Annotated in this window: 51 protein-coding genes (1 of these 51 only partly in view); 23 read left to right on the forward strand and 28 right to left on the reverse strand. The window is 33.2% G+C overall.

Annotated features, from left to right (window positions below; genetic code table 11):
- Positions 1-51 precede the first annotated feature (51 nt).
- The 3 genes from pfkA to AC23L6_RS06425 all read left to right on the forward strand — a co-directional run bounded on the left by pfkA (position 52) and on the right by AC23L6_RS06425 (position 3115).
- Positions 52-1038 (forward strand): 6-phosphofructokinase, encoded by a 987-nt coding sequence (gene pfkA, locus AC23L6_RS06415; RefSeq protein WP_487561545.1) that lies wholly within the window; start codon positions 52-54, stop codon positions 1036-1038.
- A gap of 48 nt (positions 1039-1086) precedes the next feature.
- Positions 1087-2091: a type I glyceraldehyde-3-phosphate dehydrogenase gene (gene gap / locus AC23L6_RS06420; protein ID WP_487561544.1), complete on the forward strand. Its 1005-nt coding sequence runs from the start codon at positions 1087-1089 to the stop codon at positions 2089-2091.
- Between the two features lie 172 nt (positions 2092-2263).
- Positions 2264-3115: an N-acetylglucosamine kinase gene (locus tag AC23L6_RS06425; RefSeq protein ID WP_487561543.1), complete on the forward strand. Its 852-nt coding sequence runs from the start codon at positions 2264-2266 to the stop codon at positions 3113-3115.
- Positions 3116-3138: 23 nt separating this feature from the next.
- Here the strand turns inward: AC23L6_RS06425 and AC23L6_RS06430 are convergent, their stop codons facing one another.
- Complete coding sequence (locus AC23L6_RS06430; RefSeq protein ID WP_487561542.1) at positions 3139-3522, reverse strand: RidA family protein; 384 nt, start codon at positions 3520-3522, stop codon at positions 3139-3141.
- Positions 3523-3534: 12 nt separating this feature from the next.
- Positions 3535-6261, reverse strand: coding sequence for a putative LPS assembly protein LptD (locus tag AC23L6_RS06435; RefSeq protein ID WP_487561541.1), 2727 nt, complete (start codon positions 6259-6261; stop codon positions 3535-3537).
- A gap of 62 nt (positions 6262-6323) precedes the next feature.
- Here AC23L6_RS06435 and AC23L6_RS06440 point away from each other — a divergent pair, with 62 nt between their 5' ends.
- The 9 genes from AC23L6_RS06440 to AC23L6_RS06480 all read left to right on the forward strand — a co-directional run bounded on the left by AC23L6_RS06440 (position 6324) and on the right by AC23L6_RS06480 (position 16640).
- On the forward strand, positions 6324-7490 hold the full coding sequence (locus AC23L6_RS06440) for an N-acetylmuramoyl-L-alanine amidase family protein (RefSeq protein WP_487561540.1): 1167 nt from the start codon (positions 6324-6326) through the stop codon (positions 7488-7490).
- Between the two features lie 48 nt (positions 7491-7538).
- Positions 7539-8507: an MlaD family protein gene (locus AC23L6_RS06445; protein ID WP_487561539.1), complete on the forward strand. Its 969-nt coding sequence runs from the start codon at positions 7539-7541 to the stop codon at positions 8505-8507.
- Position 8508: 1 nt separating this feature from the next.
- Positions 8509-9834, forward strand: a complete 1326-nt coding sequence (locus AC23L6_RS06450) for a 4Fe-4S dicluster domain-containing protein (protein ID WP_487561538.1) — start codon at positions 8509-8511, stop codon at positions 9832-9834.
- 46 nt (positions 9835-9880) lie between these two features.
- On the forward strand, positions 9881-10672 hold the full coding sequence (locus AC23L6_RS06455; RefSeq protein ID WP_487561537.1) for a (Fe-S)-binding protein: 792 nt from the start codon (positions 9881-9883) through the stop codon (positions 10670-10672).
- A gap of 34 nt (positions 10673-10706) precedes the next feature.
- Positions 10707-11189 (forward strand): ABC transporter ATPase, encoded by a 483-nt coding sequence (locus tag AC23L6_RS06460; RefSeq protein ID WP_487561536.1) that lies wholly within the window; start codon positions 10707-10709, stop codon positions 11187-11189.
- 14 nt (positions 11190-11203) lie between these two features.
- Positions 11204-14179 (forward strand): serine hydrolase domain-containing protein, encoded by a 2976-nt coding sequence (locus AC23L6_RS06465; protein WP_487561535.1) that lies wholly within the window; start codon positions 11204-11206, stop codon positions 14177-14179.
- Positions 14180-14281: 102 nt separating this feature from the next.
- Positions 14282-14824, forward strand: a complete 543-nt coding sequence (locus AC23L6_RS06470) for a hypothetical protein (protein WP_487561534.1) — start codon at positions 14282-14284, stop codon at positions 14822-14824.
- 225 nt (positions 14825-15049) lie between these two features.
- Entirely contained in the window at positions 15050-16207 is a 1158-nt protein-coding gene (gene bshA, locus AC23L6_RS06475; protein WP_487561533.1) for an N-acetyl-alpha-D-glucosaminyl L-malate synthase BshA, read from the forward strand.
- Positions 16197-16640, forward strand: coding sequence for a protease complex subunit PrcB family protein (locus tag AC23L6_RS06480; protein ID WP_487561532.1), 444 nt, complete (start codon positions 16197-16199; stop codon positions 16638-16640). Before bshA ends, AC23L6_RS06480 begins: the two co-directional genes overlap by 11 nt.
- Here the strand turns inward: AC23L6_RS06480 and AC23L6_RS06485 are convergent.
- Both AC23L6_RS06485 and AC23L6_RS06490 read right to left on the reverse strand, forming a co-directional pair.
- Positions 16637-17134, reverse strand: a complete 498-nt coding sequence (locus AC23L6_RS06485) for a hypothetical protein (protein WP_487561531.1) — start codon at positions 17132-17134, stop codon at positions 16637-16639. The genes AC23L6_RS06480 and AC23L6_RS06485 overlap by 4 nt on opposite strands.
- 100 nt (positions 17135-17234) lie before the next feature.
- Complete coding sequence (locus AC23L6_RS06490; RefSeq protein WP_487561530.1) at positions 17235-17723, reverse strand: hypothetical protein; 489 nt, start codon at positions 17721-17723, stop codon at positions 17235-17237.
- A gap of 189 nt (positions 17724-17912) precedes the next feature.
- Between AC23L6_RS06490 and aroC the strand changes: the two genes are divergently transcribed.
- A complete protein-coding gene (aroC, locus tag AC23L6_RS06495) occupies positions 17913-18977 on the forward strand; it encodes a chorismate synthase (protein ID WP_487561529.1) in 1065 nt (354 codons plus the stop codon).
- A 71-nt stretch (positions 18978-19048) separates the two neighbouring features.
- Positions 19049-20305 (forward strand): dicarboxylate/amino acid:cation symporter, encoded by a 1257-nt coding sequence (locus AC23L6_RS06500; protein WP_487561528.1) that lies wholly within the window; start codon positions 19049-19051, stop codon positions 20303-20305.
- 17 nt (positions 20306-20322) lie between these two features.
- Here the strand turns inward: AC23L6_RS06500 and AC23L6_RS06505 are convergent, their stop codons facing one another.
- Entirely contained in the window at positions 20323-20448 is a 126-nt protein-coding gene (locus AC23L6_RS06505; RefSeq protein ID WP_487561527.1) for a hypothetical protein, read from the reverse strand.
- Positions 20449-20671: 223 nt separating this feature from the next.
- On the opposite strand from AC23L6_RS06505, the gene AC23L6_RS06510 reads away from it, so the two are divergent.
- Positions 20672-22171 (forward strand): T9SS type A sorting domain-containing protein, encoded by a 1500-nt coding sequence (locus tag AC23L6_RS06510; protein ID WP_487561526.1) that lies wholly within the window; start codon positions 20672-20674, stop codon positions 22169-22171.
- 50 nt (positions 22172-22221) lie between these two features.
- Here the strand turns inward: AC23L6_RS06510 and AC23L6_RS06515 are convergent, their stop codons facing one another.
- Both AC23L6_RS06515 and AC23L6_RS06520 read right to left on the reverse strand, forming a co-directional pair.
- Positions 22222-22635, reverse strand: a complete 414-nt coding sequence (locus AC23L6_RS06515; protein ID WP_487561525.1) for a thiol-disulfide oxidoreductase DCC family protein — start codon at positions 22633-22635, stop codon at positions 22222-22224.
- 4 nt (positions 22636-22639) lie between these two features.
- The gene (locus AC23L6_RS06520; protein ID WP_487561524.1) at positions 22640-24808 is read right to left on the reverse strand and encodes an endonuclease MutS2; all 2169 of its coding nucleotides are present in this window, start codon (positions 24806-24808) and stop codon (positions 22640-22642) included.
- Between the two features lie 82 nt (positions 24809-24890).
- On the opposite strand from AC23L6_RS06520, the gene AC23L6_RS06525 reads away from it, so the two are divergent.
- The 3 genes from AC23L6_RS06525 to ung are packed head-to-tail and all read left to right on the forward strand — an operon-like array spanning position 24891 to position 26211.
- Positions 24891-25181, forward strand: a complete 291-nt coding sequence (locus AC23L6_RS06525; RefSeq protein ID WP_487561523.1) for a nucleotidyltransferase family protein — start codon at positions 24891-24893, stop codon at positions 25179-25181.
- Positions 25174-25539 carry a HepT-like ribonuclease domain-containing protein gene (locus AC23L6_RS06530; RefSeq protein ID WP_487561522.1) on the forward strand — a complete coding sequence of 122 codons (366 nt, stop codon included), beginning with the start codon at positions 25174-25176 and terminating at the stop codon, positions 25537-25539. Before AC23L6_RS06525 ends, AC23L6_RS06530 begins: the two co-directional genes overlap by 8 nt.
- Positions 25540-26211: a uracil-DNA glycosylase gene (ung, locus tag AC23L6_RS06535; RefSeq protein WP_487561521.1), complete on the forward strand. Its 672-nt coding sequence runs from the start codon at positions 25540-25542 to the stop codon at positions 26209-26211. It abuts the gene before it with no gap.
- 222 nt (positions 26212-26433) lie between these two features.
- Here ung and AC23L6_RS06540 read toward each other — a convergent pair whose 3' ends face one another.
- Positions 26434-27366, reverse strand: coding sequence for a transglutaminase (locus tag AC23L6_RS06540; protein WP_487561520.1), 933 nt, complete (start codon positions 27364-27366; stop codon positions 26434-26436).
- 344 nt (positions 27367-27710) lie between these two features.
- Here AC23L6_RS06540 and AC23L6_RS06545 point away from each other — a divergent pair, with 344 nt between their 5' ends.
- Positions 27711-28412 carry a hypothetical protein gene (locus AC23L6_RS06545; protein WP_487561519.1) on the forward strand — a complete coding sequence of 234 codons (702 nt, stop codon included), beginning with the start codon at positions 27711-27713 and terminating at the stop codon, positions 28410-28412.
- Between the two features lie 153 nt (positions 28413-28565).
- On the opposite strand, the gene AC23L6_RS06550 is transcribed toward AC23L6_RS06545, so the two are convergent.
- Positions 28566-28910, reverse strand: coding sequence for a winged helix-turn-helix transcriptional regulator (locus AC23L6_RS06550; RefSeq protein ID WP_487561518.1), 345 nt, complete (start codon positions 28908-28910; stop codon positions 28566-28568).
- Between the two features lie 131 nt (positions 28911-29041).
- On the opposite strand from AC23L6_RS06550, the gene AC23L6_RS06555 reads away from it, so the two are divergent.
- A complete protein-coding gene (locus AC23L6_RS06555; RefSeq protein ID WP_487561517.1) occupies positions 29042-29887 on the forward strand; it encodes an SDR family oxidoreductase in 846 nt (281 codons plus the stop codon).
- A 97-nt stretch (positions 29888-29984) separates the two neighbouring features.
- Here AC23L6_RS06555 and AC23L6_RS06560 read toward each other — a convergent pair whose 3' ends face one another.
- The 4 genes from AC23L6_RS06560 to AC23L6_RS06575 all read right to left on the reverse strand — a co-directional run bounded on the left by AC23L6_RS06560 (position 29985) and on the right by AC23L6_RS06575 (position 35959).
- Positions 29985-30512, reverse strand: a complete 528-nt coding sequence (locus AC23L6_RS06560; RefSeq protein ID WP_487561516.1) for a GNAT family N-acetyltransferase — start codon at positions 30510-30512, stop codon at positions 29985-29987.
- Positions 30513-30626: 114 nt separating this feature from the next.
- Positions 30627-31493 carry a nucleoside phosphorylase gene (locus AC23L6_RS06565; protein ID WP_487561515.1) on the reverse strand — a complete coding sequence of 289 codons (867 nt, stop codon included), beginning with the start codon at positions 31491-31493 and terminating at the stop codon, positions 30627-30629.
- A 41-nt stretch (positions 31494-31534) separates the two neighbouring features.
- A complete protein-coding gene (locus AC23L6_RS06570) occupies positions 31535-31885 on the reverse strand; it encodes a translation initiation factor (protein ID WP_487561514.1) in 351 nt (116 codons plus the stop codon).
- 237 nt (positions 31886-32122) lie between these two features.
- The gene (locus tag AC23L6_RS06575) at positions 32123-35959 is read right to left on the reverse strand and encodes a fibronectin type III domain-containing protein (protein ID WP_487561513.1); all 3837 of its coding nucleotides are present in this window, start codon (positions 35957-35959) and stop codon (positions 32123-32125) included.
- A 276-nt stretch (positions 35960-36235) separates the two neighbouring features.
- Here AC23L6_RS06575 and AC23L6_RS06580 point away from each other — a divergent pair, with 276 nt between their 5' ends.
- Positions 36236-37027: an META domain-containing protein gene (locus tag AC23L6_RS06580; RefSeq protein WP_487561512.1), complete on the forward strand. Its 792-nt coding sequence runs from the start codon at positions 36236-36238 to the stop codon at positions 37025-37027.
- A 42-nt stretch (positions 37028-37069) separates the two neighbouring features.
- Here AC23L6_RS06580 and AC23L6_RS06585 read toward each other — a convergent pair whose 3' ends face one another.
- Positions 37070-39268: a tetratricopeptide repeat-containing hybrid sensor histidine kinase/response regulator gene (locus AC23L6_RS06585; RefSeq protein WP_487561511.1), complete on the reverse strand. Its 2199-nt coding sequence runs from the start codon at positions 39266-39268 to the stop codon at positions 37070-37072.
- A gap of 240 nt (positions 39269-39508) precedes the next feature.
- On the opposite strand from AC23L6_RS06585, the gene AC23L6_RS06590 reads away from it, so the two are divergent.
- The gene (locus AC23L6_RS06590) at positions 39509-40636 is read left to right on the forward strand and encodes an acyltransferase family protein (RefSeq protein WP_487561510.1); all 1128 of its coding nucleotides are present in this window, start codon (positions 39509-39511) and stop codon (positions 40634-40636) included.
- A 124-nt stretch (positions 40637-40760) separates the two neighbouring features.
- Here AC23L6_RS06590 and AC23L6_RS06595 read toward each other — a convergent pair whose 3' ends face one another.
- The 9 genes from AC23L6_RS06595 to AC23L6_RS06635 all read right to left on the reverse strand — a co-directional run bounded on the left by AC23L6_RS06595 (position 40761) and on the right by AC23L6_RS06635 (position 51651).
- Positions 40761-41717 carry a Fic family protein gene (locus tag AC23L6_RS06595; RefSeq protein WP_487561509.1) on the reverse strand — a complete coding sequence of 319 codons (957 nt, stop codon included), beginning with the start codon at positions 41715-41717 and terminating at the stop codon, positions 40761-40763.
- Between the two features lie 131 nt (positions 41718-41848).
- Positions 41849-43462 (reverse strand): type I restriction-modification system subunit M, encoded by a 1614-nt coding sequence (locus AC23L6_RS06600; protein ID WP_487561508.1) that lies wholly within the window; start codon positions 43460-43462, stop codon positions 41849-41851.
- Between the two features lie 5 nt (positions 43463-43467).
- Positions 43468-44538, reverse strand: a complete 1071-nt coding sequence (locus tag AC23L6_RS06605; protein ID WP_487561507.1) for an AAA family ATPase — start codon at positions 44536-44538, stop codon at positions 43468-43470.
- Positions 44539-44540: 2 nt separating this feature from the next.
- On the reverse strand, positions 44541-45743 hold the full coding sequence (locus AC23L6_RS06610) for a restriction endonuclease subunit S (protein ID WP_487561506.1): 1203 nt from the start codon (positions 45741-45743) through the stop codon (positions 44541-44543).
- The gene (locus tag AC23L6_RS06615) at positions 45733-48729 is read right to left on the reverse strand and encodes a type I restriction endonuclease subunit R (protein WP_487561505.1); all 2997 of its coding nucleotides are present in this window, start codon (positions 48727-48729) and stop codon (positions 45733-45735) included. The genes AC23L6_RS06610 and AC23L6_RS06615 overlap by 11 nt, the downstream gene beginning before the upstream one ends.
- Positions 48730-49099: 370 nt before the next feature.
- Positions 49100-50170: an ACR3 family arsenite efflux transporter gene (gene arsB / locus AC23L6_RS06620; RefSeq protein ID WP_487561504.1), complete on the reverse strand. Its 1071-nt coding sequence runs from the start codon at positions 50168-50170 to the stop codon at positions 49100-49102.
- Between the two features lie 2 nt (positions 50171-50172).
- Positions 50173-50805, reverse strand: coding sequence for an arsenate-mycothiol transferase ArsC (locus tag AC23L6_RS06625; RefSeq protein ID WP_487561502.1), 633 nt, complete (start codon positions 50803-50805; stop codon positions 50173-50175).
- A 26-nt stretch (positions 50806-50831) separates the two neighbouring features.
- Positions 50832-51299 (reverse strand): DUF6428 family protein, encoded by a 468-nt coding sequence (locus AC23L6_RS06630; RefSeq protein WP_487561501.1) that lies wholly within the window; start codon positions 51297-51299, stop codon positions 50832-50834.
- 19 nt (positions 51300-51318) lie between these two features.
- The gene (locus AC23L6_RS06635) at positions 51319-51651 is read right to left on the reverse strand and encodes an ArsR/SmtB family transcription factor (RefSeq protein ID WP_487561500.1); all 333 of its coding nucleotides are present in this window, start codon (positions 51649-51651) and stop codon (positions 51319-51321) included.
- A gap of 503 nt (positions 51652-52154) precedes the next feature.
- Here AC23L6_RS06635 and AC23L6_RS06640 point away from each other — a divergent pair.
- On the forward strand, positions 52155-52364 hold the full coding sequence (locus AC23L6_RS06640; protein WP_487561498.1) for a hypothetical protein: 210 nt from the start codon (positions 52155-52157) through the stop codon (positions 52362-52364).
- 53 nt (positions 52365-52417) lie between these two features.
- Here the strand turns inward: AC23L6_RS06640 and AC23L6_RS06645 are convergent, their stop codons facing one another.
- The 5 genes in view from AC23L6_RS06645 to AC23L6_RS06665 are tightly spaced (at most 33 nt apart) and all read right to left on the reverse strand, a layout consistent with a single transcriptional unit that may run on beyond the window.
- On the reverse strand, positions 52418-54445 hold the full coding sequence (locus AC23L6_RS06645; protein ID WP_487561497.1) for a heavy metal translocating P-type ATPase: 2028 nt from the start codon (positions 54443-54445) through the stop codon (positions 52418-52420).
- A gap of 3 nt (positions 54446-54448) precedes the next feature.
- Positions 54449-54871, reverse strand: a complete 423-nt coding sequence (locus AC23L6_RS06650) for an EamA family transporter (RefSeq protein WP_487561496.1) — start codon at positions 54869-54871, stop codon at positions 54449-54451.
- Between the two features lie 11 nt (positions 54872-54882).
- Positions 54883-55239, reverse strand: a complete 357-nt coding sequence (locus AC23L6_RS06655; RefSeq protein WP_487561495.1) for a heavy-metal-associated domain-containing protein — start codon at positions 55237-55239, stop codon at positions 54883-54885.
- 33 nt (positions 55240-55272) lie between these two features.
- Positions 55273-56427, reverse strand: a complete 1155-nt coding sequence (locus tag AC23L6_RS06660) for an efflux RND transporter periplasmic adaptor subunit (RefSeq protein ID WP_487561493.1) — start codon at positions 56425-56427, stop codon at positions 55273-55275.
- An 11-nt stretch (positions 56428-56438) separates the two neighbouring features.
- A protein-coding gene (locus AC23L6_RS06665; RefSeq protein ID WP_487561492.1) for a CusA/CzcA family heavy metal efflux RND transporter crosses the window boundary here: on the reverse strand, positions 56439-57671 show its final stretch. It continues 3072 nt past the right edge of the window; the window shows 1233 of its 4305 coding nt (coding positions 3073-4305); its start codon lies off the right edge, out of view — the gene reads right to left on this strand; the stop codon is at positions 56439-56441.

Genomic DNA, 57671 nt, shown 5'->3' on the forward strand with positions numbered 1-57671 from the left:
TATCTTTATTATTAGAGATGTTTGTTAAATTTACATTTTAATTGAAAAAAAATGTCAAAAGTTATAAAAAAAATAGGAGTACTTACATCAGGAGGAGATTCACCTGGTATGAATGCCGCTATTCGTTCAGTAGTTAGAACCTGTGCTTACCACAAAATTGAGTGTGTAGGAGTTTACAGAGGATATCAAGGAATGATTGAAGGCGATTTTAAAGAGATGGGTCCTCGTAGTGTTCATAACATAGTTAACAAAGGAGGAACAATTCTAAAGTCGGCTCGATCAAAAGAATTTATGACCGTGGAAGGTCGTAAAAAAGCATTCGATAATTTGTCTCAAATAGGAGTTGATGGTTTGGTAGTTATCGGAGGAGATGGTAGTTTTACTGGTGCTGAAGTCTTCAATAAAGAATACAACTTTCCTGTCATGGGAATACCTGGAACTATTGATAATGATATTTTTGGAACGAGTCATACATTGGGTTATGATACCGCTCTGAATACGGTTGTTGATGCTATTGATAAAATTAGAGATACGGCAAGTTCACACAATAGACTTTTTCTTGTTGAAGTGATGGGACGTGATGCAGGTCATATCGCCTTAAACGCTGGAATTGGAGCTGGAGCTGAAGAAATTTTAATTCCTGAAGAAGATTTAGGTTTAGAGAGACTTTTGGAATCACTTAAGAAAAGTAAAGCTGCTGGAAAATCTTCAAGTATTGTTGTTATTGCTGAAGGAGATAAAATAGGTAAAAGCGTATTTGAATTAAAAGATTATGTTGAGGCCAATTTACCTGAATATGAAGTAAGAGTTTCTGTTTTAGGTCACATGCAGCGCGGTGGAGCTCCATCATGTTTTGATAGAGTTTTGGCGAGTCGTTTAGGTGTAAAAGCGGTAGAATCACTTTTAGAAGGAAAATCAAATTTCATGGTCGGTCTCTTAAACGATAAGGTTACGTTAACCCCGTTAGAGCAAGCAATAAAAGGTCACTACGAAATAGATCGCGAATTACTTCGTGTTTCAGACATCATGTCAATCTAATATAGAAATAGAAAACAACCATAAACAAAAATTTAAAATTTAAAAGAAATGTCAAAAGTAAAATTAGGAATTAACGGATTTGGACGTATAGGAAGAATCGTTTTTAGAGAATCTTTCAACAGAGATAACGTAGAAGTTGTAGCTATTAATGATTTATTAGATGTAGATCACTTGGCTTACTTATTGAAATATGATTCAGTTCACGGTCGTTTTAACGGAACTGTAGAAGTTAAAGAAGGGAAATTATATGTAAATGGAAGAAACATCCGTATCACTGCTGAAAGAAACCCAGCTGATTTGAAATGGAATGAAGTTGATGTTGACGTAGTAGCAGAATGTACAGGTATTTTTACAACTGTAGAAACTGCAAATGAACATATCAAAGGAGGCGCTAAAAAAGTGATTATTTCTGCTCCATCTGCAGATGCTCCAATGTTTGTAATGGGTGTAAATCACGAAACAGCTAAAGCTTCTGATTTAGTAGTTTCTAATGCTTCATGTACTACAAACTGTTTAGCTCCTTTGGCTAAAGTAATTCACGATAATTTTGGAATTGTTGAAGGTTTAATGACAACAGTTCACGCAACAACTTCAACTCAAATGACAGCTGACGGACCTTCAAGAAAAGACTGGAGAGGTGGACGTGCTGCTGCAATTAATATCATTCCTTCATCAACAGGTGCTGCTAAAGCCGTAGGAAAAGTAATTCCTTCTTTGAATGGAAAACTAACAGGTATGTCTTTCCGTGTTCCTACTGCTGACGTCTCTGTGGTAGACTTAACTGTAAAAGTTGCTAAAGAAACTTCATACGAAGAAATCATGGCAGTTTTAAAAAATGCATCTGAGACTTCAATGAAAGGTATTTTAGGATTTACTGAAGATGCTGTTGTTTCACAAGATTTTATTTCTGATAAAAGAACTTCAATCATTGATGCAACCGCTGGAATTGGTTTAAATTCTACTTTCTTTAAACTAGTATCTTGGTATGACAATGAGTATGGATATTCAAGCAAATTGATTGATTTATCTGTGCACATTGCTGGTTTGAAATAATTTTAAATACTGAAAATCCCGTAGAATATGCGGGATTTTTACTATTTTGTAGTTGAGTTTTATTCTTTGTTATAAAACTGAACTTTAACGAAAGTTAATTAAAACACACAACAACAAAAATATTCGGTTTAAGAAAGTTACTTAATCCAAACATAATAATCCTAGACATAAAATGAAATTATTAGTAGATAGTGGTTCCACAAAGGCAGATTGGATTTCAATTGATAAAGACGGAAAAGTCTTATTCACAGCTCAAACTTTGGGTCTAAATCCAGAAGTTTTAGATAAAGAAGAAATTGTCAATCGTCTTAATGATAAATTTGATATTTCTCATAATAAAAATAAAGTATCACATTTATTTTTCTATGGTGCAGGTTGTGGAACTGAGAGGATGAGAAACTTTTTATCTGAAGTTTATAAAGAATATTTTCCAAAAGCACTTATTTCTGTTCATGAGGATACCTATGCAGCAGTTTATGCAACAACTCCTAAAGATGAGAAAGCTATTGTTTGTATCCTAGGAACTGGGTCTAATTGTAGCTATTTTGACGGTTCAGTATTGCATCAAAAAGTGCAATCTTTAGGCTACATTGCCATGGATGATTGTAGCGGGAATCAATTTGGACGTCAATTGATTAGAGGTTATTATTTTAACAAAATGCCAAAAGACTTGGTACTGAAGTTTGAAAGTACTTATAATCTTGATGCTGATTTTATCAAACACAATTTATATAAAGAACCTAATCCTAATGCTTATTTAGCCACTTTTGCTAAGTTTTTAATCGAAAATAAGGAAACAGAATTTTGTAAGAAGATTATTTTCGCAGGAATGGAAGACTTTGTTGAAAATTACATTAAACAATACGATAATTGCAAACAAGTTCCAATACATTTTATAGGCTCAATCGCTTTTTATCTTAAAGATGAATTAGAAATTGTCTTATCACGACATCAATTAAAATTAGGTAACGTTCTCCGTAGACCAATTGACGGATTGATTCAATATCATATTTTAAACAAATAGAGAAAGATGATATGTATACTTAATTAAAGTATAGCAATTATTGAAATCTCGATGTTTACATTTTTTGGCAAGCAAGCCACTTGAACCGTTTCACGTGCTGGAGCGGTTTCTTCATTAAAATAAGTCCCGTAAATCGAATTAATTTTTGCGAAATCATTCATATCTGCTATAAAAATAGTAGTTTTCACTACGTGCTCAAAAGTCATATTAGCTGCTTCTAGAATGGCTTTTAAATTTTCCATTACCTGCTTAGTTTCTACTTCAATAGAGTCTAATACTAGCTCCATAGTATCTGGATTCAGCGCAATTTGCCCTGAGGTATATAATGTGTTTCCTACTATTACAGCTTGATTGTATGGACCAATTGGTGCAGGAGCATTTTTTGTATAGAGTATTTTTTTTGTCATAATCAATTGTTTTTAAAATCTATTATTGCGTTTATCCCATTTAATGTCACTTAATACACCTGATTTTATTCCGATAAAGAAACTCCAATAGGCATTTGTTCCAAATGGAGTCCAATTGAAATCCATTCTCCAACTTAGCAAATCTCTTTCAAATCGGAATTGTGTAAAAGTGACACCTTTCTGAACAAAATCATATCCAGTTGACACGCCAACTTTCCATTTAGGCGTCAAATCTGTATTCATAGAAACCATCAAGGAATTGCCTGTAATTTTACTTTCTCTGCTTGCATTAGTATACGTCAATTGATAACCCAAAGTTAAATCCCAGGGAATTTCAGCATTGTAAAATCCTTTAAAACCATCATCTTCCTCATCATCGGTTCCAAATTGACTTTCTCTTCGGTCACTAAAATCAGTATTAGAACCAAACAAATCATCATCACGACCGCCATTGCGCTGTCCTTGTTTATTCACTTTTTTCTTGTCATCTCCATCTGTACTTGAAAGCGAATAATTCAAAGTCATGTTGGCACTAGTCATTCTAAAAAGACTACCTCCATTGTCTATATTGAAAGTATTAATAACCTTACCTGCATTATTGAGCGCGTATGGATTTAAGGTCATGCCAAAATTGACATTCATTTTATTTTTAAATAATTGAGTTCCACCACTAATTCTTAAAGGAGACCATTTCAAGGAATCTGCTGCGATATCATAGCTTGTAGAAAAATTTAAATTGTTTAATAGCATGATTTTCTTAGGTTCCGTTTTAGTAGAATCCTTATCTGTTACTTTGGCTTCAAAAGTATTGCTTAAACTAAATCCAACATTATTGGAGTTACTTTTACCGGGTGAACCAAAAATTCCGCCTTCAAATCGAGTATATTCTTTAACCATTCTTCCAGAACCATCAGCTGCATAAGTATCATAATATTTTGAAAAACTTGGAGTTTGACTATACGAAACAGAAGGACGCATAACGTGTCGGATGGCTTGTATTTTATTTTTTTCTCCTAAATTAAATGTTCCATAAATTGTTGTACCTAAGCTAGATGAGAATGAATAGGTTCGGAATGCATCAAATCCTTTTACGATAGTATTAACTTCTTTATTAAGTATTGGGTCAAACGCTTTGTTAATAGTTTGTAGGTACCAAACCTCTTCATAATTGAGAGAAGTAGTAGCACTAAAGTATTTAAAAACCTTGAAATTAGTACTCAAAGGAATGCTGTGCTGTAAGGCTACCTTGGCATCGTCAAACATTTGAGGTTTGAAGAATAAAGAATCTGTTGTGGCAATTCTGTTTTCTCCTCGCAAATTATACTGCAAATTGATATTTTTGAAAAAACCTTTTTTGATTCCGTCTTTTGGAGCAAAAGGAAAAACTCGATCAACACTCATTTGTAAGGTTGGCAAAGTCATATCAATTTTTTCAGTTTGCGTATTTTGAGAGTGGGTTGCTGTTAAAGATAAATTGACTTGTGGAACCGAATTAAAAGTCTTAGAATAGGAAATCGAAGAACTCAATGTATTGTTCAAACTAGAACCTGCATTTATCTGACTAACAGAACGTTTAAAGTATTTACTACTTCCCATATTTACAGATGCTGAAAATCGAGAATTGGGATTGGATTTCGAATCTTGTGAATGTGACCATTGAATGTTGTAAATGTTAGTTTTAGAATAATCAGGGAAACCTCTTTCACTTTCTATTAGATTTTCAAAACGTACGTTGACATTACCTCTAAATTTATATCTTTTGGCGTAGTTACTTTCAAAACGCAAAGCGTAACTTCCGTTAGTGTAATAATCTCCAAGTGTAGCTAAATCAAAATATTTGCTCAAAGCAAAATAATAACCGCCATTTTGTAATGAATAGCCTCTTGTTCTGGTATCATTAAAAGTAGGTATGATAATACCCGATTGACTTTCTTCTGTCATTGGAAAAAAAGCGAAAGGTAGCGCTAGCGGTGTTGGCACATCTGCGATAACCATATTGGTAAGTCCAGTCACTACTTTTTTTCCAGGGACATATTTTACTTTACTTGTTTTGAAATAATATTCAGGATTATCAACGTCTTTTGAAGTGGTAAATCGAGCGCCTTTCAAGAAATAAACAGAATCATTAACTCGTTTTGAAATTTCAGCCTTTATTTTGATTTCTCCTTGATCGGTTCTGGAATTCCAAATTAGAGCTTTTTTGGTTTTGTAATTAAAGCGAATGGAATCAGGTTCGACGATATTTGAACCTTGCTTGAAATTTGGAAATTGAGTATAAACACCTGCGGAATCTTTTATTCGGCCTGCATAAACTTCATTTTTTTCATAGTCGAAAACAATAATCCCTGATTTCAATTCAATGTCTTTATAGTACAATTCTGCCTTGTCATAAAGAGTAATCAGCTTTTTCTTTTGATCAATTTTGGCATATTTTTCAGCTTTGTACTTGATCTTGCCTTCTAGAATTTGTTTTTTTGGTTTTATGCTATCTGTTTTTATGGTATCGGCGATTACAGCCTTGTTTTCATCTATAGGCTTGTTATCTGTCTCTTTTTTAATGGGTATAGAAGTAGTTTTGGTTCCTAATTCTTGCGAATAAATTTTTACACTTCCAATTGTTAGGAAAAATGCTAATAAAACGATATTAAATAAGTTTGTCCGCAAAGGTTTAAATGCTATTTTTGTAAAAATATGGCTTAATTTTTGACGAGCCAAACTTACATATTTATTTTTCGTCAAAAGTAACTATTTAAAAAAATTTAAAATATACCATTTTTAATAAAATTAACTTTTAAAGTAGGATGAATACAGCGCTAAAAATTAAATTATCCACAACATTATTTTTCTTTTCAATTGCATTTTATTCATACGCACAATCAAATTCAAAATTTAAAGTAGCATTAGACGCTGGTCATGGAGCTCATGATTTTGGCGCAGTATATAATGGTCATATTGAGAAGAATATTGCTCTTGCCATTGTTTTGAAGGTAGGGAAAATTCTTGAGGCCAACCCTAATATTGATGTAATCTACACCAGAAAGACAGATGTTTTTATTGAATTGGTAGAGCGTTCTAACATTGCTAACAGAGCTGATGCTAATATATTTGTTTCCATTCATTGTAATGCCAATAAAAATGCTGCTGCCGATGGAACGGAAACCTATGTTATGGGTTTGAATAAAAATGCTTCAAATCTTGCTGTAGCAAAGAGTGAAAATGCCGTTATTACATTGGAGAAAGATTATAAGCAAAAGTATGAAGGTTTTGATCCCAACAATCCAAGTTCAATGATAGGTATGACTTTAATGCAAGAAGAATATTTGGAGAATAGTATTTCTTTAGCAAGTAAGATACAAGATCAGTTTACATCAGGATTGAATAGAAAAAGTAGAGGAGTAAAGCAAGCGCCATTTATGGTCTTACACAAAGCCTACATGCCAAGAGTGTTAATAGAAACAGGTTTTATATCAAATCCTAAGGACGGAGCTTTATTGGATTCTGAAGAAGGGCAGATGCAAGTTGCTGAGGCTATAGCAAATGCAATAATTAGTTACAAAAAGGAATATTTTGGTGCAGGAAACAATGAGATTATTGAAAGACCATCTAAGCGAGTAATAGAAAAACCAATTAAAGATTCTTCAATAATTGCAAAACAAGAAAAAATAGTTGAAAAGCCAGTTGTTAAAACTCCAGAAATTAAAAAAGAAAGTACGGGAGTAATTTTTAAAGTTCAAATTGCAGCTGTTGGAAAAAAGATTGAGTTAATCCCATCTAACTTCAAAGGTTTAAAAAACGTTGATGTAAATACAGAAAATGGCACTTTTTATAAATATACTTATGGAGAGACTTCTGATTATGCAACTGCAAAACGAAATCTTGAGGAAGCTAAATCAAAAGGATTTGATTCTGCCTACCTAATTGCTTTCAAAGATGGAAAGAAAATAAGTATCCAAGAAGCTATTAAATAAGACCTAGTTCAAATAATTTATCCTAATTTTGTTTTAAAACATACAATTTTGAAAGTAACAAGAGAAATCAAAACCGCAATATTAGTTATCGCTTCTATTTTATTATTTATTTGGGGATATAGTTTCCTAAAAGGAAGGGATTTATTTACCAGTTACAAGACTTTCTATGTTGAGTATAACAATGTTGAAGGTTTAGCTTCTTCTGCTCCAGTAACTATTAATGGCTTGGTTGTAGGGAAAGTTAGTAGTATTCAATTGCAAAATACTACTGGGAAATTAGTCGTAGAACTCCAAATTAAGAGTGATTTCCCAATTTCGAAATCGAGTATTGTAAAAATTTACGAACCTGGACTAATAGGAGGAAAACAGATACAAATTATCCCTAATTTAGACGATAAATCAATTGCCGAATCGGGTACTTTTCTTCAAGGTGGTGTTAAGGCAGGTTTGACAGACCTAGTTGCTGAAAAATTAACTCCTCTCCAAGAAAAAGTCGAAAAGATGACTGTCAGTATGGATTCGCTTTTGACCAATTTGAATAAAGTTCTGGATGCTAAAACAAGAGAAAATTTGAAAAGTAGCATTGCCAACTTAAACGAAACTTTATCAGGATTTTCTGTTACTACAAAAAATGTAAATTCAATTTTAGACGACAACAAACAAAAAATAGGAGGAATAGTTACTAATTTTAATAAAATTTCGGGTGATTTTTCTAAAATATCCGATTCGTTGTCTAAAGCCAATATCGCAAAAACGGTTCAAACTTTAGAAAGTACATTAGCAAAAGTAAACGGAATTATGTCTGATATTCAGTCAGGAAAAGGAACATTCGGCAAATTGATGAAGGATGATAAGTTGTACACTAACTTTAGTAACACTTCAAAAGAATTAGAATTGCTTCTTGAAGATGTGAGGTTGAACCCCACGCGATATGTTAATGTTTCACTTTTTGGTAAAAAAAATAAGCCCTATGTAGCCCCGGTGAAAGACACTATAACGAAGGTAAAAAAGAATTAAAATGAATTATTTAGACAATATTTTATTTGCAATTATTCTCGGTCTAGGTATTGGTTTTTTTACGATTAATATCAAAAAAATTATTCGAAACATTAAGCTGGGTCAGGATGTAAACCGATCGGATAATTCTTCACAGCGTTGGAAAAATATGGCTATGATTGCTCTTGGGCAGTCTAAAATGATTAAAAGACCAGTCGCGGGAATATTACATATTTTAGTATATCTAGGTTTTGTAATTATAAATATTGAAGTTTTAGAAATTATCATTGATGGACTCTTTGGTACGCATCGTATATTTTCTTTTTTAGGTAGCTTGTATGATTTGTTAATTGGTTCTTTTGAAATTTTAGCTGTTTTAGTTCTGATTGCTGTAATTCTGTTTTTAATCAGAAGAAATGTAATAAAACTCAAACGATTCATCAGTTCAGATTTGAAAGGATGGCCAAAGAGCGACGCTAATTATATCTTGTATTTCGAGGTTGTTTTGATGTCCTTATTTCTTCTAATGAATGCAGCTGATTACCACCTACAGTTGTTAGAATTTGGACATTACGAACGCGCCGGAGCCTTTCCCGTTTCACAATTTATTGAACCCCTCTTTAATGGTATTGGAGAATCAACTGTGATGATGATAGAACGATTATTCTGGTGGTTGCATATTATTGGGATTTTAATCTTCTTGAATTATTTGTATTTTTCAAAACACTTACACATCTTACTAGCGTTTCCGAATACTTATTTTGCTGATTTGAATGCTAAAGGTCGATTCGATAATCTAGCTTCGGTTACTAAAGAAGTAAAGTTAATGTTAGATCCTAATGCTGACCCCTTTGCATCACCACCAGCAGATGCTAATGCTGTGCCTACAAAGTTTGGAGCAAGCGATGTTCAGGATTTGAATTGGGTTCAATTACTCAATGCCTACACCTGCACAGAATGCGGAAGATGTACCTCATCTTGTCCTGCGAATCTTACAGGTAAAAAGTTGTCTCCACGAAAAATTATGATGGACACCAGAGATCGTCTAGAAGAAGTGGGAAAAAATATAGATGCCAATAAAGGTGTTTTTGTACCAGATAACAAATCGTTGTTAAATGATTACATTACTCCCGAAGAACTTTGGGCGTGTACCTCTTGTAATGCTTGTGTTGAGGAATGTCCAGTAAATATAAGTCCATTATCCATTATTATGGATATGAGACGGTATTTGGTAATGGAGCAAAGTGCTGCACCAACATCATTAAACGCAATGATGACCAATATTGAAAATAACGGAGCACCTTGGCCATACAATCAACAAGATAGATTGAATTGGAAGAATGAGTAAAATTTAAATGTTAGTTTTTAAATTTTAAACTTGAAACAAAAAAAATATGTCAGAAATAGTGAATGTGCCTACAATGGCAGAAATGATGGCAGAAGGAAAACAACCCGAAGTTTTATTTTGGGTAGGTTGTGCAGGAAGTTTTGATGATAGAGCTAAGAAAATCACTAAGGCTTTTGTTCGAATTTTAAATCGGGCAAATGTTTCTTTTGCTGTACTAGGCACTGAAGAAAGTTGTACAGGCGATCCAGCTAAAAGGGCAGGGAATGAATTCTTATTTCAAATGCAAGCCATGATGAACATCGAGGTTTTGAATGCTTATGAAGCCAAGAAAATCGTTACTGCTTGCCCGCATTGTTTCAATACTTTAAAAAATGAGTATCCTGAATTGGGTGGCAAATATGAAGTAGTTCATCATACAGAATTTCTAAAATCATTGTTAGATGATGGACGATTAACTATTGAAGGTGGGCAATTTAAAGGAAAGAGAATCACATTTCACGATCCCTGTTATTTAGGAAGAGCTAATGCTATATATGAAGCACCGAGGGATTTAATTCAAAAATTGGATGCCGAGTTAGTAGAAATGAAACGTTCACGCGCAAATGGTTTGTGTTGTGGAGCAGGTGGCGCTCAAATGTTTAAAGATGCCGAGTCTGGAAATAAAGAAATTAATATTGAAAGAACTGAAGATGCACTTGAAACAAAATCTGATATTATTGCAGCGGGTTGTCCTTTTTGTAATACTATGATGACTGACGGAGTTAAAAATAAAGAAAAAGAAGGCGAAGTTAAAGTAATGGATATCGCCGAATTAATTGCTAATGCCCAAGATTTGTAAAATTCCAAATCTAAAATACTAAATCTAAAATCCCATGTTTGTTCCTTTTGAAAGTTTGCCACAAGAATCTAAAATTTGGATTTATCAATCTAACAGAAAATTCTCAGACGATGAATGCACTGAGATTGAAGCTGATTTACAGTTATTTTTACAGAATTGGTCAGCACACGGTACTGGTCTTGAAGCGTCTTACCAACTCAAATACAATAGATTCATAATTATTGCTGTTAATCAGGAAGTTCAAAATGCAACAGGCTGTTCTATTGATGCTTCGGTTCAGTTTATTCAAAATTTAGAGAAAAAATACAATGTTGATTTGTTGGATAAAATGAATGTTACCTTTAAATTAGGAGAACATATTGCTCACAAATCATTACTTGATTTTAAAAAAATGGCTAAAGATAAGGCTGTTACCGAAAAAACAATCGTATTTAATAATTTAGTAAATACCATCGAAGACTGGAATACTAACTGGGAAGTACCTGCAGGGGAAAGTTGGCACAGTCGTTTCTTTTAATCAAAAATACCTGAATGAAAAATACCCTATCAAGAATATTTTTATTGATTTGCCTATTTATTTTTGCTGTTGGCTGTGTCAGTAAGAAAATTGTTGTTCCACCTCCACCTCCAGAAGTAGTAGTTGTACCTGTTAAACCACTAGATGACATCTATGGTTACGATTCTGAAACTCAAAAAAAATGGGTAGATAGTGTCTATAATAAACTCACTTTTGAAGAGAGAATAGGTCAATTATTTATGATTTCGGCCTATTCTAACAAAGATTCTGCTCACACCAATATGATTGACAAATTGATACAAGAGCATAAAATAGGAGGGTTGATTTTTTTTCAAGGAGGTCCCGTTCGTCAGGCTAAACTCACGAATCATTTTCAACAAAATTCCAAAGTACCACTTTTGATTGGAATAGATGCAGAGTGGGGATTGAGTATGCGATTGGATTCAACTTACAGGTATCCTTGGAACATGACATTGGGCGCGATTCGGGATAAAAAACTTTTGGAAAAAGTGGGAGTTCAAATGGGGGAACAAAGTAAGCGAATAGGCGTTCATTTTAATTTTGCTCCGGTTTTAGATATTAATACCAATCCCAAAAATCCAATAATTGGATTTCGTTCTTTTGGTGAAAATAAAGAGAATGTCGCCGAGAGTGCTTTAGCTTTGATGAAGGGTTATCAGAGTTTGAATTTATTGGCAACAGGTAAACATTTCCCTGGTCATGGTGATACAGAAATTGATTCACATGCGGCGTTACCAACAATCAATTTTTCAAAAGAGCGCTTAAATGACGTAGAATTGTATCCTTATAAAAAATTATTTGAAGAGGGCTTAGCGTCAGTCATGGTAGCTCACTTAAATGTTCCAAGTTTGGAACCAAGAGAAAATATTCCATCATCTGTTTCTCATACTATTATTACTGATGTACTGAAAATGCAACTTCAATTTAAGGGTTTAATATTTACAGATGCTTTGAATATGAAAGCTGCGAAAAATTTCCATGACCCTGGTCAAATTGATTTGGAAGCCTTTTTAGCAGGAAATGATATTTTGCTTTGTGCCGAAAATGTTCCTATTGCCAAAGAAAAGATATGTATGGCATATCAAGACAGTTTAATCAGTGAGGAACGATTGGCTTACTCCGTAAAAAAAATATTGAAATACAAATTCAAAGTAGGGTTGAATGATTATAAACCAATTGCTATTTCAAACATTTACAAGGATTTAAACGGTCCGTCAAATGATGCTTTACAATATGAATTGTATGAGAATGCCATTACAGTTTTAAAAAATAAAGACGAGATACTCCCAATCAAAGACCTTGAAAACAACAAGATAGCCTATGTGAAATTAGGGGATGATGTAAACAGTTCATTTGTTTCTACGCTTAAAAAATATACGGAAATTACAGAGGTTTTTGACGATAATATAGACAGTTTAAATGTAAAACTAAAAGAGTTTACTACCGTAATTGTTGGTTTTCATAAATCAGATAAAGCTTGGAAAAAACACGATTTTACTGAAACAGAGTTGCAATGGCTACAAGAGATAGCAAAGAAAAACGTAGTTATTTTAGATGTTTTTACCAAACCCTATTCTCTTTTAACTATTACTACTTTTGACGATATTGAAGGGGTAGTAGTATCCTATCAAAATAGCGATATTGCTCAAATTGTTTCCGCAGAGTTATTATTTGGCGCTATTGAAGCAGAAGGGAAACTGCCTGTTTCTATAAATAATCATTTTGTTGTAAATGATGGTTTAACTACTCAAAAATTAGATCGTTTAGGATTTGCTACGCCTGAAAATGTTGGTATGAAGTCTGAAATCTTGTCTAAAATAGACAATTTTGCAAATTATGCTATTACCAATAAAATGACTCCTGGAATTCAAGTGTTGGTTTCAAGAAAAGGCAAAGTAATCTATCAAAAGTCATACGGATATCACACCTATGAAAATAAGGTTAAAGTGGTGAATTCGGATATTTATGATATCGCTTCATTAACAAAAATTGTATCCACTCTCCCCAATGTAATGCAGCAATACGATCATCAAAAGATTACTATGGAGACCACCTTGGGTTCTATGCTGCCCATTTTTGATGCTTCTGATAAAAAAGATATTAATTTCAAAGAATTATTGTCTCATTATGCTCGTTTTCAGGCGTGGATGCCTTTTTATCAAGAAACTTTAGATGCTTTTAAAAAACCTTCTCCAAAGTATTACAGTAAAATATATAATGAACAATTTTCTAAGAAAGTAGCTGATAGTCTTTTCATGAGAAATGATTATCACGATACAATTATGAAAAAAATTATTGAAAGTAAATTATTACCCAAAAAAGAATACAAATACAGTGATTTTACATTTATCATCCTTAGAGATTATTTAGAGAGAATTACTGGTAAAAGACTGGATATTTTAGCTCAAGAGAATTTTTACAGTTCTATGGGAATGAATAATACTACTTATAACCCATTGGAAAAGTTTAATAAATATATTATCCCACCAACAGAAATGGATACGTATTTTCGATATCAAATTTTACAGGGCTATGTTCATGATATGGAAGCTGCCATGGAAGGTGGTATTGCGGGTCATGCTGGTATTTTTTCAAATACAATGGACGTTGCTAAAATGATGCAAATGTATCTTCAAAAAGGAAGTTATGGAGGGAAACGCTATTTTTCTGAAAAAACGTTTTCCGATTTTAATACCTGTTATTTCTGTGCCGAGGGCAATAGAAGAGGCTTAGGATTTGACAAACCACAACAACCAGGAACATCTGGACCTACTTGTGGTTGTGCTTCTTTGACTAGTTTTGGTCATACCGGTTTTACAGGAACGATGGCTTGGGCAGATCCAGAAACAGAAATTGTATATGTTTTCTTATCGAATAGAACATTTCCAGAGGCAACAGTAAACAAATTGTCAAAAGAAAATATTAGGGAAGATATTCAAAAGGTAATTTATGAGGCGATAGTTAGATGATTTTGCTACAATTGTTTTTTAAGTAATTAGCATATAGGTTTTTGTTTGTAAGTATTTATTAACCATATTTGTATATTAACTCATTAAATTCATTCTTTACAAATGAAAAAAATTGCTACACTAATCCCAGTTTTATTTTTTATAATTTCAAGTTGTTCATCAGATGATAATAGTTCTAGTTCGTCAAATGAGTCTTCATTTATCTCTAAAATTTTAGTAGATGGTAAAAGTTTTGTCCCTTTAGCAAATACCGATGAAGATAGCAATATAGTAACAAGTTTTGAATCGGGAGTAAATAGTGGTCAAGCTAACCTTCGAACATTTCATTTATTTAAATTAACATCTAATTTATCGACTTCAGAATCGTTACAACTCTCAATAATTTATCCTATTTCTCAGAGTAGTATAAATGGTACATATTCTTTAAAAATTAGTGATATTGAAGTTAATACTGCTGCACAAGGTAGCTATACTGTTGGTTTCAATTCGTACTCATTTGATGATGGAAGTTTGTCAATTGTTGATTTAGGTAATAATAAGTTTAAATTAACATTTAATAATGTAAATGGAACCAATCTATTTGATGATTCTTTACAAAAAACTATAACAGGCTATTGTGAAGGTGTTTTCGTTGAAGAAGAATGATGCTTTAATAATTTAAACAGAATATGAATATTTTAGCAATCAAGTTCATATTTAATTTATAAATAGGCTTTTCTCTCAATATCAAAACATTTAAAGATACAAATAGTTGGATAAGAGGAAAACTATAATTTATTCAATAAATCAAATAACCTTCAATTTTTTAACTTAATTTTTCCTTAAGAGCAATTCTATTTTCCTTACTTTCGTTTTTACTAAAAATTCTACATGAAAATTGCAATTGTTTGTTATCCTACATTTGGAGGTAGTGGTGTTGTTGCTACAGAGCTAGGTCTTGAATTGGCAAGACGAGGTCATGAAATTCATTTTATTACCTACAGCCAACCAGTTCGCTTGGCATTATTGAATGCAAATGTACACTATCACGAGGTAAATGTTCCTGAATATCCGTTATTCCATTACCAGCCCTATGAATTAGCTTTATCAAGTAAGCTGGTGGATATGGTTAAATTGTACAAAATTGAATTACTTCATGTGCACTATGCAATTCCTCATGCCTATGCAGGTTATATGGCTAAACAAATATTGAAAGATGAAGGAATAAAAATACCAATGGTAACGACTTTGCACGGAACAGATATTACTTTGGTAGGAAATCATCCTTTTTACAAACCCGCTGTAACTTTTAGCATCAACAAATCGGATGTCGTAACTTCAGTATCACAAAGTCTCAAGGAAGATACATTAAAACTATTTGACATCAAGAAAGAAGTAGTTGTAATTCCAAATTTTATTGAATTAGATAATCATAAAACAGATGCTGATATTCCTTGTTATCGGTCTGTTTTGGCTAATGAGAATGAACGTATTATCACCCATATCAGTAATTTCAGGAAAGTAAAACGAATTCCAGATGTGATTAAAATTTTTTATAAAATTCAGCAAGAAATATCAGCAAAATTATTAATGGTAGGTGATGGACCAGAAAAAGAAAGAGCCGAGAATCTTTGTTATGAATTAGGAATAACAGATAGAGTAATTTTCTTAGGAAACAGTAATGAGATTGACAGAATACTAAGTTATTCCGACTTATTTTTATTACCATCTGAAACAGAAAGTTTTGGTCTGGCAGCACTTGAGGCTATGGCCTGGGGAGTTCCAGTGATTTCAAGTAATTCAGGAGGATTGCCAGAAGTAAATTCTAATGCTGTTTCAGGTTATTTAAGCAATGTGGGAAATATTGATGAAATGGCATCAAATGCTCTAAAGATTTTAAAAGAAAATAAGGTTTTGAAGCAGTTTAAAGAAAATGCTTTTGAAACTGCAAAACAATTTGATATTAAAAAAATTCTGCCATTGTATGAAGAATTGTACCACAAGGCTATTGCCAATTCAAAAATGAATTCTAAAACAAATGAATTGTAAAAAAATAAAAAAAGGACTTTATTTTTTGACTGCATTACTGATTCTATCTTGTGCTTCAAAATCTAAGACAGGAAACAATAAACCACTCTATGAAATTTTAACGCAACAAGATGACGGTGGAGCAACTATTCGTTTTTTCGAAATTTTAAATGAGTCCAAAGAAATAAAGATGCTTTTGAATGATAGTAACTTGAGAAAAAAAATCAGCCAAGAAGATATCCAAAGTTGTAATTTTATAATTTTAAATGCTGGAGAAAAAAAGTCTTATGGATACGGTATAATTATTAAAAATATCAAAGAAACAACCGATAAAATAATTATACAAACAGAAGAGGTTATTGCTAAGGAAAGCACTGTTTTACCTGACGAAGAATATGTTTATCCTTATACGATAGTAAAAATTAACTCCAAGAAAGAAATAGAGATCAATTAGAACGTAAATTTGATACTTAATCCAGCGTTTGCTCTGAAATTGTCTTTATTATTTTCTTTAAAATCACTAAAATTCATTTCTGGTCTAAAATCCAAAGCTAGAGTGATGGGAGTGTCGCAAAATGAATATTCAATTCCTATATCACCAGTTGCAAAAATAAATTCGCCATTATAAATTTCATCTCTAGAATCATTTGTCCAAAAACCCAATCCACCGCCTGCACCTAAATACCAATAGAAACGTTTGTCTATATACCAAACCCATTGGTATAATGAAGTAAATTTAACAGAATTAATATCATCAGTACGCTTCTTATAACCCAAATCAAATTCCAATCTATCAATATCAGATAAACCTCTTTGATAGGCTATTTCTCCAATAAAACTATCATAACTACCAATACGAATTCCTATCGCATTTCTTGCAATTTCTTGAGCCTTACTGCTATTGAACGAACAAACAAAAAAAAGTAGCGTTATAATTGATTTTTTCATAGGAGATAAATATTTACAATTACAAATATACATTCTAAAAATAAAAAATCCTGTTTCTAAGAAAAAAAACAGGAATCTTTAGTATTTTTAGAGTAAACTACTAATCAAAACGGTATCTAATTCCTAGAGCAATATCAGAACCATAATTATCTGTTCTGTATCCGTCTGATAAATAGAATTCAGGTCTTAAATCTAAGGATAGTTGTAAAGGAATATCAAATAAATATTCAATTCCTATATCTCCACCTACATATACAAATGTTCCACTATCTTTAACATCTTTATATTTATAACTCCAATTTCCAATTCCAGCGCCTGGACCCGCATACCAATTGAAACCGCCATCAATATTCCAAACCCATTGATAAATACCAGATAATTTGAAAGCATCAACATTATTACTATTTCTCCAGCCCAAATCTAATTCCAATCGATTATCGCTAGATAGTTCTCTTTGATAGGATATTTCTCCACCAAAACCATCACTATCACCTAAACGCAGTCCTAATGCATTTTTTGAAATGTCTTGTGCTTGTGTGCTTAATGCCAAACCTAGTAGCATAACAGCAGATAAAATAAGTTTTTTCATATAAATAAATATTTGTTTTGACAAAGATAACGTATAAAAGTCAATAAAATTATCAAATAGTAATCTAATGATAGTGGAGATTTTCTGTATCATTAAAAAATTACACTACTAAATATTGTTTTAAAAGTTTAAAAATTATGCTTTTAAACCTTAAACTAAAATGGTACTTTTGTTCAAAATTTTATCACAATGGCAGGAAATAGTTACGGAACACTTTTTAAAATTACCACTTTTGGAGAATCACATGGAGAAGCTCTAGGAGGAATTATTGATGGTTGTCCAGCAGGTATAACATTAGATTTAGAAAATATTCAATATGAGATGTCTCGAAGAAAACCCGGACAATCAGCTATCGTAACACAGCGAAAAGAAAACGATGAAGTGCAATTTTTATCTGGAATTTTTGAAGGCAAAACTACAGGAACTCCAATAGGTTTTGTGATTCCAAATACTAATCAAAAATCAGATGATTACTCTCATATAAAAGATACCTATCGTCCAAGCCACGCTGATTATGTTTATGAAAAAAAATATGGACTTCGCGATTATCGCGGAGGTGGAAGAAGTTCTGCTCGAGAAACAGCGAGTAGGGTTGTCGCGGGTGCAATTGCCAAACAAGTAGTAAAAGATATTAAAATAAATGCTTTCGTATCTTCAGTCGGAGAAATTTTTGTAGACAAACCGTATCAAGAATTGGATTTTTCTAAAATTGAAAGCAATCCTGTTCGTTGTCCAGACGAAGCAACAGCTACAAAAATGGAAGAACACATTCGTGAAATCAGAAAACAAGGAGATACCGTTGGAGGTACTGTAACCTGTGTGATACAAAATGTGCCAATCGGACTTGGAGAACCTGTTTTTGATAAATTACACGCTGAGTTAGGAAAGGCTATGCTGTCTATAAATGCAGTAAAAGGTTTTGAATATGGCAGTGGATTTTGTGGGGCTAAAATGAAAGGTAGCGAGCATAATGATTTATACAATGCAGATGGAACTACTAAAACAAATCTCTCCGGTGGTATTCAAGGTGGAATTTCTAACGGAATGGATATTTATTTTAGAGTAGCATTTAAGCCAGTAGCTACTTTAATCCAAAAGCAAGATGTTTTAGATAATCAAGGTAATATTGTTGAACAAACAGGTAAAGGACGTCATGACCCATGCGTAGTTCCTCGTGCTGTTCCCATAGTTGAAGCCATGGCAGCAATTGTTTTAGCTGATTTTTATTTGATAAATAAAACCTATGTTAAATAGTATTTAGTATTCAGTTTGTAGTTTTTAGTTCGAGCTACAAATGAAGTACTGCTTGCTAAACACTAAAAGGAATGACTTCAACCGTAACCAAAAAAGCGTCTTTTTTATCCAATCTTACCGTTCAAATACTAATCGCCATGTTACTTGGTGCGGCTTTAGGTATATTCATTCATAACAACTACGATATTGAATTTGCTAAGGCGTTTAGCGACAAAATAAAAATCCTAGCGACCATTTTTATTCGATTGGTACAAATGATTATTGCACCATTGGTATTCACAACGTTGGTTGTTGGTATAGCAAAATTAGGAGATATAAAAGCTGTTGGACGAATAGGAGGTAAGGCTTTGGGTTGGTTTTTCTCAGCTTCATTTATCTCGTTGCTTATAGGAATGTTTTGGGTCAATGTTTTGAAACCTGGTCTTGGTCTTCAATTAAATACCGTTGATATTGAAACAGCTTCTGAAGTGGTCGAAAAAACGCAAGGATTCTCGGCTCAAAACTTTGTGGAACATATCATTCCCAAAAGTATTGTTGAAGCTATGGCTACAAATGAAATATTACAAATCGTAATTTTCTCTATATTTTTTGGTTTGGCGGCAGCTTCTATTGGAGATTTTGCTAAACCAGTAATAAATGCTTTAGACAAAACGTCGCATATCATTTTGAAAATGGTAAATTATGTAATGAAGTTTGCGCCTATAGGTGTTTTTGGTGCTATTGCGGGTGTTTTCGCTATTCGAGATTTAAATGAATTGCTAATTACATATGCAAAATTTTTCGGCTCGTTTTTAGTTGGAATCACTACATTATGGGTTTTTCTTATTTTCATAGGATTTGTATTTCTCAAAAAAAGAATTTTAACTCTATTACAGCATATTGTTAGTCCTTTAATCATTGCTTTTGGAACAACAAGCTCAGAGGCCGTTTTTCCTAAACTTACCGAGCAACTAGAGCGTTTTGGTGTTAAGGATAAAATCGTTTCTTTTATGTTGCCATTGGGTTATTCTTTTAATTTAGATGGAAGTATGATGTATATGACTTTTGCAAGTATTTTTATTGCTCAAGCTTATGGAATAACTTTAGATTTTCCCACTCAACTTACGATGCTGTTTGTGTTGATGTTAACTAGTAAAGGAATTGCGGGTGTTCCAAGAGCAAGTCTAGTAGTTGTTGCCGCTACATGTGGAATGTTTAAAATACCAGTTGAAGGAATTGCTTTAATTCTTCCTATTGATCATTTTTGCGATATGTTCAGGAGTGCTACAAATGTATTAGGAAATGCGCTAGCCACATCTGTGGTTGGGAAATGGGAAAAAGAGGAGTAACGTAAAAGTGAATTAAACTATTTTTTCTTTCCTGAATTCATCATAAGTAAGACAGCACCAACGATACCAACAATAACCAATCCGAAAACTACAATCATTATAAACGATCCATTTTCCCAAGAATAAAGAGAAATATTTTTCATGAAGATGTTTTTTTAAAGTATAGACAAAGCTAGTTTGACTTTACTACATAATCTATGACATTTATCATGAGTGATATATGAAGTACTCTTAAAATGGTTTTCTGGATTTTTAGAGTTTTCAATAGTTTGATTTTTTTAACTTTTTGAAATTCATAAAAATGAAGTAAAAAAGAAAATTATATATATATTTGCTACTTATTCAAATTAAATTCAAAATAAAATTATGAAAAAACTATTACTTTCATGTATTCTGTTAGTTTCTGGTGTAAGTGTTTTTGCACAAACAACCTGTGCTAATGCAACTAACATAACTTCAAATGGGACTAAAACATGTCCAGCAATAACAGGTACTTATACTAATCCTTGCCTTGGTGGCACTACAAATGATGCTGGAGCTGCTATGAAGGCAATTTGGTTCAAATATACTCCTACAGCAAATGGAGAAATTACTATTTCATCAGACTTACCAGTTAATGATGGTACAACCAATAGCGATGATACTAGATTATCTGTATTTAGTGGAGCTTGTGCGACTTTAACTTGTATCGATTACAATGATGATGTTGATGATGCCAACTATCTTTCTGCATTAACTGTACCAGTAGCAGCTGGAACTACATATTATATTCAATGGGATAATTATTGGTCTGCATTAAAATTCAGTTTTACGTTTGAATTTGTGGCGCAAGACTGCGTTAGACCAGGTGTAGCTGATTTCTACAGCCCTGACAGCTATACTACAACTTCTGCAAATTTATATTGGGATCCATCAATTGGTGCTCCTGCAAATTATGATGTAGATTGGAGTACAGATTTTAATGCTGCTCCAGGAACTGGAACTATAGTATCTGTTCCAGCGGGTTCATTAGCTTATGTTCCAGCTACCATTTCAGGTTTGCCAGCATCATCCAATTTTAGATATTATGTTCGTGCTAATTGCGGAAGTTCTCAAAGTGAATACCAAGGTCCTTTTGCAGGATATTTAGCAAAAATTCTTCCATATACAACTGATTTTGAAGATAACGGAAGAGATGGTTTTAGAGGATTTTCGGCTTTTACTTCTGATGCAACATCAACTCCTGCGAGTTATGCTGATGGAGGTGATGGAACCTCTCTTTATACTTTCAACAGTACTACAGAAGCTTCTGATGAATGGGCCTATTCTAGAGCAATTAGTTTAAAAGCTGGTGAGCAAGTAACAATTAAATTTAAAACAAGATTGTATTCTGATACTGCTCCTTCAGAAATGAAATTAGAATTAAAAGTTGGTGATGATCAATCGAGTTCGGCTCAAACAACATTAATTGATACTTTTACTTTAACTGAAGATCTTTTTTATTCTGATAATTCAGCTACATGGACAGCTCCTGCAGATGGTACTTATCATTTCGGTTTCCACAATATTTCAGCTATCGGAGAAACTGATACTGCAATATTTTTAGATACAATTGAACTTACCTCTGTACTTTCTACTAACGAATTTGTAGCTAATAAATTTACAGTTTCACCAAATCCTACTAAAGACTTCATTTCTATTGCTTCTGCAAATAATGTAATAAGCGCAATTGCAATTAAAGATTTAAATGGTAGAGTAGTAATGCAAAAAGGATTCAATAAAGTAGCACAAGCACAAATAAATGTTGCAGAATTAGCAACAGGTGTTTACATGATGAGTGTTACTTCTGACGCTGGTAGTTTTACTAAAAAAATAATGAAACAATAATTAATTGCTTTTCAAAACTAAAAAACTCCTTAAGAAATTAAGGAGTTTTTTTATTCTAAAAATTTGGCTTTCAATTCTGGTGTAGGTATTATGCAACTTTCCTTTTTACCATACCATGCATAACGATTTTTGGCAAAGTAATCATAAAGTACATTTCGGACTGCCGTTGGAATAATTTTGAAAATAGTTCCAAAATGGAAAAAACCACCAAGGTTTTTTGCTATTTCTAGTGCGGCGTTCGATTTGTAATAATAGGCAACTCCCGGAACATATAAGATAACACTATCTATGTTTTTACTCTGGATACCGATATGTTGGATGATTTTTTGACCTAAATCCGATTGCAATGCTACAAATCTAAAAATGTCTTTTTTATCATGTTTGATGACAAATTGAACGGAGGCATCACAAAAATTACATACTCCATCGAAGAGAATAATCTGTTTATTTTCAGGTAGATTCATAAAATTATTTCTTAGATTCTACAAATTCTAAAGCTTCTAAACTCACCGTTGAGGTAAAAACCCCATAGTTTACAATGGCTTTGTTTTTTTCTATTTTATCAATACTGCCTATTGCTTTTCCGTCATACATGCGAACACGATCACCTATTTTTAATATTGGTTTTGGCTTTTCTACTATTAGATTGGCTTTTAGTTTCTTTTCTTTTTTAGCGACTCTAATTTCTTCGACCTGAACCGTTACTTCTTCAATCACTTTTTTCTTTTTTTGAATGATTGCTTTTTCTTCTTTTGAAGAGGTCTTGATTCTTTTTGAATTCTCAATTTCAATTAGTTTTAAAAATTCGCCTATAAGTTCTTTCTTGTTTTTAGTGTTGAAATATTTACTTGCCAAATCATCAATTTTTTGACCTAGATAAATCGCTTTTTGATTGCTATCATACAATTCCTGATAACTCTCTAGTTTTTGTTTGATTTTTGCATTTATGGATTCCATTTTTTTGCTTTCCTCTCGTGCTTTGCTTTCCTCTTCTTTCAAGGTTTGAGATGTTTTTTCCATCTTAGAGCGTTCTTTTTGAAGCGTAGCAATGGTTTTATCAAAGCGTACTTTTCCGACCTCGATTTTCTTTTTAGCTCGATTAATCAATCCAAAAGGGATCCCGTTTTTTTGAGCTACTTCAAAAGTAAAGGAACTTCCTGCTTGTCCTAATACCAGTTTGTACATAGGCTCTAATGTTTTTTCGTCAAAAAGCATGTTGGCATTGGTGGCAAATGGCAATTCGTTAGCCAGTATTTTCAAATTAGCATAATGGGTTGTAATGATGCCAAAAGCTTCTCGATGATAGAATTCTTCTAGAAAGATTTCAGCCAAAGCGCCACCTAATTCAGGGTCAGAACCCGTTCCGAATTCATCAATCAAAAACAATGTTTTGTTGTTGCATTTCTTCAAGAAATAGTTCATGTTTTTTAACCGGTAACTATACGTACTTAAATGATTTTCAATGGATTGATTGTCTCCAATATCCGTTAAAATTCGGTCAAACAGAAAGGTTTCACTGCGCTCGTGAACTGGAATTAGCATACCTGATTGCAACATCAATTGCAACAATCCCACTGTTTTTAAGGAAATCGTTTTTCCACCTGCATTCGGTCCAGAAATCACTATGATTCTGCTATCTTGGTGTAATTCTATGGTTTGTGGATGCGTAACTTCATTTTTCTGTTTGTTGGTCAGATACAGAATAGGATGGAAGGCATCTTTAAAGTACAAACGGCGTGTATCTGTTATCGTTGGTAAATTACCATTGATTCTACTGGCATATTTTGCTTTTGCAGCAATCACATCAATATCACTAAGAAAATCTTGATATTGGATAATCAGTGGTAAAAAGTATCGGATGGAATTGGTCAATTGTTTGAGAATTCGGGTAATTTCTTCCTTTTCTTCATATTCTAAATTACTTAATTCACGCGAATACTTCAAAGTAGTTTCAGGTTCAATATAGGCAATGCTTCCCGTTTTTGAACTGCCAAGTATAGACCCTTTTACTTTTTTACGATACATGGCTAAGACAGCCAAGACACGACGGTTTTGCACAAAACTTTCTTTAATATCATCAAGATAGCCTAGGCTGTTGTATTGTGTCAAAGCCATTCCAAAACTTTGATTGATCTTGCCACGAACTACATTCATATCCCGTCGAATATTCAATAAATCTGGAGAAGCATTGTCCTTGATTTCTCCATATTTATCGACAACTTCGTCAATGAGTTTGATGATTTCCTTAGTCAATTCTACTTGTGAAGCTTTGGTATTTAGGTGCGGATAATATTCTTCAAATTTTCTAAAGAACTGTAATAAAGTATTTGTAGTTTCGGAAATGCTTGCAATTTTTCTAAAACTCCCAACTTCTAAAAAACTGTCTTCAATACCTAGAAATTTGATTTCGTAACTAATGGTATCAAAACCGTGATTGGGAATAGCATTGTTATTCTGAAAGGAAGATAGGTATTCTGACGTTTGCATTAGAGCCGTCATCAAGCTTTCCTTGTCTTTAAACGGAACGATTTCTAGTGCTTTTTGTTTGCCAATATCTGTATTGCAAATAGCAGAAAGTGTTTCTAATACAGTTGGAAATTGTAAGTCTTGTAAGGTTTTTTCGGTAATGGAAATCATTTATTTTTGAAAAGATTTTTACAAAGTTACAAACTTGCCATGGTGTAATAATCCAAAACAATTATTTTTTTATCTTTGTTTCATGAAAAAAGAGGATATAATCAATACTTTGCAAGATGATAAACAATATCTGAAAGATAATTTCGGAGTTGTATCAATTGCTTTGTTTGGGTCTTATTCAAAAGGAAATGAAAATTCAGATAGTGATGTTGATTTTTTTGTTGAATTTAAAGAGCCATCCTATAGTTTTTTGATAGGTTTATATTCATATTTAGAAAAAAAATTGAATACTAAAATTGATATTGTTAGAAAAGGGCCACATGTATCGGAACGTTTTTTGAGTAGCATAAAATCGGATTTAATTTATGTATGATGCTATTTATAAATATTCGTTAGAAACCGTTTTACAACACATCCAAATTTGTCAAAAAAGATTTTCTGAAATAGAAACTTCAAATGATTTTGTCGCTACAGATTATGGGGAAATGGTATTAGATGCTATTGTTACTAGACTTCAAGCTATTGGGGAAACCATAAAAAATACCTCTAGAAAACATACTATTTTGCAAGATACTTATCCTGATATTGAGTGGAATAAAATCATTCGGTTTAGAGATTTTATTTCTCATCATTATGAAATGTTGGATTATGAAATTGTTTTTGAAATATGTGAAAAATATCTTCCAAAATTAGAACTTATCATAAAAACAGAATTAGGAAAATTTGAATAGATGAATCCTTTCAATCAAAACACTTCTTGGCTTTCTGTTTTATCCAATGAATTTCAAAAACCCTATTTTCAAGAATTGATGAATGAGGTCGATGCCGAATATCAAAATTTCGAATGCTACCCGTCTAAAGAACTCCTTTTTGCTGCCTTTGATTCTTGTTCATTCGAAGATTTGAAAGTCGTAATCATAGGTCAAGACCCGTATCACGGAAAAGGTGAAGCCAATGGACTTTGTTTTTCGGTTAATGATACTGTTCGGATTCCGCCCTCACTACGCAATATTTTTAGAGAAATTAATGACGATTTAGGAACGGTTTTCTTGCCCACCTCAGGAAACTTGAAACGCTGGGCGCAACAAGGTGTTTTACTTTTAAACGCTACTTTATCTGTTAGAAAAGATAGCCCCAATAGCCACAAACATTTGAAATGGAATGTTTTTACCGATGCTGTTATCGAGCGAATTTCGACTGAAAAAGAACACATCGTTTTTCTACTTTGGGGAAGTTTTGCACATAAAAAAGGATTAAAAATCGACAGAACCAAACATCTGGTTTTAGAATGTGGGCATCCATCGCCTATGAGTGCCAATCAAGGAAAATGGTTTGGCAACAAACATTTCAGTACCACTAATGCCTATCTAAAATCAAAAGGAAAAACTGAAATTGATTGGTAAGAAACTCGTATGTAATAATTTTTTAATATGACTATCCGTTACTTATACCAATCAAAAAATAGTCCACAGATTAAACGGATTTTAGCTGATTAACACGGACTAAAAATTAATAAAATCAGTTTTTAATTCGTTCAATCCGTGTTATCCGTGTGCCTTTTTTTAGTTTAGTCCGCTTAGCGGACAGTTATAAATTTTGAAATTAAAGTTAGTTGTCGAAGGAAGCTATTCTAAAGTCAAAGCTCCTAAAATTTCTTCGGACATAAATGGACCACCAGGATATTGGGCTGTGTAATCTAAATTCAGCCAAACAATACCTCGTTCGTCTATATGATAGTGTAATTTTTTCCCTTCGCTTTCTTTTACAAAAAGTACTTTTTTGATTAAGTAGTTAATGGTTTCCATATCAGCTGCATCACCAATGGCGATTTCGGGATAAATATGTCCTCCAGTGTGTATTAAACGTGGCGTACCTCCAATCGATTTTATACAAGCAGCCATCAGTACCGAATGGTCATCGCAATCACCAGAAAAATAGCTTAGCGATTCAGTCGCATCAGCAATATATTCCTTTCCTTTAGGATCACTTACATAATTCCAGCGGCTATTAATTTCTTTAAAAACAGCGAAACATTGGATTATGGTTCTGTATTTAGAATAGCCTTTAACCTCTCTAAAATTTTTGGTTGTTGCCCACAATGAAAAATCCCTGATGCGTTTGTTTTCAAACTCAATCGCATTGATAATTTTAGATTTATTAGGGAACGGAAGTAATTTAGAGATGATAATATCCTGCGGATTGGGACTATCAGACATAGAATAAACCATATAACGGTAATCTTCAAATACGCTTGAAAATCCATACCTTCCAGAAAAACTACCAAATAGTAAAGCAATCAAATACAAGGCGATACAAACAATGATAATGGTTCTTAAAACCCTTAAAATCAATTGTATTAGTACTAAAATGAGTAGGAATAACAGAATTCTATCTAAGTTAAAATACCAATTAGGATTAACAGTATTCTGATGAATGATGATAAAAACGGGAATAGCAATTAGAATATTTAAAGCAAAAATAATCACATCGTCCCAAGGCTTTTTGACCTGAAGTTGTTGTTTAATTTTTTGAATTGAAATAGTTCGTGCGTTTATCATAGATACCCTAAAGCCAATAACTAGATTGACTTTACCATTGTTGCAAAAGTACTTTTTTTATCACTAATTATGGGGTTTATAGATTGATTTTGAATTTTGTTTAACGTTCTAAGTAGGGAAACGTTTTTGAAGTAAATATGTTTTGTAATACTTAATATATTTTTTTGAAAGGGAGGTGTTTTTTTAACACTACTTGAATTGATTTTACTATTTTTGAGAAATAGAGTTTGATTCTTGTCAGACTTATCTACCAAAAATAAGGTTGATACGTCTGAAAATGTAAGTAGTATAAACAAATTAGCAGAAAGACAGAAAGAGACACATAAAATCAAATAAATACAGATATGAACAAAATTATTTTACTAGCATTAATCACATCCAGTAATTTTATAGTTGCGCAAACAAATTGGTTCACAAGATACACAGACTCAATTGCTCTTGTAAAAGATGGCAACATTATATCAGAAAAATTTATAAAAGATGTAAAGAAAATAAAGTCAGATATCAATTTTGATGTTAAAACGATTCTTCATACAACGCCTTATTTAATTTACTACGATGGAAGAGAAAAGACTGCTAACTTACCCCTTTGGAGCCAGGTTATTCAAGAACAACAAAAGTTTTTTTATGAGGTTGCTGGTAGCGAACTTGAAGGAAAGAAAGCATTCGGTTATTTCTTCAATGGATTTTATTTACCACATGAATTAGGTCATGCACTTCAGGAGATAATGGAAGGAAACTTAAATGGTTCATATGAGAATGAATATTTTGCTAACACTATTGCGTTTTTATGGTGGAAGAAAAATGGCAGAGAGAAAGAATTGAATCTATGCTATGAAAGTGCGAAAAAAATGTGGGAAAAATTACCTAACCCAATTCCTGAGGGAATGACTATACAAGAATATTTTTCAAAGAATTATGAAAAAGCAACGGAGAACCCCTATGTTTATGGCTACATGCAATTCAAACAATTTATTTTAATCTATGAAGATAAAAACCTGCCAAATTTTGACAACTTTATCCAAAGCTATTTAAGTAAAAAATAGCCACTATAGTGCGGTTCTGTTAACCGTGCCCATAAAGTTGAGCAAACAAATTGGAATTTTTCCTGTATTTGTATGAACAGATTATATGTATGCTAGCGTAGTATCGTAACGGCTTACAATAGTAAACTAAATTACTATAAGTTCTTCAAAGGTTTAATTCTCTACATGAGAAAACTTAGTTGCTATGATATTTTGCATTCCCCAAGTTGCAAGTTCTTGCATTACAGGCGAGAGGCTTTTCCCCAAGTCAGAGAGCGAATATTCAACCCGTGGTGGGATTTCCTTGAATTGCTCTCTAATGATTAGTCCGTCTGCTTCTAACTCTTTCAGTTGCTCGGTCAATACTTTTCTAGAGATTTCGGGAATGCGTACTGCAATCTCGCCAAATCTTCTGGTTCCTGAGGAGAGACTGTATAAAATGATGGTTTTCCATCGTCCGCCTATTAATTGTAATGCTGCCGTTACAGGGCATTGTGTTTTTTCTTTCAACTTAGCCATAGGGTTACCTTAAGGTTACTACTATTTTCATGGTTACTAAAAAGTAACTTGTTTCAGATGTAAACTATTATTAGTTACTTTGCGTAACAAATGTAATTTAAAATATATAGTAATCCAAAATTTTAAAAAAAATGAAAATAGGAATAACAGGAGCGACAGGTCAATTGGGTAGACTAGTGGTAGAAAATTTAAAAAAGAAAGTAGCTGCAGATTCCATCATCGCCTTGGTGCGTAATCCAGAAAAAGCAACTGATTTAGGCATAGAAGCACGAGCTTTTGACTATACAAAAGCAGACGGTCTTGTAGCTTCATTGCAAGGGATTGATAAATTGTTGCTTATTTCAGGCAATGAACTAGGACAGCGTTTAACTCAACATAAAGCGGTTATTGAGGCAGCCAAACAAGCAGGTATCTCACAAATCATTTATACCAGTATCTTACATGCTGACTCCTCACCATTATCATTGGCAGTCGAGCATTTAGCTACTGAAAATGCGATAAAAGACACAGGGTTAACATATACTATTCTTCGTAACGGTTGGTACACCGAAAATTATACGGGTTCTGTAAAAGGTGCTATTGCCGCTGGAGCATTTATTGGCAATGCTGGTGAAGGTAGGATTGCATCGGCTGCCCGAGTGGATTATGCCGAAGCAGCTGCGGTGGTATTGGCAGAAAGTGGTCATGAAAACAAAACCTACGAACTAGCAGGGGATGAGGCCTATACACTTGCGGAATTGGCAGCAGAAATTTCAGCACAAACAGGAAAAACTATTCCTTACAACAACCTTACGGAATCGCAATATGCCGACATTCTGAAAAGTTTTGGACTGCCAGCGGCTCTTGCAGAAATGTTAGCTGACTCCGATACAGGTGCTTCTAAAGGAGGATTGTTTGATGATTCCCACACACTTTCTTCACTAATTGGTAGACCAACTACACCATTAGCAAAAGTAGTAGCTGAAGCTATTGGGTAAAGAGTTACTAGAATTTTAGTTTTTATTATAAAGATAGTCTTAAAAAAACTCGTTTAGAGATTTCTAAACGAGTTGTATATCTATTTAGCTGAAGCAATTACGGATGCTCCATCAGCCACCAATTCCATAGTGAATTGTCTTTGTCTAAATAATTTTCAACCAAGTGCATGCCTATTTTTTGAAGAATATGATTTGAAGCTTGGTTCTCTGAATGGGTATAGGCGTTCATCTTGTCTATTTTCATTTCATTAAATCCGTAATCTAGCCATGCGATAGAAGCTTCTGTCGCGTAGCCTTTGTTCCAAAATTTTTCATCTAATCGATAACCGTAATCATAAAAATTGATATTTCCGTTTTCAGGCTGCTCGGTTACATATTTGATTCCCGTCCAGCCAATGAACTCGTTAGTGTCTTTTAAAATGGTAGCAAATCGGCCAATGGTATTGGTTGTATATTGACTTCGAACATATTCAATAACTTGAATGCTCTCTTCGATACTTTTTGAGGGGTTTTGCCAAAGATATTTATGAACTGCTGGATTTTTATCCATAGCAAACATAGCTTCGGCATCTGATAACTCTAATGGTCGAAGTAAAAGTCTTTTGGTTTCTATTACTAAATTCATTTGATTATTATATATTTTATTCTTTGCTAAAAAACAAAAAAGAGCATTATTATTTTTAATAAATGCCCCTTTTTTATAGCAATAAAGACTTGTTTTTAAAGCGTCTTGTTATTTTTATTCTGCCAATTTATCTAAAGTATAGGCTATTAATTTGTCTACTGCTTTATATGGATCTTCACTGAAAGTTCCGTTGGCACGATTTGCAATGATAGCATTTAAGGATAAACAGTTGTGACCTAATAGTTTACCCAATCCATAAATTGCTGAAGTTTCCATTTCAAGATTAGACATTCTAACGGTATTGAACTTAAAATTATCCATTTTGTTGTTTAAGCTTGGATCTTGAATACCAAGACGTAAAACTCTTCCCTGAGGACCATAAAACCCTCCAGCGGTTCCAGTAATTCCTTTGTGCATTTGTTCGCTATCAAATCTTTTTTCTAAGATTTTTGAGCAAGCAATGATATAGGGTTTTCCTTTTCGCAAATCCCAATTGGTGTGCTTGATAAAAGCATCTTCCATATCGTTTTCGGTAATGTCATCGATGAGGTAGGAGCGAAGCATATTATCCAAGCCAAGACCATAGAGTCCCATTACAAAACTATCAACCGGAATATCATCTTGCAATGAACCCGAAGTTCCTATGCGGACAATGTTTAAAGAGGTTAATTTTTCTTTTGGCTGACGCGTTTGCAAATCGATATTTACTAATGCATCCAATTCGTTCATTGTAATATCAATGTTATCAGGACCTATACCTGTTGACATTACGGTGATTCTTTTCCCTTTATAATATCCCGTTTGTGTTTTAAACTCACGTTTTTGTGTGGAAAATTCGATACTGTCAAAAAATTGTGTTATTTTTTCAACTCTATTTTGATCACCTACAAATATGATATCGTTAGCAATATGTTCTGGTTTTAGGTTTAAATGATACACACTTCCATCTGGGTTGAGTATCAATTCTGATGATTTTATCATTGTATTTATATGTTTGTTAATTATATATTAGTTGATCAATTTTATCCGCCTACTCGTTTTACAGAATATCCTTCAGATTTTAAAATCTCCATGATTTTATCTCTAAAATTTCCTTGAATAATGATTTCATTATCTTTTACGGAGCCGCCAACCCCGCATTTGGTTTTTAACATTTTTCCTAAAGTTTTTAAATCTTCTTCATTACCCTGAAAGCCTTTAATGATAGTAGCTACTTTTCCACCTCTGTTTTTTTTATCTAAATGGGCTTCCAATCGTTGTTGATTATTTGCAACCGTTTCTTCTATGTCTGATTCATTTTCAAACTCAAAATCCTTGTTGGTAGAAAAAACAAAGCCACCTAAATCGTGAAAATTATTTACTTTTTTTGACATTGTGAGATGTGGTATTCTTTATGGAGTGGAGTTATTTATTTTACGATATAATCATTATTTTTTGACAAATTTAATCAAATTCTTGGTATTATCATGTCAAATATAGGATTGCTTTATTAGAATTAAAATAAGATTTTCAAATTTAACGTATCTTTTAATGATTAGAATAAATAGTAGTAATAAAAAAACAGTTGCAAGAAACCCTGCAACTGTTGGATTACAATTTATTGAAAATTTTTATTGTTTGATAAAGCGTTTCGTTACAGGTTTTCCATTCGAAGAAATTTCTAATAGGTATACGCCTTTGTTTATGCTCGATACTGAAATTATACCATTTTCAATTTTTCCTTTAGCAATTTCTTGACCTAAGGTATTGATGATTCTATAATTGGAATTATCTGCCGAGGTAATGTTCAATATGTCTCCTTTAACAGGATTTGGATACATTTTAATATCATTGACAGTAATTGTATTTCCTTTTGCATTATTGGCATTTCGACTTCCTAAATCACCACAGCTATCTATTGGATAGGAATCCCATTCGGAAGCAAGGTTAAAAGTGGCGTTAGGATATGTTACTGTAGATTTTCTTCTGATAGTTACATCTATGGCAAAGTTAGCCGTTCCACCATTAAAGGTTCCAATAATGTCAATAAGTACACCATTTTTGAACAATCCAACGGCATCATTACCATTGAAAGTCATTTCATTAGCAGCCGTTGATATATTAGCTGATGCTGTGTTGTAACATGCTAAAGCAATTGAACTATGAACAATTACAAATTTGGCACCATTGCTTAAACTACCACTTAATGCGAGACCTGTACTCCAAGAACCTGCACCATTAGTTTGTTTTTTTACAGTGTAAATAGATAAATCAACAGCACTTCCTGTATTGTTGGCAATTTCCAATGCTTTATTAAAAGAAGAACCTTCAATATATTCTGAGAATAATAAATCTGATGCACCACCGCCTGATGCAGCATTAGTAGTCACACTAACCACATTACTTTCTAAAGAACTATTTCCAGCAGCATCTTTGGCTTTTACCGAAAAAGTGTAAGCTGTAGATGCTGTTAATCCACTTACTGCAAATGAAGTAGCGGTTGTAGTTGAACCTATTATACTTGCGCCTTGATACACATCATAACCCGTTACACCAACATTATCTGTTGAAGCTGTCCAAGATAGATTAGTTGAAGTTTCTGTAGTTCCAGAAGCTGCTAGATTGGTTGGTGCAGATGGTGCAGTTGTATCTGCTGGAGTTAAAGTAGTTACGTTTACAGTATTGCTGGCAGCAGAACTATTTCCAGCGGCATCTTTAGCTTTTACCGAAAAAGTATAAGCAGTAGATGCTGTTAATCCACTTACTGTAAATGAAGTAGTGGTTGTAGTTGAACCTATTATACTTGCACCTTGATACACATCATAACCCGTTACAGCAACATTATCAGTCGAAGTTGTCCAGGACAGATTGGTTGAAGTTTCTGTAGTTCCAGAAGCTGTCAAACTTGTTGGAGCAGACGGTGCAGTTGTATCTGCTGGAGTTAAAGTAGTTACATTTACAGTATTGCTTGCTGCAGAAACATTTCCAGCGGCATCTTTAGCTTTTACCGAAAAAGTATAAGCAGTAGATGCTGCTAATCCACTTACTGCAAATGAAGTAGCGGTTGTAGTTGAACCTATTATACTTGCACCTTGATACACATCATAACCAGTTACACCAACATTATCAGTTGAAGCTGTCCAAGACAGATTGGTTGAAGTTTGCGTAGTTCCTGAAGCAGTTAAACTAGTTGGAGCTGTTGGAGCTGTAGTATCTGCAGGAGCTAATGTAGTTACATTAACAGTATTACTCGCAGCAGAAACATTTCCAGCGGCATCTTTAGCTTTTACTGAAAAAGTGTAAGCTGTAGATGCTGTTAATCCACTTACCGCAAAAGAAGTAGCTGTTGTAGAACCTTTTAAGGTAGCACCTTGATACACATCATAACCCGTTACTGCCACGTTATCAGTTGAAGCCGTCCAAGATAGATTAGTTGAAGTTTGTGTAGTTCCTGTGGCAGTTAAACTAGTTGGAGCTGTTGGAGCCGTGGTGTCTGTGGCAGCTGCCGTAATAGTAAAGTTAGCATTCGAAACGTCAAAGAAAATATGATTGGTTCCTTTTACCATTATTCTATTTTGTGTACCTGGTGTATTAGGTATAGTAACAGCCTGAGTTCCATCATTAGGAGTTGCTGCTAATAAAGTTGTCCAAGTACTTCCAGCATTGGTTGATAACAGAATATCTACATTAGCACAATTTACTCCATTAGCCGTTGTTCCAGCCACATTCCAAGTTACAGTTTGTGTTGAATTTCCAACATAAGAAACTGCTGTGTTGGGTGAGCTAACTGTAAAAGGTCCAGCTGTTCCATTTACTGTTATGATGGTATCATCGCTATTGTTTGCAGGACCACCAGCTCGGTTGTCTCTAACAGTTAATCTAAAATTCAAAGTACGTGCTACTGAAGATAATGCTTCCACTGTAATTTCAGAACCAGCAGTTGTTGTCGCTCCTGTTAATATTGATGACATTTTTGGGAAATATCTAGTAGGTGAGGTAGTAGGATTATAAGATCTATAATTTACACCTGTAGTTTTAGTAGCACTAGGTGCGGCTGCAGTACTCTGAGAATTCGTTTGTTCCCAGTTGTAGGTGAGTAAGTCTCCATTGGCATCTGTCCCGACACCCGTTAACATAAATGGTGTGCTTTTAGGAATAGTGTAATCCAACCCAGCATCAGCAGTTGGAATAGCATTTCCAGTTACAGTTGTAGTTTGGCAGGTGGTTGTTTTTATATAATTAGTTACTTGTTGAATACTAATAGCATGAAAATAAGGATCTGAGTGAGGTTGTACATCTAAAGTTGTAATACCTGCATAACCCATTATGGTTGATCCACTTCCAGGCTCCATTTGAACGCCAGTACCTTCATTACTATGTGTAAAAGTATGATTGCCACCAAATTGATGACCCATTTCGTGTGCTACATAGTCTATGTCAAAATTATCTCCAGAAGGAATTCCATCAGCTGGGGAAGTAAATCCACTTCCTTTACCTAGGGGAACCGAAGTGGTTGGGTTTTTGCATACACAACCAATGCAACCTGCATTTCCACCTCCACCAGATGCTCCAAATAAATGTCCAATATCATAATTGGCACTTCCAATTACGTTGGTAAGAGTAGTTTGTAGCTCTTGATTCCAAGCTCCATTCGCACCTGTGCTTGCGGCAGAATAAGGGTCAGTTGAAGCACTTGTATAAATAACCAAATCATTATTGCTAATTAGGTTCATGTGTACACCAAAATCTTTTTCAAAGACACCATTAACACGAGTCATAGAGTTATTTATTGCGGCTAATGCTAAAGCTTTGGTGCCTCCAAAATAGGAAGTGTATTCTCCTGTCACGGATAATGCTAATCTAAAATTTCTTAACTTACCATCATCGGCATTAGGCCTTGCTGCCAAACTTTTGTCCATATCCTTATGTGCAGTTGCTATAACTTTACATTCAAATTTACTTAATGAAGCAATTTTATCAGATGAGGTGTAAACGGTATAACTTCCTAAATCTTTAGTATAAGGCTCAATAAAAACAGCAGTTTGGTCAGGTCTTATTATCATACTGTAAAGACCTAGAGGCGATAGACTAAAATATACTGTAGAATTAGGGTTTTCAATTCCTTGTCCAACATAGGATTTAATCTCAGGATATTTTGCAGCCAATTCAGGATCCATATTGGAGGACTCTTGAATTCTGAAATTTTCAAACTGTCCATTAGTTACTGGAAATAAAATTGTTACATTCGATTTGGTTCCGCTAGAAAATCGTTTTGGAGAACTAGAAAGAGATTGCTTTAATGAGACAACATCCAATTCAAATAGCTGTGGATTTTTGATGTTTTTCTTATTTTCATAAGTAACCGCATCCATTTTTTTTACTGTAGATTTCCACAAAGTTTTACCACTTTGAGCAAAAGTAAAGCTTGTAATAGTAAGTAATGCAATAGAAAGTAATTTGTTTTTCATAATAATATTGCTGGTTTTAGTTAAAAACAGCGTCAAATATATAAGGATTAATTAATTAATAATTTAATGAATGAATATATTTATTAACAATTTGTTATTGGTGGATGTTTAATCTTGAATATTTTATAACAAAAAAACAAAAACATTAGGATTAATTCAATTTGTTTTTTGTTTGAAAAATTAAAAAAGGGTTTTGATGGTAAAAAAAGCTCCTTATCTCATACTTTTGTCTAAAGTTTAATACTTTTATCTTTTGAAATCTTTTTGGAATAATTTATGAAAGCAGCTTTTTTATTAGGTTTACTACCTTGGATTTTGTTTGGATGCAATGCGACAAAGACATCTTCTGTCAACAAAGAGTCTATAGACCTATTGTCTAATAAGCGACAAATACAAAGTCAAGAGGAAGTTATTTATTTTAGAGCTGCAGGTAATGAGCCATTTTGGAGTTTAAAAATCAGTGATTCTGGTTTTCAATTTTCTTATTTCACTTCAAAAGTTCAAACATTTACTGCTCCCACAGTAGCTCCAATTTTAGGTCAGGATGCAAATGTAAAGCGGTATCATATCGTTACTGAATCGGGTCAGATGAACATTCAAATTACGCAAAGTGATTGTAAAGACAGTATGACTGGAGTATTATCACCATACACTGTTGAAGTAGAATTAAAATTAGGAAGTGCACCTATTTATACCACTTATAAAGGGTGTGGGGAATACATCACTGATGCTCGATTGCACAACACATGGGTTTTAGAAACTATGAATGCTAAATCAATAACTAATAATGATTTTAGCATGGGATTTCCAAGGTTAGAGATTAATACCAAAAGCAATCATTTTTATGGATTTGCTGGTTGTAATGGTATGAGTGGAAGTTTGTTTTTTGAAAAAGAACTACTTCGATTTGCCAAGATAGCTACTACTAGAAAGATGTGTCAAACACAAAATAAAGAAACAGATTTTATTACACTTCTTCAAAGTACTACTTCCTACCAAATTTCTAATAATCGATTAACGCTAAAAAATATCTCAGGAGACGAGTTGGTCTTTAAAAAAGAGGATTGATTAGGTAATATTTACTTTAGTACTTAGAACTTTTATAAATATTTAAATTGATGAAGTTGGTGTTATTAACGCTTTATGAAGCTTGTCAATTTCTAGAGGTTTCAGAAGAAAACCATTAAAGAAATTACTGTATCCATTATTATCTTTAGCAGAAATGTCAGCAGTTAGTGCATAAATTGGGAGATTTTTATTAGATGAATTTCCATTTCTTATAATAGCTGTAGCTTCAAATCCATCCATTTCGGGCATGTGTATGTCCATTAGGATAAAATCATACGATTCTTTTTCAGCTTTTTCAACGGCTTCTTTGCCATTCTTAGCATGGTCGGTTACAATACCCCATTTGCTTAACAATCGGATAGCAATTTGAGCATTAATAGCATTATCTTCTGCTAATAATACTCTTTTATTTTCTAAACTTTCTGTTACAACTTCTTGTTTGTTTTCTATTTGATTCACTCCTTTTTTAAGTCTTAATTCAAACCAAAAAGTAGTTCCTTTCCCAATCTCGCTCTCGACTTTTATTTCGCTTTTATGCAATTTTACAAGGTTTTTTACAATAGCTAATCCCAGTCCTGTTCCGCCTTGTTTTCGAGTTATCGTATTTTTTATTTGAGAAAAACTTTCAAATATTTTCACCAAGTCTTTACTTTCAATTCCTTCACCCGTATCGGTTACTTTAAAGTTTAATACATCGTATTGTTTTCCTTTTTTAGTTACTTCTACCACAAGGTCCACTGTTCCTTTTTTTGTAAATTTTATAGCATTGCTAACCAAGTTACCTAAAATTTGAGTAAGTCTAGTTTGGTCTACTAAGTACATGGCTTCACTTGAAATATCACTATGAAACTTGAATTGCAATCCTTTTTCTTGCGCCTGATAGTCATAGGATTTCCAAATATTTTCCATCAATTCTCTAAGAGAAACAGGGTGAAATTCTAACATCATTTTGCCCAAATCAAGTTTTGTGAAATCGAGAATATCATTAATAATCCACATTAGCAAGTTCGATGAAAACTTCAATGAATTGATGAGTTTTGTATCTTCATCATTAGAACGTTCGCTCAACATGGAAACAATGGTAGTGATGGCATTTAGAGGTGTCCTGATTTCATGGCTCATGGTTGAGAGAAACTCTTGACGTACTCTTGCTGCTTCTTCGGCTCTGTTATTTTTTTCAATCATTTCGGCCTTTTCTTTCTGCAACTGAGCTTCTTTTTGCATCGTTTTCATTTGTACCAGCATATCATAGCTATCAATTACTTTTAGTGTTTGTGTATTGATAACGTGCTCTTTTTCGTTGAGATAATGCTCTAAATAATCTAAGGCTACTGTTTCATTTTTTTCTTGTTTGTAGATGCGGTATAATAGATAATAACATTTGAACTTAATGATTGAAATATTGTATTGCTCGGTTAAGGCCAATGCTTCACTTAATCTCTTTTTTGCATCCTCTAAGCGGTTCATAGCCAGGTAGAGTTTGGCCATTTTGTGATAACACATAGCTAAACCTAGACGTTCTCCCATTTGAGTATGGATTGCTATTGATGCTTCGAATTCAATTTCAGATTCTTGATATTTTTGAAGTGCTAATAAAACTTTTGCTCTACCGTATTTAGCAAATGCCAATCCTCTTACATCTCCGGTTTCTTGTTTTATAGACAAAGATTTTTCGATAATGGTACTAGCCAATTCAATTTTCTGTTGTTTGATGTAAACTCCTGATAAATTATTATAGGCATTGGATTCCAGATTTAAATCGTTGATTTTTTTTGCTGCAGCTATGGCATTTTCATAGGCTAGGATGGCACTTTTTTGGTCATCAGAATATTCATAAACTGTACCTAATGATTTTTCGCAACGGGAGATATTGTAGTAATCGTTGAACTTTTTGTATATGTTTAATGCATCAATTAAAAATACAAGTCCAATATGGTAATTGTCTGTTTTATAGTACACTCCAGCAATACTGTATTTGGCATCAGCAATCCCTTTTTCATCATTTAGTGCTTCAAATAATTCCATGCTTTTTTGAGCATGTTCCAGAGCTGTATCATTATCGCCAATAATCATGTGGTATAATGAAAGTTGAGATAAGGCTTTGGCTCTTATGTCTTTTAAATCAGGGTTGTTACAAGCAGACAAAACCTCTTTAGCCAATTCAATACTATGATCAAGATTGTAAATACGGGCTTTGTTTGCCTCGTCTAAAAGAGAAATTAGCTTGTCTTTTACTGCCATTTGGGTACTACTTTATAAAAAATGAAGCTTTATTATTTTCTATAAAACTAATAAATTTATGATAATGTGTGAGATTTTTTTTAAGAATAATCATTAAGATTGGTTTGAGTGTTCGATTTAAGCACCAATTTTCAAACAGTCTATAAATTTATGTTTATGTCTATCTGAAGAAATTATTGTATATTGGTTTAAATATTAGGGTCTTACTTCTTTTTAACTTCTACTAATACAACAACTTTGATGAAACAAAATATAATAGCAATTCCTAATCTCACGTCACTAAGAGGTTTTGCGGCAATGGCTGTAGTGTTATTTCATTTTAATGAGATTTTGGTCTTATTTGTCACACAAGAGCAGACGATGTTGCTTAGAAAATGCTACTTGATGGTCGATTTGTTTTTTATCATGAGTGGATTTATAATGTTGCATGTGTATGGTTCTAGTTTTAACAAAATTATTCAACAGCACATTTTCTGGGCTTTTATCAAGGCCCGATTTGCTCGTTTGTATCCTTTGCATATAGTTACGCTAGTAGCTTCTGTTGTTTTATTTTATACGCTATCAAATGCAACGGATCCTATATCAGTTCGTATTTTTAACCCCAATGCTATTGTGACTCATCTTTTAATGCTTCATGCTTGTGGTGTTCATGATATCTTCACTTGGAATGTTCCCGCTTGGAGCATTAGTGCAGAATGGTGGGCTTACATGGTGTTTCCTTTTTTTGCACTTCTTTTGGCCAAAAATAAACGACTTGGTCTGTTTGTTTTAGGATTAGGTTCTGTTATTCTCTATTGTTTAATAGTGTTTTTTTTACCAAGAGTCAATCCATTTGCGCCTACCATTCCAAATTTGAATCATGATTTAGATGTTACCTACGATTATGGCTATTTAAGAGGCTTGGCTGGATTTATGATGGGAATGCTGACCTATGTTGCTTATAAAAACGAAAAGTTATACCGACTATTTACCAAAGATAGCGTTGCTTTAGTGTCAATTTGTATTCTTTTGGTGGGTATGCATTTTGGCTGGAATGATTTGGTGTACATTCCTTTATTTGTGCTGTTAGTGCTCTGTTTCAGTGCAAACGAAGGTAAATTGACTCAACTATGTTCACTAATACCTTTGCAGTATTTGGGTGATATTTCTTATTCTATTTATATGACGCACGGATTGATGCTCTTTTTTGCTGGTGATTTCTACCTGAAACTAGTTGGAATAACTTTTAAAGAAGGGGAGATGCACCAAATCCCATTTATTACGGGCTTGTGGAGTAGTTTGTTGTTTTTAGTACTTGTGATTATTATTTCTTCGATTACCTATTATGGAATTGAAAAACCGTGTAGAAAATGGTTGAATAAAAAATAAATTAAAAAGGTATTATTTTTAGATTTTACTTTCCGATATAGAAATTTTCAGCATTACAAGTGAAGTAAATTTAAATATTAGGCAAAAGCTTTGAAAACAGGCGAAAATATTGGTTAAAAATGAACTATTTAAACTGATATTCTGTTAATCTTAATGCTCCAAATTTAGTTAAAAGGTTTTGTTCAACTGCCCATTTTAAATCTCGACTTGCTGTTGGTGCAGATATGTTTTTAAAATGCTGCATATAGTCTTTTCTACTAAACGTATTCTTGCCTATTTTGGCTGCAAATAAGCGTATTCTATCTTCTGTATGAAGTGTAATTGATTGAGATTGTAAAAGTCCATTTAATGACTCTAAAATGATTTCTAACATAAATTCGATAAAAGGTGTTGAATTACCTTTTTTATCGGATTCGGATAATTTGTTGTAATAATCGCTTTGTTTTTGCTTTATTAATGATTCAACAGGTAAATATTCAAAAACTGGATATTGTTGCATTAGAATTAAGGTTTGCCACAACCTGCCCATTCTTCCGTTTCCGTCTAAAAATGGATGGATAAATTCAAATTCATAATGAAACACACAACTTTTAATGAGGATTAAATCGTTGTCTTTTTTCAGATAAGTAAAAAGGTCTTTCATCAATCCGTTTACCATGGTTCCGCTTGGTGCCATGTGTTCTACTTTTGAACCTTTTACAATTCCAACATTGGTAGTCCTTAATTTTCCAGCATTATCAATCAAACCACTCATTAAAACAGCGTGAGCTTTTTCTAAATCTTTCAATTGGAAAGGATTAAATGTATTGAGTTGGTAATATACTCTTATCGCATTTTGAACTTCTAAAATATCTTTTTGTGGTGCAATCACTCTTTTATTTTCCAATAAAGCCGTGATTTGTTCTTCGGTCAATGTATTACCCTCAATTTCTAAAGACGATTGAATGGTTTTGATTCGGTTTTTCTTTCGTAATTCGGTGGCAGGTTTATATAAATGAGAAGCGTTAATTTCTCCTATCTTTTCTGAAATAGAAGCAACTAACGCTACAATTTTATCGGTAATAGTATAAGGTGGTCGCATTTATGATAGTATCATTTGATAGTATCACAAAGGTATTAATTATAATCTTACATCAAAAAATCTTTATTTAAAATAAATTAGTCGGTATCAATTTGCACTAATCGGTTTTGGAAAAGGGAATTATATTTTCTTCATATTTCATCCAACCCCAATTCCTTCAAAAAAGCATTATGCTCTTTAGTTTTTAACGCAATAAGCTCATTAATTTCGGTTAGTTTTTTATTTACATCTTCTAAACTTATTTGTTCTTCATCTAAAGAAGTGCTTACATATCTTGAAATATTCAAATTATAACCATTGCTTTCAATTTCTTCCATAGATACTCTACGGCTATAACGTTCTTGTTTTTCTGGTCGATATTTATAGGTATCAATGATTTTTTGAATATGATCGTCACTTAATTTATTTTGACGTTTTTCTTTGTCAAAATACTCACTTGCATTTATAAAAAGTACATCATCTTCTTTTTTACATTTCTTTAATACTAAAATACAAACTGGAATGCCTGTTGAATAAAATAAATTAGAAGGTAATCCAATAACTGTATCAATATTATTGTCTTTTAATAATTTGGTACGAATGCGTTCTTCTGCTCCGCCGCGAAACAATACACCATGAGGCAAAATAATTGCCATAGTTCCTTCTTGACTTAAAAAATGAAATCCATGCAGTAAGAATGCAAAATCAGCAGCCGATTTTGGAGCTAATCCATAACTTTTAAAACGAAAATCTTCCGACATAGCTTCGTTTGGTTCCCAACGTAAACTAAACGGTGGATTAGCTACAATGGCATCAAAAACAATTTTTTTGCTTGGGTTCATTTCATTTAAATCATCCCATTGGTTGAGTAAGGTGTCTCCGTGAAATATTTCAAACTCCGTATCTTTTACACCATGCAAAATCATGTTCATTCGTGCAAGGTTATAAGTAGTAATGTTTTTTTCTTGTCCAAATATTTTACCGATACTACCATTATTATCTTTAATACGTTTTCTTACATTAAGCAAAAGCGAACCCGAACCACAAGCAAAATCCAATACACGTTCTAATTTGTTTTTTAATCCTGTTGTTGGATCTTGACTGTCTAACGTAACAATTTCGGATAGCACAGTCGATAGTTCTTGTGGTGTATAAAACTCTCCTGCTTTTTTTCCTGAACCTGCTGCAAATTGTCCGATTAAATATTCATAAGCATCGCCAAGTCTGTCGCTATCGGTAGAGAAATCTTTGATACCATCATTTATTTTTGAAACAATTTTGCACAAAACATCGTTGCGTTCTTTTGGGGTTTTTCCTAGCTTTTCAGAGTTTAGATTGATTTCTGAAAACAATCCTTGAAACGTACTTTCAAACGACTCGTTTTCTATAAAACGAAAACCATCTTCTAGTGTTGCCAATAATTCACCATCTTGAATTAGTGCCATTTCAGCTATGCTACTCCACAAATGTTGCGGTTTGATCACATAGTGAATTTTACGACGCATTTGTTTTTCAAATTCGGCATGATCTTCTGGATTAGTATCGTACCAAACTTTGAGTGGAATGCGTGTATCTTTGTCTTCTAAAACAGGATAATCGGTTCCTAATAGTTTTTTGACCGACTCTTCGTAGTTGGAAGACAAGTATTTTAAAAACAGGAACGACAGCATATAATCTCTAAAATCATCGGCATTCATTGCGCCACGCAATTCGTTCGCGATATCCCAAAGTGCTGCTCCTAATTGTTTTTGTTCTTTTTGTGTCATATTGACTAAAATCTAAAATTATATTTTATTAATAGTTTTTCAAAAATTTCATTGAATGTTTTGACTTCTTCCTCGTTCATTTCGTTGAATTGAGGAACAAATACTCTTTTGTGCGACAGAGAGTTTAACATATTGATGCTTTGAGTTGAATTGTCTAGTTTTATCTCTTCTAAAACAAACTTGATTTGACTTTTACCCAAAAAAGAAACAATGTTTTCAAGCAATTGTCTTAGTAAAACAAAATGATAGGTAAATAATTGTGTTCTTCTAGCTTCTTCCAATACCTGAAATAAATGAAGATGATAAAGGAAAACTTCGTTTTTAAATTCTTTTAATTCTAATTCTTCGCCTGTTCGTTTCAGCATAAACGATTTTGCATTTTTCTTGTAACGCTCGCTTTTTTCTCCGTGATTTAATCGGTCAAATAAAACAGCAAATAATCCGATATGATGTGTAGTGAGGATAATTTTTCGGTTAGTATCAAAATTATCTTCAATGATTTGCATGATGGTATCTGATGTTAAAAATATATTATGCTCGTCAAGACTTGAAACAGGATCATCTATAAACAAATGAGTATCTTGTTTGTCTGCCAAACCTTCAATTTTGAACAATGCCAAATAAAAACACCAAATAAAAATACGTTCTTCACCTCGCGATATTTTTATGAATTCATCTTCTTTTCTTTCTTTAAAAAAAACAACCGATTGAATTGCAATGGCTTGATTGTCATCAGTAATAAAACGAAATTTATAAGTAGGATGATAGTTGGCTAAAAATACATTTACTTTATCTTCTGAGAGTAAGCTGTAGAATTGGTTTAAGTTACTGAATTTTATATCCAACTTTAGATTTTTAGTATCATTGGGGTTTTCTTCATCATTATCCCAAGAAAATAAATCTTCGCTGTACGCATTGTAATACACTCCGGAGTGATTACCGTTGTTTTCTTCTTTGGTAATGTCTTTGTAGGCAACAGACAAGCGTGTTTTACCAGTAGCATTAAAGGCATAAATGCAAACGATGTACTCGTCAACATTTTTTATTTGTTGCGCTATTTCTTTAACACTCGCCATAACTACTCATTTATTTTAGGAAACAACCCTTGCAACAAGCCTTTTTTATGGTTTTGCAGTTGCGTTATTTTCTGGTTTTGGGCTTGAATTAAACTGTCTAAAGATGAAAGTGTATCGGCTATTTTTTGTTGTTCTTTAATTTTGGGCAGAGGTACTTTTAATTCTAATAGGTCACTATTATTTACATTCAAAGCACCATTTGCTCTTGCTCCAATTGCAATAAATTTTCGTAACCATTTTCCATGAATATTGTTATCAAATAAAAATTTTAAATAGTAAGGAAATATTTTTTCTTCATTTACTCTAAAACAAGTAAATATACTATTTGGAACTGCACCAACTTCATATTTGTCTAATATTGATATCTGTCCTTCTGGAAAAACCTTTGTTGAACTTTTGTTAAATGCGAAATCATTTTTCTTAATTACTATATAATTACCATAAGAATTTCCAGCAATTTCTCTTCCAAATTTTTCTAACTGTGATATTAATCCTTTACCAGAGTCAATACTAATCAAGGTAAAGTTTCGATTACCAACCCTCTCGTTTATGATGGTTGCTATTTCACCCAATTTAGTCTCTTCCCACTCACCCTCATTTTCAAACTCCTTAAATCGAAATTTGGGTACTTTTTCGTCTTCTTGTGGAAAAAGGTGTTGCAACAATCCTTTTTTGTGCTTTTGTAAGGCACTTAGTTTTTCTTGGTGGGCTTCCAATAACGCATCCAATGAACTGAGACAATCAGCTATTTTTTGTTGTTCGAGTGGGTTTTTGGGAACTTCAATTGGGAAATTTTGAAGAATTGGCAATCTCAATGAAAGGACAGTTGATTGAACGGCTTTTTTTGATAAAAGATTACTCTTACTGAAAACTGAAAAATATACAAACTGACCATTACTATTGAAATCTTTCAAAACATATGCTCTTTGATGTAGATTAAATTTTCCTTTGTAATATTTAGGCACAAATCTCACACCTTCTCCAGGTACAATTACTGCCTCAGAATCAAAAATATACTCATTTGAAGCCTTAATAACTTCTGACCTATCAAATAATGGGTATTTACCATTTTCTATATGATCTTGAGCATTTGCTTTACCATTTGTAATAAAACTTACATCATTTAATATTTTCTCCTCCCATTCTCCATCATTTTTAAACTCAGGAAAACGTAAATCGGGTAGTAGTGGGTTGTTATTTTTCATAAGCACTTAATCCAGATATTTCACTACCGTTGGCTAGTTTTTTGAGTTGTGGTATAAGGTCGGTCATGAGTGCTTCTTCTTTGGCACTGCGTTCTTTCCAGTTGAGTTGTAAAGGTTCTAATAAATCGGTTAATTGTTCGCCATCAAATATCAATCGGTTCATGATGGTGTTTACAAAAGCTTTGAGTTGTTGCATGTCTATACTATGTATTTCGGCTATGCGTTTGAGTTCTTTGTTGTATTTTTCTTCTTTAAAGTCTTTATAGCCTTGTTTGAGTTTTTCTACATCTTGCGCCACATTCCAATCCAAACTGTTAATGTATTCGGTAATGTCTTCGCGTTCTTCCATTAGGTTAGAAGTAGAAGACAGCAATCCAATAATTTCTTGTTTGGTCATCTTTTGTTTTGATGGTTTGAGTTGCAAGTTGTTGGCTACCAAATTCATAATATAGTCGTAGTCAATTACGGCTGAGGCAAAAAGCACAAATTCAAAATCGAGTTGCTGAATGGCTTCGGGTGCATCATTGCCTTCTTTTTCTTGTATTTCTCTGAACTGTTTTGCAGTTTCGATATACGAACTACGAAACGCCTGAAGCGTATCAGTGGGTAAAATAGTTTCAATTTGTTGTTTTTGCGTATCGTTTAAATCGGTATACTGATCGAGTTGTGTTTTGAGTCGTTGTACCTCTTTAAAATTTTTAACAAAAGCAATTTTGGCACTATCACCTTTAAGATTATACACCTCGCTAGGTTCGTTAACTAAGTTTTGCGAGGTCATATAAATACCTAATTCTTCAACCGCTTTTTGGTATTTTTCAATGACTTCTTCGGCAGGTTCTACCATCCAAATTTTAACAGCTTTATCAATAGTTTTACCAGAAAATAGTGCAATAGCTTGATTAACTGCTTCTTCTTGTGAACGAAAATCGAGTATGTTTCCATACGGTTTACTGTCGTTCAAAACGCGGTTGGTTCGTGAAAACGCTTGTATTAAACCGTGATACCGCAGTTTTTTATCTACATACAGCGTATTGAGAAACTTAGAGTCAAAACCAGTGAGCAGCATATCGACTACAATAGTAATGTCAATTTTTTTCTGATGTGGATAATCTTTGTTACTGTATTTTTGGTCTTTGATGCGTTGTTGTACATCTTGATAGTACAAATCAAACTCAGTTATGGTATGATTAGTTTCATATTTCTTATTAAAATCGGCAATAATTTCTTCTAACGCTTGTTTCTTTTCTTCAGGATTTTGCTGGTTGTCATATTGTTCCTGATGTAAATCTTCTTGCAGTTGACGAATATCATCCACATTTTTTTGATTACCCTCTTTACCCAACAATTGTGCTGGTGGAGAAAAAACACAAGTAACGTTTAAAGGCACATAGCTATCGTCTGCTTCAGCTTTTTGCTTTTGAATAGTTTTAAACAAACGGTAATATTCAATAGCGTTGTTAATACTTGCTGTGGCTAAAATGGCATTAAACTTACGTTGGTTAGTTGCTGCATTGTGTTTTTCAATAATGGCTTCTACCACAGCTTGTTGGGCTATGGCTTCACCTGGTTTTGGTTTTACTTCTCCTTTGCCTTCAAAATAATCGATATGAAAACGCAAAACGTTTTTATCTTCTATAGCTTCAGTTATAGTATATGTTGGAAACTCGTTTTGAAAGATGGATTTGGTAGTTTTGTAGGTAGCAATCTTATCTTCGCGTTCAATATAAGTTGAATTTTCTGGGAAAATGGGTGTACCTGTAAAGCCAAAAAGTTGTGCTTTTGGAAAGAAGTCTTTAATTGCTTGGTGGTTATCACCAAATTGCGAACGATGGCATTCGTCAAAAATAAAAACCATGCGTTTGTCTTGTAACGATTCAAGACGTTCTTTATAATTTTTTTTGCTGTTGCTATCTAAGGCAATTCCCAGTTTTTGAATGGTGGTAACAATTACTTTGTCTTCATAACTAGAAGAAAGCAAACGGCGTACAAGCGTTTCGGTATTGGTGTTTTCTTCTACACTACCTTCTTGAAATTTATTAAATTCTTCCCGCGTTTGACGGTCAAGATCTTTTCGGTCAACGACAAAAAGACATTTGTCAATTTCAGGATTTTCTTTAAGTAGCGTTGAGGCTTTAAACGAGGTCAATGTTTTTCCACTACCTGTAGTGTGCCATATATAGCCGTTTCCTCTGTTTTGTTGAATACTATCTACTATTGCTTTTACTGCATAAATTTGGTAAGGTCGCATAACTAGTAATTTTTGCTCACTAGCAACCAAAACCATGTATTTGCTAATCATTTCGCCCAAAGTACATTTAGGTAGAAATTTAGAAGAAAAAGCATCTAGACGAGAGATTTTTACATTATTTTCATCGGATAGTTTGTAAACAGGTAAAAACTGTTCGTCTGCATCAAACTGAAAATGTTGATTTTTATTGTTTGCAAAGTAATAAGTATCAAATTCATTACTCACTATAAACAACTGCATAAAACAAAGCAATGAATTTGTATAACCATTTCCTGCATCGTTTTTGTAATCAACAATTTGTTGCATGGCTTTTCTTGGAGAGATGGCAATGTCTTTTAGCTCGATTTGAACCAATGGCAAACCATTAATTAATAAAATCACATCATATCGATGATGACTATTCTCGGTATTTATTCGTAATTGATTGATGACTTCAAAATCATTTTTACACCAATCTTTTAAATTTACGAGTGAATATTGTAGTGGAGTGCCGTCTTCTCTTTGAAAATATTGTCTTTCTCTTAAGAATTTTGAAGCAGCAAAAACATCAGGATTGATGATTTCATCACGCAAACGTGCAAATTCAGAAGCACTTAAATTAACTCGATTCAGTAGCTCAAATTTTTGTTTGAAGTTTTTTTCAAGAGAGATTCTGTCCTTAATATCAGGACGATATGTGTATTTTAAATCAACAAGTTTTTGAATGAAACGCTCTTCTATTTCTCGTTCTTTGCTCATATAAATTAAATGTGATGAAAGATACTACTTTTAGATTATTTTACAATTTAATTCTATTTTAAAAAAAGAAAATTTAATTCTTAAAAAAATCACTTTCCGATACAGAAATAATGAGTTATTGATTTTAAAGGGCTTTAATGAAATGAGGTACAAATAAGGTACAACAAATAAAAAATAACCTAAATAATTCCCTCTTTAATAAAGATGCAACTGGATTGCAATTATTGATATTATTCATTGCAATTGCATTGCAATTCCTTTAATAAAGAACATATTCAAAACACATAAACCTTTACAAAAATTTGTAAAGGTATTGCAATTATTTTTATCGCATATTGTTTTAGATGTGTTACTTCTTATTTGAAGAAATTTATGCTTTAGCAATATAATATTTTTTCCTAAACCAAAAAGCAAGATTTACCAATGCAATTAATGCAGGCACTTCCACTAATGGTCCAATAACACCTGCAAAAGCTTCACCACTATTGATACCAAAAACTCCAATAGCTACCGCAATCGCTAATTCAAAATTGTTTCCAGTTGCTGTAAAGGCAATTGCTGTCGATTTTGAATAATCTGCGCCAAAATATTTGCCTATGAAAAAACTGATGGTAAACATTATTGCAAAATAGATTACTAACGGAATTGCAATCCGAACTACATCCATTGGAATCTGTATAATTAATTCTCCTTTTAAACTGAACATTAAAATTATAGTGAATAACAATGAAATTAATGTTATTGGAGAAATAAAAGGAACATATTTATTTTCAAACCATTCTGAACCTTTGAGAGCAATAAGGGTGTAACGGCTTATTATTCCGAGTGCAAAAGGAATTCCTAAATATACACCTACGCTTTCTGCAATTTGTCCGATGCTAATATTCACTTCAAAGCCTTTATATCCAAAATAAGGAGGTAAAATCGTGATGAAAACATAAGCATAAACACTGTACAACAATACTTGAAAAATACTGTTTAAAGCTATTAATCCTGCTCCGTATTCACGATTTCCTTCGGCTAAATCATTCCAAACCACTACCATTGCAATACATCGGGCTAAACCGATAAGAATTACCCCAATCATGTATTCGGGATAGCCATTTAGAAATAATAATGCTAAAAAGAACATCAAAATCGGACCAATAATCCAATTTAAAATTAATGATGCGCCGAGTACTTTTGTGTTTTTAAATACTTCTCCCATTTTGGAATAATTCACTTTGGCTAATGGTGGGTACATCATCAGAATTAATCCTATTGCTAAAGGGATATTGGTTGTCCCACTTGAAAAGGAATTAATAAAACCACTACTTGAGGGAATGAAATAGCCAACAGATACACCTACAGCCATTGCTAAGAATATCCAAAGGGTTAAAAATCTATCAAGAAAGCCTAACTTTTTTCGTTCTACTACAGGAGCACAATTATTTGCTGACATAATTATTGTTTGATTAGTGAGAAAACATAAAACATTTCGGTTGCAATCTGTAAACTGCGTTCCTCATATTTTTCTGCTTGTTGTGGAGTGTTGTCAAATGCTTTTGGGTCTTCAAATGTGATTGGAATACGTTTCTCTGCACCTGCAATAAAAGGGCAACCTCCATCGGCTTGTGAACAAGTCATTATAGCGGCAAACTGATTTTCGGGGTTAAAGTCATCATCATAGGTTTTAGAAAAGCCAATAATTGGATGCTCATTTTCTGCGTATTTGATACTGTAAATTGGATTGTTTCCCTCTGCAATTTTTTTGATTTTGAAGCCTTGATTTTCTAAAGTTTTTGCAACCATAGGAAACATTGCTGTTGCTTCTGTTCCGCCCGAATAACAAAATACATTATTGATATTATAATTAGCTGCCGCTGTTTGTGCCCAAACTTGGGAAAGATGGCTTCTTCTTGAATTGTGAGTACAAATTAAATTCAATCTTATTTCCTGCCGATTTGTAGTTTTGGACTGAATGTAGTCGACAAGCGGTTGCAAAGTTTCTTTACGCTCTGCCGAAATGTTATTGAAATTAAAAGTGCTTATTAATTTTTCAATTTCCGAAAAAATAATTGTTTTAGTTGTAGTCATTTTTTTGATTTCTAGGAGTTACTTTATTAACAACAGTTTCCATCAGGAGCGCAACAAGGTTCATCTGTTCTATCTGATAATCTTACTTTTTGCTTTTCGGCAGGAATGCCACATTGGTCTTGTGCCAAACAAGCGGTTTGTTTGTTTAGTAAGACAAAATCGTTTCCGTCAAAATCTAAATCGTATTTACCAATGGTTGTGTCTTGGTATTCAACTTCAATTTCAAAATCTTCAATCCCTAATACTTTTTCAGATAGTTCAATAATGTTTATTAATTTTTGAGGTTTTAAACGATGTTCAAAATCATTGGCATCCCACAACTGGAAATTAACAACAGTTTCTTTTCGTACTGTTCCGCCACAATCGATGAAGTTTTTGGTTATTAAACCTACTTCGGTTACATGGAAATGTTCAGGTACTGAAGTGCCGTTCGGTAAAGTGAAGTTAACAGCTTCAACTGTTTTTAGAATAGATTTAATTTGTGATAATTTCATAATAATTCATTATTTAAGTTTAACAACATTTATTTCTTTTTTTATCAAGATGTTCCGTAATGTGCTGAAAAAAGCCTTTGATTTTTTCTACACCAGATTCATTAATACAATAGCATATTGAGTTTCCTTCAATACTTCCTTTTATCAAGCCTGCATTTTTTAGTTCTTTTAGATGTTGTGATACCGTTGGTTGCGCCAATGGCAATTCGTTTACAATGTCTCCACAGATACAAGTATCAACTTTTAGTAAGTATTCCATAATTGCTATTCGGGCAGGATGCCCTAATGCTTTGGCTAAAATGGCTAAATCATTTTGTTGTTCGGTAAAGTGGTCAGTTTTAGTTGCTCCCATAGTAATATATTTATATTGCAATATTACGATTAATATTTATTTTCGCAAAATAATTTTACACTATATTCATAAATTAGGTAAGGTGGCTGTATTGAAAAAATATCTATATTTGCTACTGTATGAAATCAATAACTTTTATAATTGCATTGTACATAACAGTTTTGACAGCTCTACCTTTTGTAAGTTATGTCAATACTACAATTTTACACTCTAACGAAAGTTGTGATAAAAATTGCTGCAATAATAAAAATGAAAGTAAATCCGGAAAAAGTCAACAAACCGGAATATGCAATCCTTTTCAATCTTGTGCTTATTGTTTTGCATTTATACCCTCAGCAAGCACTTTTGAACCACTCTTCATTCAGGAAATTAAGGTTAGTTACCCATTACAGAATGTAAATTTCATTTCTAACTTTAGTTCAAGCTATTTTCATCCCCCTGATAGCGTTTAAATTTTTTCGTCAACAAATTGAAAATAATTTAAACATAATATTTATACTATCATGAAAAAAAAATTAGGAATTGGCATTCTCGCTTTAATAATGATTAGCGGTGCCTTGGCTTTTGCAAACAACAGTTTTGTAACTAAATCTAAAGATGTTTGCCCAGACAGACCGGGTTGTATTTGTTCGGATAATACTAAACAATCTTGTTCTGTTAAAACTACAACTTGTGATAAAGCAAGTTGTCCTGATACACCAGGTTGTAACTAGCCTTAAATAGATTAGACAAAAATAAACCCGTTATGAAAGTAACGGGTTTTCTTTTAAATAAATTTCATCCTTTGAATTCTTACTGCATTTAGAATCGCCAACAATGCTACACCAACATCTGCAAAAACAGCTTCCCACATAGTTGCTAAACCACCTGCACCGAGAATCAAAACAATTGCTTTTACTGTAAATGCTAAACCGATATTTTGCCAAACAATTTGTTTTGTTTTTTTGCCAATATTGATCGCGGTAAATATTTTATATGGCTGGTCGTTTTGAATTACGATGTCTGCGGTTTCTATTGTTGCATCGCTTCCCAAACCACCCATTGCAATTCCTGCATCGGCGAGGGCAACTACAGGCGCATCATTTACACCATCACCAACAAAAGCAATTTTTAGGTTTTGTGATTTCAGTTCTTGTACTTTTTCTACTTTGTTTTCAGGCAATAAATCGCCGTGTGCTAAATCTATACTTAATTCTTTTGCAACAGCCTTTACAACGGCTTGTTTATCGCCCGAAAGCATTACGGTTTTGATATTTACCTTGTGTAAGCTTTCAATTGCCTGTTTTGCATCTTCTTTTATTTCATCGGCAATTAGAAAATAGCCGGAATACTTTTGATTGATGGCAATAACAATAATTGTAAAAGGAGTATTCTCGATTTCGGCATCGTAACTGATATTGTATTTTTTCATCAGTTTTACATTTCCTGCCAAAATTTCGTTTCCGTCAACTTTACCTTTTAGTCCGTGTCCTGCAATTTCTTCAACATCAGTAACACTTGCATCTTTTTCTATTCCTTTTGCGTGTTCAATTATAGCAGTTCCTACTGGATGCGTTGATTTGGTTTCAAGTGCTGCTACCCATTTTACTAAATCTGATTCTGAAACATCAACGGCTACTACTTTTTGAACTTTAAAAACGCCTTTGGTTAGTGTTCCTGTTTTATCCATAACAACTACTTGAATAGATGCCATTATATCGAGAAAACTAGAACCTTTAAAAAGAATACCGTTTTTACTCGCTGCTCCAATTCCGCCAAAATAACCCAAAGGAATACTGATAACTAAAGCACAAGGACAGGAAATAACCAAGAAGACTAATGCTCTGTATAGCCAATCTCTAAACACATAATTATCAACAAAAAGCATTGGTAACACACAAATTGCAATTGCTAAAAACACTACAATTGGTGTATAGATTTTGGCAAATTTTCTAATGAATAATTCTGTTGGTGCTTTTTTGGCTGTGGCTTCCTGCACCATTTCGAGAATTTTTGAAAGTTTACTATCGGTATAAGCAGTAGTAACTTCAACTTGAGCAACGGTGTTTAGGTTTATCATTCCTGCCAAAACGGTTTCTCCTTTCAGCTTACTATCGGGTTTGCTTTCTCCTGTCAATGCGGCGGTATTAAATGTTGCATTGTCTGACAATAATTTTCCATCTAATGCTAATTTTTCTCCAGGTTTTAATTGGATGATTTCGCCAATAGTTATTTCAGAAGCTTTTTTGGAAATAGCAATATTTTCCTTTAAAACGGTAGCTTCATCAGGTCGCTGGTCTAATAATAATTTGATATTAGATTTTGCTCTTTGAACTGCTAATGTTTGAAATATTTCTCCAATAGCATAAAACAGCATTACAGCAACTCCTTCGGGAAACTGACCTATCGAAAATGCTCCAATTGTAGCGATGCACATTAATAGAAATTCCGAAAATATTTCGCCTTTACGGATGCTTTCAACAGCTTCTTTTAAAACAGGAAAACCAACAGGAATATAAGCCATAATATACCAACCAATTCGCACCCAACCTGTAAACCAAGTTTGAGGAAAATAATTGTCGAAAGCGATTGCAATGAGTAACAAAGCGAAACTAATAATTGCAGGAGTAAACATTTGCAATGTAGTTTGGTTTCCGCTAGAATGGTCGTGGTCGTGTCCGTCATCATCAGAATATTTGTGTTCATCGTGAGTACTACAACATCCTGATTGCTTATCTGTTTTATGATTTATTTTCTCTTCGAGTGTGCAACAAAGCTGTTTGCCATTTGCATCGTATTTGTGTTGGTGTTGCATCTTTTACTTTAATGTTAATATTAAAATTCCGCTAATAATCAATAAACCACCAATAGCAATTTTCCAAGTAAATTGTTCGTTTAAAAAGAAAAATGATAAGGCAAGTACAATGATTATACTGCCTTTATCAATTAGTGCAATTTCTGAAACATTACCAACTTTCATTGCCCGATAATAAAATATCCATGAAATTGTAGTTGTTAATCCCGATATTCCGAGAAGCAAAAAGTCTTTTTTGGTAAGGTTTGCAAAATCTTTCGTATTGTTGAATACCAAAATATTGAGCCAAATAAGGAAAAAAACAAACGATGTTCTGATTGCCAAACCTGTATCAGAAGCAACGTTTTTTAATCCAGCTTTGGCTATTACAGAAGTAAATCCTGCAAATACCATAGATATAATTGCGAAAATTTGATATTGTTTCATGGTAAGTTTTTTTAAATTGCTTTACAGCATCCATCTAAAGAAGCCAATCCTTCTTCAGTAGCTTTTATCTCATCAGCATCATAGCCTAATTTGGCAATTCCTTTTTTGATTTCCAATAAGGTTGTTTTTTTTGAATTGTAATAGATAGTAAAAGTTTGAGCCTTATCATCAAGCTCATACATTTTTACGCCTTTGATTTTTAGCATTTCTGTTTTAAATTTTAATCCACACGTTTCACATTCTTTACAATGGTCGCAGTTTAAAGTGGTTTTAATAATTGCTTTTTGATTTGTCTTTTGTGCTATTGTTGTATTTGAAATAAATAATACAGCTATTATCAATAGCGTTGATTTTAGTACATTCTTCATTTTTATTATTTTTAAATTATTATTGTGTTTTATTTACTCTTCTTCTCCGCTTCCTTTTGTCAATTCTGACAATAAATAGTAAGCTCCTTTAATTACTACTTTGGCATCGGATGCTACTTTGTCAATTGCTTTTACTTCGGTATATCCCATATCAGTTGCTCCAGTAGTAATTTTAATTTGTTGAAACGTATTCTTGGCTGTTTCAATAAATATAAAATGGTCTTCTCCATTGTTTACAATAGCTTCCGTTGGTAATGCAATTGCATTCGCATTATTGATTTTTACTCTTGCCTCTACATACATACCCGGCAAAACCGTTTCGGTCATTTCGTTAATTTTGGCGTGAACCAATACCGCTTGTTCATTAGGTTCAAACGCTTTATTGACTGCATAAATAGTGGCAGGGTGCGTGTGTGCAATATCATTGGCATCGCTGAAAGTTATTTGCTGTCCAATCTTTATTTTGTGAATGTCTTTTTCAAAAACTTTCAAATCCAAATGTAAAAAACGATTGTCAATGATTTCAAAAAGTAAGGCGTTAGGTTCAGCATATTTTCCCATACTCAAATTGACGTGTTGGATGTAACCACTGATAGGAGCAGTAATGGCAATGCTTGAAGCAATGTTTTTAGAAGATAAATTAGCAACATTAATACCCAATTGCATCAATTTAGATTTAAAGGTTTCTCTTTTGGCTTGTGCAATCTGCAATTCCCTTTGTGCCTGTTGATAGGTCTTACCTGCGTTGATGTTATCATCCCTTAATTCCTTTTGGCGTTGGTATTCCTTTTCCAAATAAGAAAGATTAGCGTTGTTCTCTAAATAATCTTGTTGCAATTGCAAAACTTCGGTATTGACAATAGTAGCTAATGTTTTCCCTGCTTTTACAAATTCGCCCTCTTGAACGTAGATGTTTTTTACAATTCCACCACTCAAAATACTCACTTGCGCTTGGTATTGTGGAGGCAAAGAAAGCTTACCATTTATTTTTAAGGAAGAAGTTAGGTTTTTGTTTTCAAAACTACCCAACTCTAATCCGATAGCCTTGATTTGAGCATCTGTAAAATGAACGATAGTTTGGCTTTTCGATTCAGTTTTAGCTTCTTCTTTTTTAGGTTCTTCGGAATTGTTCTTGCACGAGCTAAAGGTCAGTATAGCAATAAGTGCGATGATTATATTGTGTTTCATAAGAATGAATTTTATTTGTTAATTAAGTATTGAATATTGATAACCGTTTGATTGTAATTATTCAACACCGTTAGATAATCTGTTTTTATTTTATTGGCATCTTTTAGGTTTTGGGCATACTCAATATAGCCGATGTCTCCCGATTTGTATAACCGTTGAGCGGAGGTTATAATACTTTCAGCCATTGGTAAACCCTCTGCTTTGTAATAATTGAGTTGTTCCAAATATTGTTTTTGTTGTTCAAATTGTTGCAAATAGATTGTTGTTAATTCCTGCTGTGATTTTTCCAATTCCTTTTTTGCAATCTGCGTTTCAATTTCAGCCGCTTGGCTTCTTGCTTTGATGCCATTTCTGAACAAAGGAATATTAATTCCAACACTTCCGTAATAGAATGGCTTTTCCTTGTCTAAACTTTGTCCGTTGAAGCCCAAATTAAAAGATGGTATTGCCTTTGCCTTTTCTGCTTTTACTGTTAATTCTTTGGTAATAATCTGTTGTTGCAAATACTTTAAAATGGGATGGTCTTTCACTAATGTACTATCGGTTAAACTGATTTCGGGCAACGCTTCGTACTTTGATGGAGCTGTGTAGTTTTCATTGCTTTTTGTCCATTTTTGAAGTTCCGTCAAATAATAAACCACTTGTGTATTGGCTTGTGCCAGTTGGCTTTTCAATTCTTTACGTTGTAATGATGCACTGATTTTCTCTAATCTGTTGCTCTCGCCAACTTGAAATTTTTTATCAGCATACTTTTCATAGTCAGCAAAAACCTTATCGGTTTCAACCAGTAAATTGTATTGTTGCCAACTGTAAAGCCAATTGTAATATGCATTGGAAACATTTTTAATCAATTCACTTTTGGTAACTTCTTCAAAGGATTTGGCTAGGGTTACATTCTGATTTAACAGTTTCCTATTAGCACTATTAGTTACTCTGAAACCTTGTGCTACTCCAACATTGTAATCAAAAAGCTTACTGTTCATTTGTCCTAAATTGCTATTGATGCTAAAAGGATCTAAAACAGTAGCCGTTTTTGTCAAAGTTTGCTGTTGCTTGGTTTGCAACGATGCCTGTTGTATAGTTGGGTAATTTTTTATTGCTAATTGCAAAGCATCGTTTAACTGTAACGGATTGGTTTGTGCTTTTGCAGTATATGAAAAACTGCTCATTATCAACAATGCAATAACAGTAATTACAGGATTTCCCTTTTTAGGTTTTTTGGGTGTCATAACTAAATAATATAA

The sequence above is a fragment of the Flavobacterium sp. R1_16 genome, from assembly GCF_057652095.1.

Excerpts from the sequence above, each read along its gene's own strand:
- pfkA (WP_487561545.1), top strand. The coding sequence starts at position 52 with ATGTCAAAAGTTATAAAAAAAATAGGAGTACTTACATCAGGAGGAGAT.
- gap (WP_487561544.1), top strand. The coding sequence starts at position 1,087 with ATGTCAAAAGTAAAATTAGGAATTAACGGATTTGGACGTATAGGAAGA.
- AC23L6_RS06425 (WP_487561543.1), top strand. The coding sequence starts at position 2,264 with ATGAAATTATTAGTAGATAGTGGTTCCACAAAGGCAGATTGGATTTCA.
- AC23L6_RS06430 (WP_487561542.1), bottom strand. The coding sequence starts at position 3,522 with ATGACAAAAAAAATACTCTATACAAAAAATGCTCCTGCACCAATTGGT.
- AC23L6_RS06440 (WP_487561540.1), top strand. The coding sequence starts at position 6,324 with ATGAATACAGCGCTAAAAATTAAATTATCCACAACATTATTTTTCTTT.
- AC23L6_RS06450 (WP_487561538.1), top strand. The coding sequence starts at position 8,509 with ATGAATTATTTAGACAATATTTTATTTGCAATTATTCTCGGTCTAGGT.
- AC23L6_RS06455 (WP_487561537.1), top strand. The coding sequence starts at position 9,881 with ATGTCAGAAATAGTGAATGTGCCTACAATGGCAGAAATGATGGCAGAA.
- AC23L6_RS06460 (WP_487561536.1), top strand. The coding sequence starts at position 10,707 with ATGTTTGTTCCTTTTGAAAGTTTGCCACAAGAATCTAAAATTTGGATT.
- AC23L6_RS06465 (WP_487561535.1), top strand. The coding sequence starts at position 11,204 with ATGAAAAATACCCTATCAAGAATATTTTTATTGATTTGCCTATTTATT.
- AC23L6_RS06470 (WP_487561534.1), top strand. The coding sequence starts at position 14,282 with ATGAAAAAAATTGCTACACTAATCCCAGTTTTATTTTTTATAATTTCA.
- bshA (WP_487561533.1), top strand. The coding sequence starts at position 15,050 with ATGAAAATTGCAATTGTTTGTTATCCTACATTTGGAGGTAGTGGTGTT.
- AC23L6_RS06480 (WP_487561532.1), top strand. The coding sequence starts at position 16,197 with ATGAATTGTAAAAAAATAAAAAAAGGACTTTATTTTTTGACTGCATTA.
- AC23L6_RS06485 (WP_487561531.1), bottom strand. The coding sequence starts at position 17,134 with ATGAAAAAATCAATTATAACGCTACTTTTTTTTGTTTGTTCGTTCAAT.
- AC23L6_RS06490 (WP_487561530.1), bottom strand. The coding sequence starts at position 17,723 with ATGAAAAAACTTATTTTATCTGCTGTTATGCTACTAGGTTTGGCATTA.
- aroC (WP_487561529.1), top strand. The coding sequence starts at position 17,913 with ATGGCAGGAAATAGTTACGGAACACTTTTTAAAATTACCACTTTTGGA.
- AC23L6_RS06500 (WP_487561528.1), top strand. The coding sequence starts at position 19,049 with ATGACTTCAACCGTAACCAAAAAAGCGTCTTTTTTATCCAATCTTACC.
- AC23L6_RS06505 (WP_487561527.1), bottom strand. The coding sequence starts at position 20,448 with ATGAAAAATATTTCTCTTTATTCTTGGGAAAATGGATCGTTTATAATG.
- AC23L6_RS06510 (WP_487561526.1), top strand. The coding sequence starts at position 20,672 with ATGAAAAAACTATTACTTTCATGTATTCTGTTAGTTTCTGGTGTAAGT.
- AC23L6_RS06515 (WP_487561525.1), bottom strand. The coding sequence starts at position 22,635 with ATGAATCTACCTGAAAATAAACAGATTATTCTCTTCGATGGAGTATGT.
- AC23L6_RS06520 (WP_487561524.1), bottom strand. The coding sequence starts at position 24,808 with ATGATTTCCATTACCGAAAAAACCTTACAAGACTTACAATTTCCAACT.
- AC23L6_RS06525 (WP_487561523.1), top strand. The coding sequence starts at position 24,891 with ATGAAAAAAGAGGATATAATCAATACTTTGCAAGATGATAAACAATAT.
- AC23L6_RS06530 (WP_487561522.1), top strand. The coding sequence starts at position 25,174 with ATGTATGATGCTATTTATAAATATTCGTTAGAAACCGTTTTACAACAC.
- ung (WP_487561521.1), top strand. The coding sequence starts at position 25,540 with ATGAATCCTTTCAATCAAAACACTTCTTGGCTTTCTGTTTTATCCAAT.
- AC23L6_RS06540 (WP_487561520.1), bottom strand. The coding sequence starts at position 27,366 with ATGATAAACGCACGAACTATTTCAATTCAAAAAATTAAACAACAACTT.
- AC23L6_RS06545 (WP_487561519.1), top strand. The coding sequence starts at position 27,711 with ATGAACAAAATTATTTTACTAGCATTAATCACATCCAGTAATTTTATA.
- AC23L6_RS06550 (WP_487561518.1), bottom strand. The coding sequence starts at position 28,910 with ATGGCTAAGTTGAAAGAAAAAACACAATGCCCTGTAACGGCAGCATTA.
- AC23L6_RS06555 (WP_487561517.1), top strand. The coding sequence starts at position 29,042 with ATGAAAATAGGAATAACAGGAGCGACAGGTCAATTGGGTAGACTAGTG.
- AC23L6_RS06560 (WP_487561516.1), bottom strand. The coding sequence starts at position 30,512 with ATGAATTTAGTAATAGAAACCAAAAGACTTTTACTTCGACCATTAGAG.
- AC23L6_RS06565 (WP_487561515.1), bottom strand. The coding sequence starts at position 31,493 with ATGATAAAATCATCAGAATTGATACTCAACCCAGATGGAAGTGTGTAT.
- AC23L6_RS06570 (WP_487561514.1), bottom strand. The coding sequence starts at position 31,885 with ATGTCAAAAAAAGTAAATAATTTTCACGATTTAGGTGGCTTTGTTTTT.
- AC23L6_RS06575 (WP_487561513.1), bottom strand. The coding sequence starts at position 35,959 with ATGAAAAACAAATTACTTTCTATTGCATTACTTACTATTACAAGCTTT.
- AC23L6_RS06580 (WP_487561512.1), top strand. The coding sequence starts at position 36,236 with ATGAAAGCAGCTTTTTTATTAGGTTTACTACCTTGGATTTTGTTTGGA.
- AC23L6_RS06585 (WP_487561511.1), bottom strand. The coding sequence starts at position 39,268 with ATGGCAGTAAAAGACAAGCTAATTTCTCTTTTAGACGAGGCAAACAAA.
- AC23L6_RS06590 (WP_487561510.1), top strand. The coding sequence starts at position 39,509 with ATGAAACAAAATATAATAGCAATTCCTAATCTCACGTCACTAAGAGGT.
- AC23L6_RS06595 (WP_487561509.1), bottom strand. The coding sequence starts at position 41,717 with ATGCGACCACCTTATACTATTACCGATAAAATTGTAGCGTTAGTTGCT.
- AC23L6_RS06600 (WP_487561508.1), bottom strand. The coding sequence starts at position 43,462 with ATGACACAAAAAGAACAAAAACAATTAGGAGCAGCACTTTGGGATATC.
- AC23L6_RS06605 (WP_487561507.1), bottom strand. The coding sequence starts at position 44,538 with ATGGCGAGTGTTAAAGAAATAGCGCAACAAATAAAAAATGTTGACGAG.
- AC23L6_RS06610 (WP_487561506.1), bottom strand. The coding sequence starts at position 45,743 with ATGAAAAATAACAACCCACTACTACCCGATTTACGTTTTCCTGAGTTT.
- AC23L6_RS06615 (WP_487561505.1), bottom strand. The coding sequence starts at position 48,729 with ATGAGCAAAGAACGAGAAATAGAAGAGCGTTTCATTCAAAAACTTGTT.
- arsB (WP_487561504.1), bottom strand. The coding sequence starts at position 50,170 with ATGTCAGCAAATAATTGTGCTCCTGTAGTAGAACGAAAAAAGTTAGGC.
- AC23L6_RS06625 (WP_487561502.1), bottom strand. The coding sequence starts at position 50,805 with ATGACTACAACTAAAACAATTATTTTTTCGGAAATTGAAAAATTAATA.
- AC23L6_RS06630 (WP_487561501.1), bottom strand. The coding sequence starts at position 51,299 with ATGAAATTATCACAAATTAAATCTATTCTAAAAACAGTTGAAGCTGTT.
- AC23L6_RS06635 (WP_487561500.1), bottom strand. The coding sequence starts at position 51,651 with ATGGGAGCAACTAAAACTGACCACTTTACCGAACAACAAAATGATTTA.
- AC23L6_RS06640 (WP_487561498.1), top strand. The coding sequence starts at position 52,155 with ATGAAAAAAAAATTAGGAATTGGCATTCTCGCTTTAATAATGATTAGC.
- AC23L6_RS06645 (WP_487561497.1), bottom strand. The coding sequence starts at position 54,445 with ATGCAACACCAACACAAATACGATGCAAATGGCAAACAGCTTTGTTGC.
- AC23L6_RS06650 (WP_487561496.1), bottom strand. The coding sequence starts at position 54,871 with ATGAAACAATATCAAATTTTCGCAATTATATCTATGGTATTTGCAGGA.
- AC23L6_RS06655 (WP_487561495.1), bottom strand. The coding sequence starts at position 55,239 with ATGAAGAATGTACTAAAATCAACGCTATTGATAATAGCTGTATTATTT.
- AC23L6_RS06660 (WP_487561493.1), bottom strand. The coding sequence starts at position 56,427 with ATGAAACACAATATAATCATCGCACTTATTGCTATACTGACCTTTAGC.